Source organism: Sulfitobacter aquimarinus (genome assembly GCF_040149565.1).
GTDB lineage: Bacteria > Pseudomonadota > Alphaproteobacteria > Rhodobacterales > Rhodobacteraceae > Sulfitobacter > Sulfitobacter aquimarinus.
Genome location: NZ_JBEFLO010000004.1, coordinates 229,411 through 283,633, shown reverse-complemented (window position 1 = coordinate 283,633; position 54,223 = coordinate 229,411). Strand labels below are relative to the sequence as shown.

Genomic DNA, 54,223 nt, shown 5'->3' with positions numbered 1-54,223 from the left:
AGCGGGGGCGCTACATCGAGAAGGACGTGCCACAGCCGCACGACGATGTCGCGTTGGGGTTCTCGATCACAAACCGTGCGCCGATCAGCTCTTGAGTATAGTCGATCACCGCGTTGGCGAGGAAGGGCAACGAGACGCTGTCGACCACAACCGTTTCCCCTGATCCTTGCAGCACCAGATCATCGTCCGTGGCCGCGTCGAGCGCGATTTCATACTGGAATCCCGAACAGCCACCACCCTCGACGGCGACGCGCAATGCCTTGCCATCCGCTGCGGCACCGATCTCGCTCAGGCGTTCAAAGGCGCGGGACGTCACTTTGGGGGGCAGGTTCATGGTTTGGGCTCTCCGCCGTCTGTTTTCATTGGGCTACAGGCATAATATAGAAATGCAGGGCGCTGCCTGCAAGCACCCCCAGCCTGTAAAAGGAGACCCCGCGATGCGCGCACCCTTCGCCTCCCGCCCCGATCTTGCCCGTGGCAGGCGTGTCCCCGAGGACGAAAGCAGCTTTCGCTCGTGCTTCCAGCGCGACCGCGACCGGATCATCCATGCCAGCGCCTTTCGGCGGCTGAAGCACAAGACCCAAGTGTTTGTTGAACACGAGGGCGATTACTACCGCACCCGTCTGACCCACAGCATCGAGGTCGCCCAAGTGGCGCGCACCATCGCAGGCGCATTGGGCCTGAATGACGAGCTGACCGAGGCGGTGGCACTGGCGCATGATCTGGGGCATCCGCCCTTTGGCCACACGGGCGAGGACGCGCTGCATGCGTTGATGCAGCCCTACGGCGGGTTTGACCACAACGCCCAGGCGATCAAGATCGTAACCGCGCTTGAGCAGCACTACGCAGGCTTTGACGGGCTGAACCTCACGTGGGAGACGCTGGAGGGGATCGCGAAGCATAACGGGCCCGTGACAGGCACACTGCCCCATGCACTGGCCGATTATAACGCGCTGCATGATCTGGAACTGCACACCCACGCCAGCGCCGAGGCGCAGGTGGCGGCCCTGTCCGATGACATTGCCTACAACAACCACGACCTGCACGACGGCTTGCGCGCAGGACTGTTTACCGAAGGCGATATTGCGGCGCTGCCGTTGGTGGGGGCCGCCTTTGCCGAAGTGGATAGCTTGCACCCCGGGCTTGATCCCTACCGCCGTCGCCACGAGGCGCTGCGCCGCGTGTTCGGCATGATGGTGGCGGATGTAATCGAGACATCGCGCACATTGCTCACCACTTCTGGTGCGCAATCGGTCGAGGACGTCCGCCATTTCGGCGCGCCTTTGATCCGTTTCTCGGATACGATGTGGCGTGATCTGGGCGCGATCAGGCGGTTTTTGTTCACGCAGATGTACCGCGCCCCCGCGGTGATGAAGATCCGCGCCGATGTGACGGGCGTGGTCGAGGGGCTGTTCCCTCTGTTTCTATCGCAACCTGCGCTGATGCCCGCCGATTGGGCAAAGGCTATTGCGGCGGCGGGGTCAGACCGTACAATGCTTGCAAGGATTGTGGCCGACTATATCGCGGGCATGACCGACCGCTTTGCGTTACAAGAACATGCGCGGCTGATCGGTGGCGGCGCTGTCGGGGACTGAACGGGGGAAATGACAATGCTGGATGCGCAAGAAAAGACACAAAAAGCGGCGCCCAAACGGGCCAAGGGCATTTTGCACGGCAAGCGCGTGATCGTGCTGGGGGCCTGTTGCAGCTTTGGCCGCAGTACGGCGCGGGCGTTGATGGCTTGTGGCGCGCAGGTGGTGGCGGCTGATAGCAGTGCGGACGGGCTAAAGCACATGGGCGCCGCGGTGCCGTTGCACCTGAAGGGCGAACCGGAAGAGGCGCTGCGCCGTGTGGGTCGCGCATGGGGCGAGGCGCGGCTGGACGCCGTGGTCAACCTGATGCCTCTGCGCCACCCCGACAAGATTGACCTGAACATCGCGGCCCTTCAGGGCATCGTGCAGGCGTTTATGCCCGCACTTTCAGCCCGCGAGGGGCAGATCGTCACCGTGGTGGCACGGCCCGAACAAGCGTTAGAGGTGGGGGCAGGGGCAATGGCACCGGCGCTGGCTTCGGCGCAGGGGGCATTTGCCCATGCGCTGCGGCGTGACGGGCTGACGCTGAACATGGTGAATGTGTCGGATGTGGCAATCTCTCCTGCACGCGCTGCGGTGGTGGGGTTGCTGGCGGGATCGCTCGGGCCGCTCAACGGGTCCGAATTGCGCCTGTGATTGACGCGGCCACTGCGCGTGGTACATGAAGCAAAACCATTCCCGCCGGAGCGCCCCTACTGATGAACCTCTTTGCCGATATCCGCACCCTGACCCTGACCGCGCTTGATGCGATGGTCGCCGCTGGCGATCTGCCCGCGGGCCTGAGCACCGACAACGTCACGGCAGAGCCGCCCCGCGATGCGGCCCACGGCGATATGGCGACCAATGCGGCGATGGTGCTGGCGAAACCCGCAGGCATGAAGCCCCGCGACATTGCCGACAAACTGGCCGCACGTCTGGCAGATGATCCGCGCATCACCTCGGCCGAGGTGGCAGGGCCGGGGTTCTTGAACCTGCGGCTTGCGCCTGCCGTCTGGCAGGGCGTGGCGGCGGATGTGCTGGAAACGGGCACGGATTATGGCCGTGGCACTTTGGGGTCCGGCAAATCGGTGAATGTTGAATATGTCTCGGCGAACCCAACGGGGCCGCTGCATGTGGGCCACACGCGGGGCGCTGTCTTTGGCGATGCGCTGGCGTCATTGCTGGATTTTGCGGGCTGGGATGTGACGCGTGAATACGTCATCAACGATGGCGGCGGGCAGATCGGTATGTTGGCCCGCTCGGTCTATCTGCGCTATCTTGAGGCGCACGGCAAAGAGGTTGCCTTTCCCGATGGGACATACCCCGGTGACTACCTCAAACCTGTGGGCGAGGCGCTGAAAGCCAAGGTCGGCACCGAATATATGGACCAGCCCGAAGATGTCTGGCTGAAACCCATCGGCGATTTCTCGACCGACGCGATGATGGAGCTGATCCGCGATGATCTGGCGCTGCTGGGCGTTACGATGGACCGCTTTTTCTCGGAAAAATCGCTGTATGACACGGGCAAGATCGAAGCCTGCCTTGATAAGCTCGACAAGATGGGGCTGATCTATAACGGCACGCTTGAGCCGCCAAAGGGCAAGCTGCCCGATGATTATGAGGCGCGTGAACAGACGCTGTTCAAATCCACAGAATTCGGCGACGATCAAGACCGCGCGATCAAGAAACACGACGGCGCGTGGACCTATTTCGCGCCCGACATCGCCTATCACAACGACAAGGTCGAGCGTGGCTATGACCAGCTGATCAACGTCTTTGGCGCGGACCACGGTGGCTATGTCAAACGGATGAAGGCCGCGGTTCATGCGCTGTCGGATGGCAAAGTCCCGCTGGACATCAAGCTGACGCAGCTGGTCAAACTGTTCAAGAACGGTGAAGAATTCAAGATGTCCAAACGGGCGGGCAATTTTGTGCTGCTCAGCGATCTGATCCGCGAAGTCGGCAAGGACGTGACCCGCTTTGTCATGCTGACGCGCAAGAACGATGCGCCGCTGGATTTCGATTTCGACAAAGTGATGGAGCAATCGCGCGAGAACCCTGTGTTCTACGTGCAATATGCCCACGCACGGGTGGCGAGCGTCATGCGCAAAGCCACCGAGGCGGGCATCGACGTTTCTGACGCGGCGCTGAAATCCGCTGATCTGGCGAGGCTGGACCACGAGGCCGAGCTGGCGCTGCTGCGCAAAGTGGCAGAATGGCCGCGTCTGGTGGAAACCGCCGCCCGCAGCAATGAGCCGCACCGCGTTGCCTTCTATCTCTATGAATTGGCAGGGGATTTGCACGGGTTCTGGAATCTTGGCAATGCCGAGACCTCGTTGCGGTTTATCCAAGAGGACGATCCTGCAACATCCCAGGCGAAAATTGCGCTGGCCCGTGCTGTGGCGATTGTAATTGCAGCAGGCTTGGGTATTTTGGGCGTAACCCCTGCGGAAGAGATGCGCTAAGCGCTCACCACAGGCACAAACGACGATCAGATCTGCGCGGCAATGTACTGCGCGGACAGAGAGGCAGAGATGGCAGATTTCACACACGCCCCCCAAGGGGGCTTTGCACCGCATGTGCATCCTGAATATTCCGTGGCACCCGCAGGCGCGGTGACAAAGCTTACCAATGTAGCGGGGGCGGTTGTGTCGCTTGCGCTGGTCGTGGGCGTTGGCGTTTGGGGTTACAAGCTGCTGGTGCGGGACGTGAGCGGCATTCCCGTTGTGCGCGCCGCCTCTGGCGAGATGCGTGTGCGTCCCGAAAACCCCGGTGGCCAGTTGGCGCAGCATACAGGGTTGTCGGTCAATACTGTTGCCGTGACAGGTGCCGATGCAAGCCGGACGCAAGAGCTGCGCCTTGCGCCGCAACCTATTGATCTGGCCGAAGATGACGCGCCAATGCTGATCCCGCAAGAGGCTGCCGTGCCTGCGACGCCTGATCCGGTAACGCTGCCCGCGCCCGAAGTGGTGCAAGAAGCCGCGGTGCAGAACATCGACGCCCGCGAAGTTGCCGCAGCTTTGGAAAGCGGATCTGTCGACAGTCTGGTCGCGCAGTTGACCGATGGCATCGCCCCGATGGAGGATCTGGACGGTGAAACCGTGCCTGTGCCAGCCTCGGTCAGCACAACCCAAGCCGCGCAATTGCTGGACGGCGAGGGGCTGCGCGTCTCTTTGCGGCCCTCGCTGCGTCCCAAACGCGCCGCCCGCGCCGTGCCTGTTGCCGCCAGCGCCAGTGTCAGCACCTCGTCCGGTCTGGACGTGGCTGCGGCCTCCGTGCCTGCGGGCACACGGGTCGTGCAATTGGGCGCATTCGACTCCCCCGAGATCGCCCGCAGTCAGTGGACCAAGTTGAGCGCGCAATTCGCCCCCTTCATTGAGGGCAAGCAACGCATTGTAATGGAAGCCAAATCAGGCGGGCGGACCTTCTACCGCCTACGGGCCATGGGCTTTGACGACATCGGCGATGCGCGGCGGTTCTGCTCGGCTTTGGTTGCTGAAAACGTCGACTGCATCCCCGTGGTGACACGGTGAGCGGGCGTTACGGCGCGACCATCCTTGACGCCGCAGGCCACCGCCTGACGCCCGAGGAAAAGGCTCTGTTCCGCGACACAAAGCCCTTTGGCTTTATCCTGTTCGCCCGCAACATCGACACGCCCGATCAGGTCCGCGCCCTTTGCGATGATTTCCGCGAAGCGGCAGGGCATGACGCCCCCATCACCATCGATCAGGAAGGCGGTCGCGTGCAGCGCCTACGCGCGCCCACATGGCGCGAATGGTTGCCACCGCTGCAATTCGTGCAAGCCGCAGGCGACAATGCGGCCGAGGCGATGTACATCCGCTTCCGTCTCATCGCGGATGAGCTCTATGCCCTTGGTATCGACAGCAACTGCGCGCCGATGGTCGACGTGGCAGGCCCGAACACCCATGAATTCCTGTATAACCGCTGCTATGGCACCGATGCGGCCAGCGTGTCGCTGATGGGCCAAGCCGCCAATGACGGTATGCTGGCAGGCGGCGTGCTGCCCGTAATCAAACACATCCCCGGACATGGCCGCGCCACCGCCGACAGCCATTTCGAGCTGCCCCGCGTGGACGCCGATCGCGCCGAGCTTGACCGCGTTGATTTCGCCCCCTTCAAAGCGCTGCGCGACACGCCCATGGGGATGACCGCCCATCTGGTTTACGATGCGATTGACCCCACGCCCGCCACGCTGTCCCCGCGCATGATGCAGGTGATCCGCGAAGACATCGGCTTTGATAACCTGATCATGACCGATGACATCTCGATGAAGGCGCTGACGGGCAGCTTGGGCGATCTCAGCCGTGACGCGATTGCGGCGGGCTGTGACGTGATCCTGCATTGCAACGGCACGCTGGCGGAACGCGCCGAGGTCGCGCAGGCGGCAGGCGAGATGACAGACGCCGCGCAGCGCCGCGCCAAACGTGCGCTCAGCTACCGCCAGAGGCCCGACGATATTGACATTCCCGCCCTCGACGCGCAGCTTAGAGCGCTTGTGGGCGAGGGGTTGCATGGCTGAAAACCTGTTTGATCAAAACGCCGAACGGATCGCCGAAAGGGTCGCCGCAGAGGCGCTGATTGTTGATGTGGACGGGTTCGAGGGACCGCTCGACCTGCTGCTTACGCTCAGCCGGACCCAAAAGGTGGACCTGCGCAAAATCTCGGTGCTGCAATTGGCGCGGCAATATCTGGCCTTTGTGGAAAAGGCCAAGGCGCTGCGGCTGGAACTTGCCGCTGATTATCTGGTCATGGCCGCATGGCTGGCCTTCCTGAAATCGCGCCTGCTGCTTCCCCCCGACCCGACCGAGGAAGGCCCCAGCGGCGAAGAGCTTGCTGCGCACCTTGCTTTCCAACTTGAACGCCTTGCCGCGATGCGCGATGTGGCGGCGCGTCTGATGGCGCGTGACCAGTTGGGGCGCGATTTCTTTGCCCGTGGCCAGACACAAATAGTCGAACGCGTGCGCCGCGTCACTTATACCGCGACCCTGCTGGACCTGATGCAAGGCTACGCCCGCATTCGCACCCGCGACGAATTCCGCCCCTTCGTGATGGACCGCGAAAGCGTCTTCACGATGGAGCAAGCCTTGGAGCGGATGCGCGGCTTGATGGGCTACGCGGGCGACTGGGGCGATTTGATGAGCTTCCTGCCTGAAGGGTGGGAAAGCGACCCCGTCAAACGCCGCTCGGCCACCGCGGCCACCTTTGCCGCCTCGCTGGAACTGGTCAAAGAGGGCCATATGGAAATCCGCCAGTCAGACACATTCGCGCCGATCCAGCTTCGCAAGAAAGATTAAGATCATGTCGGAAGAAATTGAAGACAAAGAAGAAAGCCTGTTTGAGGCCCCGCCAATGGCCGAACAGGAGCGCATGATCGAAGCGGTCCTTTTCGCCAGCGCCGAACCCGTCACGATCAAAGACCTGACAGACCGTATGCCCCATGGATGCGACGCGGCCGAGGCGATGGTCCATGTCCGCAAACGCTATGACGGGCGCGGCGTGCAGGTGATGAAGATCGGCGACGCTTACGCACTGCGCACGGCGGCCGACCTTGGCTATCTTATGCAAAAAGAAACTGTGGAGGTCCGCAAACTCTCCCGCGCCGCGATCGAAACACTGGCCATCATCGCCTACCACCAGCCCGTCACACGCGCCGAGATTGAGGAAATCCGCGGTGTCTCGGTCTCTCGCGGCACCGTCGATCAGCTGCTCGAGTTGGAATGGATCCGCTTTGGCCGCCGCAAAATGACACCGGGCCGCCCCGTCACCTTCGTTGTGACCGAAGGTTTCCTCGATCACTTCGGTCTCGAAAACGCCCGTGATCTGCCCGGCTTGAAAGAACTCCGTTCCGCTGGCCTGCTGGAAAACCGTCCGCCGCTTGGCATGATGCCCCAAGCGGGCGATGGCGAGGACGAGCCTGAAACCACCGAAGGCCAAAGCGAACTTTTTGAGGATTGATCCCCAAAAATGCCGCAATTGTCGCTATACTGGGAACAAACAACCTCCATGAGGGATACAATATGAACCAGATCATCAACATGATTTTCCGGCAGGTCATGCGCAAACTGCTGAATAAAGGGATCGACGCTGGCTTTAACAAAGCCGCCGCCATGCGCAGCCCGCGCCCCGATGACCACGGCGATGCCGTGAACAACGGCCAAAGCAAACAAGAAATCCGCGCCGCACGCCGCGCCAAACGCGAGAACGGCGGGCAGGGTGCAAGGCAAGCCAAACAAGCCATGAAAGTAGCCCGCCGCATGGGCCGCATGTAGCCTATTTTTCTGGCTAAAAATTCTCTGAGTGAATTGGCACAAAGCGCCAAAGGGGCAGCGCCCCCATCAGGCCCCTCAGGGGGCCTTGAAATGCTTCGACAGCTTCAGCCCTTGACCCTGATAGTTTGACGCAATCCCCGCGCCATACAGCTGCGTTGGCGCTTCCATCATCCGCTCGTACACCAACCGTCCCACGATTTGCCCGTGCTCCAGAACAAAAGGGGCTTCGTGACAGCGCACTTCCAACACCCCCCGTGATCCGGCACCGCCTGCGGCGTCATGGCCAAAGCCAGGGTCAAAGAATCCCGCATAATGCACGCGGAATTCACCGACCATCGCCAGATAGGGCGCCATTTCGGCGGCGAAATCGGGCGGGATCGTCACCGCCTCGCGGCTGACCAGAATATAAAACGCACCGGGGTCCAGAATGATCTGCCCGTTGTCGCTGTGCACTTCTTCCCAGTATTCACGCGGCGCGTATTCGCCGATGCGGTCCAGATCAATCACGCCTGTATGCGGCTTTGCGCGGTATCCCACCAGCGTGGTCCCCGCCAGCTTCAGATCGACCGAAAAGCCCAAACCCTCGTCGATCACCGCATCGCCGTTTACCAGCGGTGTCTGCGCATGAAGCGCACGCAGGGCCTCATCGCTGAGGGCTGCGTTCCCAGTCCCAAACCGTATCTGGTTCAGCCGCATCCCCGGCCGCACCAGAACGCTGAACGAGCGTGGGCAAATCTCGGCATAAAGCGGGCCTTTGTAGCCGGCAGTGATGCGGTCAAACTCGGTCCCGCCATCGGTGATCGTGCGGGTCAGCAGGTCCAGCCGTCCGGTCGAGCTTTTGGCGTTGGCCACAGCCGTCATATCCTCGGGCAGGGCCAGATGCTCCATCAGCGGCACAACATAAACCGCGCCTTTTTCCAGCACGGCGCCTTGAGTCAGGTCGATGCGGTGCATCTCGAACTCTTGCAGACGGTCGGTAACCGACCGGCCATGCCCCGCCAGAAACGAGGCCCGCACGCGGTAGGCGACAGTGCCCAGCCGCAAATCAAGGCTCGCCGGTTGGATTTGCGCAGGATCAATCGCGGGCTCTGCTGAAATCACACCATCCGCAATCATCGCCTCAAGCTGTTGGTTGGGAATTACACCGGGCATGGGCTGTCCTTCTGGCTGTCTACCTTAGATGCACAAAACGCCCGCACCTGAGTGGATGCGAGCGTTTTGAGTATGTCGTGGTCGGGCTAGCAGGACTCGAACCTGCGACCTTCCGTCCCCCAGACGGACGCGCTACCAGGCTGCGCCATAGCCCGACATGAGCGCTTTCATACCGCATAAACCCACGTGTGCAAGAGGCAATTGCATCCATTTGCCGCCCGTATTCAGAATTTTGGCGCGACCGCCCCACGGCGCGCTGCCATACGGTCGCGCAACGCCGAGAGTTGATCGAGCAACGGGGCTATTTTCCGTGCAGTTTCGTCATCAATGCTTGAGGCGTGATGCACACGGGTCAGTGTCGCTGCCTCGGCATGGATCTCGGCTTCCGGCATGATATCAGGCATGCCTATGTCGCGTGGTTTGGGTGCAGGTTCTGGCTCGGGCGCAGGTTCCTGCGCTGCTGCTGCTGCTGCGATCTCCTCGGGCGCTTGCTCTGCAGCAGGGTCCTGAGTTTCTGCCACAGGCTCGGACGTTTCTGGCGCGTCTTCCTGCGGAGCAGGGGTGTCGGCTTGCTCTGCTGGTCTGTGCATGAAGGAAGGCAGAGCAGCGGGCGCAGCCTCGTCGCTTGGTGCGGCTTCATCCCCGGTCGGTGCATCCTCATCCGACTGTTGCGCGTCGGTCGTTGGCGCATCGGCTGGGGTGGCGTCCTCAGGCGCGGCCACCATCGGCGCAGGGGCCTCCGCTTCAATCGGTCCCGCTTCGTCGTCATGCGCGGCGGCCACGGGGTCGACCACTGCCTCTTCCAATGGCGTATCAGCGGGGGCGTCTGCAGTGTCTGGTTCTGCTGCTACGTCCTCTTCGGTTTGCTTAGGTGTTTCTGCCGTGAGTTCATCATCCGCGTCAGTCTGTTCCAGAGGCGTCGATGTAGTGGTTTCAACCGCATCCGAAGTGTCGGGTTCCGGAGTTGCTTCTTCGGGCGTCACAGGTGTTTCGGCGGGGACTTCACCATCTGTGGCACTTTGTTCCGCAGGCGGCGGTGTGGCTGCGTCATTCGCATCTGATGTGCCTTCGGGGGCGGGGTCCGTTACCGGCTCCTCGATCTGCGAAGGGGCCTCGTCATGCCGGGCCTCTTCCGCCACGGGCGCGGCAGCCTCTGTGTCAGGCTCCACAGCGGGTTCTGTAACTGTTTCGGCTTCTTCCGCAGGCTGCGGGCCTGAAAGGCTTGGCTGGTCTTGCGGCTCGGCGGAGCGGTTGTCGTTTGTTGCGGACGGCTGAGGTTCTGTGTCGTCTGGCGCTGTCTGATTTTCGGCGTCAGCAGTGGGCGCAGGCGCGTCGAACAGGCCGGGCTCTGGCGCGGTTACGGGGGCGGCCACCGCGTCTGGCGTTGCGGGGGGGGCCGCCTGAACATCCTGCTCTGACAGGGGGGCGTCTGCCGCCGCAACGGGGTCATCTTCAGTTTGCGGCTTTGGCGTGGGATGGGACGCATCCGGTTGCGCTGTGCCTTCGGGCGCAGGCTCTGGTTGCGGCGGGGCCGAGAGCGTCGGTTCCTCGGCTACATCTGGCGCGTCCACCGAGGGCGTGTCTGCTGTTGCCTGCAGTTCTTCCTCGGGCTTGCTCGGGGGGGCGGATGCAAGTGCTTGGGGGATTTCGGGCGCTTCGGCCGCGACCTCTTTGACGGGCTGTTCAGGTGCGTCCTCAGGCTCCGCTACGGGAGCGGTGTCCTTTGGCGGTGCTTCGGTTGGTGCCTCTACAGGAGCGGCTTCTTTCGGAGCCTCAAAGGGCAGAACAACGGCTTCGGGCTCCGGCGCGGGCTTTGGTGCGGGTTTGACGCCGACAGGAATGGCCTGCTCGAACTTGGCCTGCATTTCAGCATCGTCCAGAGGCATCGACAGGCTGGCCACATGGCTCATGCCTTCTTCGCGCAGGATCTTCTGCACGCCTTTGATTGTCAGGCCGTCTTCGTGCAACAGCTGTTTGATCCCGCCCAGCAACAACATATCGGCGGGGCGGTAGTACCGCCGCCCACCGGCGCGCTTGATCGGCTTCACTTGTGTGAATTTGCTTTCCCAGAACCGCAGGACATGCGCCTGAATGCCAAGCCAGTCGGCAACTTCGGAGATGGTGCGAAACGCGTCGGGGGATTTTGGCATGTGCTCAGGACTTGTTGCCGTCCGCCACACGGTCCTTCATCAGATGCGAAGGGCGAAATGTCAGGACGCGGCGCGGGTTAATCGGCACTTCTTCACCCGTCTTGGGGTTGCGGCCCACGCGGGCAGACTTGTCGCGGGTCGAGAAGGTGCCGAAGGACGAAATCTTGACCTGCTCGCCACGCACCAACGCATCGGACATTTCTTCCAGAACAGTCTCTACCAATTGGGCGCTCTCGTTGCGCGAAAGCCCAACCTCGCGAAAGACAGCTTCGCTAAGATCCATGCGTGTCAGTGTGTTGCTAGTCATAGTTTACCCCATTGTTTTATTGGACTTTGGCCAGCTTGGGGCTTCAAGTCAAGACAATGACCCGATTTATACCAGCAGATTTTCGCTGGGGCGGCTTACCAACGCAGGACTACCGCGCCCCATGCCAGACCGCCGCCAATGGCTTCGGTCACCAGCAGATCACCCTGTTTGATCTGGCCGCGGGCAACACCCACAGACAGTGCAAGCGGGATCGACGCGGCAGAGGTGTTGCCGTGGTCTTGTACCGTCACCACAACCTTGTCCATCGGCAGGCCCAGCTTTTTGGCAGTGCCCTGAATGATGCGGATGTTGGCCTGATGTGGAACGATCCAGTCGACATCGGTGCTGTCTACGCCTGCGCGGTCCATGGCGGTGTTGGCTGTCGCACTCAGCTTTTCGACGGCGTGGCGGAAAACCTGATTGCCCTGCATCCGCAGATACCCCGAGGTCCCGGTCGAGACGCCGCCATCGACGTACAACAGCTCGCGGTGGGTGCCGTCGGAATTGAGGTCGGTGGACAGGATGCCGCGATCGTCTGTGCCGCCCGCGCCTGCTTGGGCTTCCAGCAAGACAGCGCCTGCGCCATCGCCGAACAGCACGCAGGTGCTGCGGTCGGTCCAATCCATGATCTTGCTGAAGGTTTCCGACCCGATGACCATCACCCGCTTGGCCTGACCCGACAGGATCAGCGCGTTCGCATTGCTGAGCGCAAAGACAAAGCCCGCACAAACCGCTTGAATATCAAAGGCAAAGCCGCCCTTCATGCCCAATTGCGCCTGCACCATCGTGGCCGCCGAGGGAAAGGTCAGATCAGCGGTCGAGGTGGCAACAATCACAGCGTCTATGTCATCTGCGCTCAGGCCTGCCATCTTGAGGGCGGCATTGGCAGCAGCGGTGGCCATTGTCGATGTCGTCTCGCCTTCCGAGGCGAAGTGGCGGCGCTCGATCCCCGATCTTGAGCGGATCCATTCGTCATTGGTGTCCAGCGTCGCCTCGAATTCGGCGTTTTCGACTACGCGGGACGGTAGATAATGCCCCACACCCTTTACAACGGCACGAACTGTCATTGGGCTGCTGGCTCCTCATGGGGCAGGGCGGCGGCAACGCGTGCGGCCAGTTTGTCATTAAATCCGTTTTCGGCCAGTTGCGCGGCAAGTTTGATCGCGGCCGAAACGCCCGTGGCATCCGCACCGCCATGGGATTTTACCACGGTTCCGTTCAGCCCCAGAAACACACCGCCATTCACGCGACGCGGGTCGATCTTTTTGCGCAACCGCATCAGCGAAGTATAGGCCACGAGCGAGGCGATTTTCGACAGGATCGAGTATTTGAACGCTTCGCGCAGGCGCTGGCCAATCAGGCTGGCTGTGCCTTCCCCCGTCTTGATCGCGACATTGCCTGTAAACCCGTCGGTGACAATCACATCCGCCGTATTGCCGGAAATATCGCCGCCCTCAACAAATCCTACAAATTCGTAGCCGCCGCTGTCGCTGTGATCGCGAATCAGATCAAAGGCGTCCTTCAGCTCGGCGCGGCCCTTGTGTTCTTCGGTCCCGACATTGAGCAGGCCCACACGCGGGCGCGGGATGTCCATGCCGTTGCGCGCATAGGACATGCCCATCAACGCATAGCGCAAAAGGTCGTCCGCATCAGCGCGAATATCGGCGCCCACGTCCAGCAGCACGTTGAACCCCTGCGCATTGGATGAAGGATACAGCACTGCAATCGCGGGGCGGTTCACGCCCTCCAGCTTACGCAGGCGGATCATGCTGACAGCCATCAGCGCGCCCGTGTTGCCGCAGGACACGGCAACCGGCGCCTCGCCACTGCGCACGGATTCGACTGCAGACCACATCGAGGTGTCCTTGCCGGTGCGTACAACCTGACTGGGCTTGTCCTCCATGCTGACCACACCTGTGGCGTCGCGGAAATCGGTGCGGTCGGCCAATTCGGGGTGTTTGGCGACAAGGCTACGCAGCTCGGCCTCTGGGCCGTGCAGGATGAATGCGATGTCAGGATTTGCTTTGGCCGAAATGAGACAGCCGGCAACCACAGCTGCCGGCCCTTCGTCACCCCCCATCGCATCGACCGAGATGAGGGTGCGGGCAGTCGCTGGTGTCTGATCGGTCGGGGCCGTCATGCCGTGCGAATGCCTTTAGTTGTTACCTATTCGGCGCAGCTTATGCTGCGTCGTCTTCGAGATCAATCTCGTCGACCTGTGCAACAACTTCTTTGTCTGCGTAGTGGCCACATGCCGAACATACGTGGTGTGGGCGCTTCAGCTCACCGCAGTTTGTGCACTCGTTCGGGTTCGCTGCGGTCAGCGAATCGTGAGAGCGGCGGTTGTTGCGGCGCGATTTGGAGACTTTATTCTGCTGGACAGCCATGTCTGGTGCCTTTGTATTCGGGGCCGTGTCGCACATATCGGATGCGCGGGGCCGAGTTTCGGATGAATCCCTCAGGGGGCGTAGCGTGCGTTTAGGCAAGTGCTGCGTGCTTGTCCAACCCTATTTCAGGTCCTGCGCGGAAAATACTGTGAAAATCCACGCCGACACGCCGTTTTTCGCCGTCTTTGGCGCGGTTCAGTCGTTTTCCGATCCGCCCAGCTGCTGTTTGAGCGCGGCAAGCCCTGCAAAAGGGCGGGCTTGTTCATCTGTCATGGCCTCTTTGCCGGGTTCGGTGACGCGCACGGTCTTGGCTTCGGCACCATCGGCGCGCGGATAGGCGGGCAAAGCAAGGGCCAGCTCTTCCTCCATCACGATTGCGGGATCAATCCAGACGCCTAGCCGCTCTACACTATCGTCTTCGGGCATCTCGATCTCGGGCTCGTCCGCATCGGTCAGATCGCGCACAAAGACGCGCATGACTTGGGTTTCGACGCGGGTGGTCACGGGTTCCAGCGTGACAACGCAGGGCTGCACAACCGTGGCCCCCAGCCGCCCCTTTAACTGCCAATCGGCAGCGCCCACAGGGCTTAGCGTGCCCTCAAAGCTGAGCTTGCGCAGGGCAGAGAGGTCAAACACTTCTATCAGTCGCGCCAGTTCTTCGGCGTCAGGGCGCAGCGAAAAGGCCGTGGGCGTGGATTGCGACAACGACGAGACGCGCAAGGCGGTGGGGCTGGGAGCGGTTGCAGACATGAGGTGGGGTGCTTTCGTTTCTTGAACCATAGGGCGCATTTGGTATAAGCGAGATAAAAGCCAAGCAGGCTAAGGGCAAGGGGCAGCACGATGGGTATCTACAACTTCACACGGCACACGGGGCTTGTGATCGCGTTGGCGGCTGGTCTTGGTGCCTGTTCCCCGCAATATGCCAACCACGGTTATATCCCGCCCGCCGAGGATCTGGAGCAGATCACCGTGGGCGTTGATACCCGCGCCTCTGTTGAAGAAGCGATCGGCACGCCCTCTACGGCGGGTGTGGTGAATGACAGCGGGTTTTATTACGTCCGCAGCCGCCGCCGCACTTTTGGCGCGCTGGCCCCCAAAGAGATCGAGCGTCAGGTACTGGCCATCAGCTTTGACTCAGCAGGCGTTGTCACCAACGTCGAGCGTTTCGGGCTGGAGCGTGGGCAGGTTGTGCCGCTGGCGCGCCGTGTGACAACGTCTGGCGTGGGCAATCCCGGTTTCTTGAAGCAACTGCTGGGCAACCTTGGCCGCTTTAGCCCCGGTGGCCTTGCGGGCTAGGCCACGGGCGGTGCCTGTCTGGACAGATCAGATCACATGACCCCCCTGACAAAGGGCAAATATACCGTGCGCGGCGCAAGCGGCCCTCGGGATATGGCGCAGGTGTTCGAGCTGCGGCGATTGTGTTTCGGGGCTGTGGGTGCGCAGGCGGATGCGTTTGATGCAACCTGTGAACAGGGTGTTGTGGTGCTGGACGACGATGTCGTTGCGGCGTTTCGTATCAATATCATGCAGCCGTGCGACATCGAAGACACCTATGCCGCACAATACTACGTCCTTTCACCTTTGCACGCGGTCACGGGCCCGCTACTGGAGCTGGGGCGCTTTTGCATCCATCCCGACCACACCGATCCCGACATTTTGCGTATCGCGTGGGCGGCACTGACGGCCTTGGTTGATGCGCGGGGGATTACGATGCTGTTTGGCTGCGCCTCGTTCGAGGGAACGTTGACCGCGCCTTACAGCGATGCCTTTGGACTGCTCAAGGCGCGTCATCTGGCGCCCGAAGCGCTGATGCCAAAGGTGCGGGCAGGGGAGGTCTATGAATACGCGGCCTTGCTGCACGGGAAGCCCGATCTGGCCCGCGCACAGGCTGCAATGCCGCCTTTGTTGCGCAGTTATCTGATGATGGGCGGCTGGGTCAGCGACCACGCGGTGATCGACCGCGTCATGAATACGCTGCATGTCTTCACCGCCGTACAGATCAACGCGATCCCGCCTGCGCGTAAAAAGCTGCTGCGCGCACTGGTCTGAGTGCGCTTGTGATTGACCTTGCCGCGTCCGCGCAGTAGGCGGACAGCATGGCACGCGCACCCCTTCTCCAACTCTCCGACATCGCCCTCACATTTGGCGGCGATCCCGTATTCGAAGACCTGTCATTGGTCATCCAACAAGGCGACCGTCTGGCGCTTGTCGGGCGCAATGGCTCCGGCAAATCGACGCTGATGAAGGTCATGGCCGGATTGGTCGAGGCTGACAGCGGCGACATCACCGCAGGGCCGGGGGTGAGCGTCGGCTATATGGAGCAAGACCCCGATCTGACGGGGTTCGAGACGCTGGGCGATTTTGCCTCTCACGGTCTGGAACCCGGCGAGCTGTATAAGGTCGAGCGTGCAGGCGAAGGGCTCAAATTCGATCCGGCGCGTCCCGTGGCCACCGCATCGGGGGGCGAACGCCGCCGTGCCGCTTTGGCCCGCCTGATGGCGTTGGAGCCCGAGCTGATGCTGCTCGATGAGCCGACGAACCATTTGGACATCGAAGCGATTGCATGGCTTGAGGGCGAGCTGAAGTCGACCCGCGCCGCCTATCTGATCATCTCGCACGACCGTGCGTTCCTGAACGCGCTGACCCGTGCGACCCTGTGGATCGACCGTGGCGCTGTGCGCCGCCAAGAGATCGGCTTTCAGGGATTCGAGGCGTGGCGTGACCAGATCTGGGAAGAAGAGGACATGCAGCGTCACAAGCTGAACCGCAAGATCAAGGCGGAGGCGCGGTGGGCTGTTGAGGGGATCTCGGCACGGCGCAAGCGCAACCAGGGCCGCGTGCGGGCGTTGCAGGAACTCCGCGCCGAACGTGCGGGCCAGATCAAACGCCAAGGCACGGCAGCCATGGCGCTCGAGGCAGGGCCAAAATCCGGCCGCAAGGTCATGGAAGCGGACAAGATTACAAAGGCTTACGGCGACAAGGTGATCTTGCGTGATTTCTCGCTCACCGTGAACCGTGGGGACCGTATCGCGCTGGTGGGGCCGAACGGTGTGGGCAAAACCACGCTGCTGAATATGCTGATCGGCAAGGAACAGCCCGACAGTGGCACGATCAAGCTGGGCACCAATCTGGCGCTGGCCCTGTTCGATCAGGCGCGGGCGCAGCTGGATGGCGATATGACCCTGTGGGACAGTCTGACAGGCGATCCCGAGATGCGGGTCAGCGGCAAGGCGGACCAAGTGCTGGTGCGCGGCAACCCTAAACACGTTGTTGGCTATCTCAAAGAGTTCCTCTTTGACGAAGCGCAGGCCCGTGCGCCTGTGCGGTCGCTTTCGGGCGGTGAAAAGGCGCGGCTGTTGCTGGCGAAACTCATGGCACGCGAAAGCAACCTGCTGGTGCTCGACGAGCCGACAAACGATCTGGACGTCGAAACCCTTGACCTGATGCAGGAGTTGCTGGGCAGCTATGACGGCACCGTCATTCTGGTCAGCCACGACCGTGACTTTCTGGACCGTGTGGCCGCCACGACCATCGCTATGGAAGGCGACGGGCGGGCGACCGTCTATGCAGGTGGGTGGAGCGATTATCTGGCGCAGCGCGGGATGGAAGATTTCAGCGAAAGCGTCGTGAAGTCCAAGACCTCTGCGCCCAAAGCCAGCAAAGAGGCCAAGCCGCAAAAGGGCCTCAGCTTTACTGAAAAGCACCGGTTGGAAGCACTGCCTGCCGAGATCGAGCGGATCAACGCAGAGATTGGCAAGCTGGAGGAATTGCTGGGCGATCCCGCGCTTTTCACCGAGCAGCCTGCGAAATTCCAGAAGGCCAGCGACGCGCTGGTCCAGCGCCACGAAAAGCTGAGCAATGCCGAAGAAGAATGGCTGATGCTGGAAGAAAAAGCAGCCGAGTAGGCGCACCACGCCCGCAGCGAGAGAAAATTATTCCAATAATTTTCGCCGGAATTTTCAAAAATTCCGTTCCCCGTCAGCGCGCGTGCGCCCAAGGCCGCCACCGTAGCCATGTCCCGCCCGTAGGCACCGCCTGCGCCCCGGCGCGGCGTTTGAACCGATCAATCTGCGGCGTGGTACCAGACCCAAGGTCAAGCGAAGTTGTCCCACGGGTGGCAAGCACCTTCATCGCCTCCCAAAGCAGCAGGTTATGCGCATGATGGGCGCGGCCTTCCTGCGTGCTGTGCCCGATGTGATAGGTCGCGCAGCCGCCATGGGTCAAAAACAACATATGCGCGACGGGATGGCCCCGCAGCAGGGCCGTAAACAGATGTGTCCGATCAGGCGCTAGCTGCGCGAACGCGGCGGTCAGTGACATAGGCCAGCCTTGATACCGCCGCGCCTTTGCTTGCGCGGCGTCTAATTCCAACAGCGGATGGTCTGGCGAAAACGGACGGTGCAGAACGCGCAGCGGTCCTGCCTGTGCCTGTCCCAGCTGATGACGCCAGTTTTGATGCAGCATCTTGCGGCGTGTTTGCTCATTCTGGGTCAGATCAACCCGCCAAAGGACGCGGGGTGCAGCGATGCGCAACGCCCCCGTCACAGGTGCCGCCCGTTCGGGGGACAAGATCAGCGGACGGCGGTGCAAGCCCGCCTGCGCCAGTTGCGCCGCCAGGTCATCGGGCGGGGCGGCCCGTGGCAGCATCAGGATTGGAACGCCCAGCACACGGCGGCTGAGCAACAGCAGACCCGAGGGCAGGATCACAGGAAGTTCGCCGCAAAGCCGCAATGCCGCGCCAAACGCGGGGTCTTGCATCAGTGGCAGATCAGGCAGGGGGGCTGCATCAAACATGGCGCGAGCATGCCCGCACCATGGTTAATATCTCGTTAGCCCAACTGCACCAGCGCGTGTCGTTTCTTGCCCGCTGACAGCTTGATCGGAGAGGACAACGCGCCAGCGTCGATCATCATGCCTGCATCCGTCAGGGGGGCATCGTCGATCCGCGCACCGTTTTCGGCGATCAGGCGCTTTGCCTCTTTGCCCGATCCTGCAAGGCCGGACTTCACGATCAGCTGCACAATCGAGATGCCATCGCCCACATCCGCCGCCGACAAGGTCAGCGTGGGCAAGTCATCGCCGACGCCGCCTTTTTCGAACACCTCGCGGGCGGTGGCCGCCGCAGCCGTGGCGGCATCTGTGCCGTGCAACAGCCCCGTGACCTCATTTGCCAGCGTGATCTTGGCCTCGTTAATCTCGGACCCTGCCAGCGCGCCAAGGCGCTCACATTCATTCACGGGCACCTCTGTATAGAGCTTGAGGAACCGGCCCACATCGGCATCCGTGGTATTGCGCCAGAACTGCCAGAACTCGTAAGGCGACAGCATATCGGGGTTCAGCCAGATCGCACCCGCTTGGGATTTGCCCATCTTCTTACCGTCCGACGTTGTCAGCAGGGGCGAGGTCAGGCCGTATACTTCGCCGTCGATCACACGGCGCGTCAGGTCGATACCATTGACGATATTGCCCCATTGATCCGAGCCGCCCATTTGCAGGATACAGCCATAGCGACGGTGCAGCTCCATAAAGTCATAGGCTTGCAAGATCATGTAGTTGAATTCGAGGAAGGACAACGATTGCTCACGGTCCAGACGCGATTTGACGGATTCAAACGAGAGCATCCGGTTGATGCTGAAATGCCGCCCGATGTCGCGCAGGAAGTCGAGGTAGTTCAGCTGGTCCAGCCATTCGGCGTTGTTGATCATCAATGCATCTGACGGACCATCACCGTACGTCAGGTAGGCCGAGAACACTTTTTTGATGCCCGCGATGTTATCGTCGATCTGCTCGGGACCCAGCAAGGGACGCTCATCCGCGCGGAAGGACGGATCGCCCACTTTGGTCGTGCCGCCGCCCATCAGGGTGATCGGCTTGCCGCCGGTTTTTTGCAGCCAGCGCAGCATCATGATCTGGATGAGCGAGCCTACGTGCAGGGACTTCGCCGTGGCGTCAAACCCGATATAGCCCGGTTGCGCGCCTTTGATCAGCGCCTCATCCAAGGCTTGATAGTCGGTGCAATCGGCAAGAAAGCCGCGCTCCATCATAACGGCGATGAAATCTGATTTTGGGTGGTAGGTCATGGCACTTGCCCTCGGGTTTGATTGCAGGGCATCTATAGGGCGGGCGCGGGCAAAGGAAAAGAGACGATGAGCAAGGTCATTGCAAAGACAGGTATGGTTTGGGCTGCGGGGGCGATGTCTGGCACGTCGCTGGACGGGGTCGATGTGGCGGTGCTGCGCACGGATGGCGACGTGATCGAGGGGTTTGGCCGCTCGGACTATCGCAGCTACACGAATGCCGAGAGGGCGGTGATTGCCGCAGGCTTTGGGCTGTGGTCGGGGCCGCAGGTCGAGGCGGCGGCGCAAGTCACGGATGCGGCACATCTGGAGATCTTGGACAGTTTCAAAGACGTCGAGCTGATCGGCTTTCACGGTCAGACGCTGGCCCATGCGCCACGGATGCAAGGCACGTTGCAAGTGGGCAACGGGGCTGCGCTGGCCGATGCGTTGGGCGTGCCCGTGGTTTGGGATTTCCGCAGTGCGGACGTCGAGATGGGCGGCGAGGGCGCACCGCTTGCGCCGTTTTTCCACCACGCCTGTGCGCGGTATATCGGCGCGGCGGAACCTGTGGTGTTCCTGAACCTTGGCGGTGTCGGGAATCTGACGTGGGTCGACCCGAATGTGCCCGAGCCACAGGCGGCAGGCGCTCTGCTGGCCTTTGATACCGGCCCCGCCAATGCGCCGCTGAATGACCTGATGCAGGCGCGGCTGGGGCAGGCCTATGACAAGGACGGGATCGTGGCGCGGGGCGGCACGGTTGAGACCGGTGCGCTGGAGCTGTTTCTGGCCGAGCCGTTCTTTGCCAAAATGCCGCCCAAGTCGCTGGACCGCAACGATTTTGCCGAGATGGTCGCGCTGGTGGAGGAGCTGGCCGATGCCGATGCCGCCGCAACCCTGACGGCCATGTGCGCCGCAGGGGTGGCCGAGGCGATGCAGCATTGCCCCAGCCCCCCGTCCCGCGTGCTGGTGACAGGTGGGGGCCGCCGCAATCCGGTGTTGATGGAAATGCTGCGCGTCTCACTCGATTGTCCCGTGGTGGCGATTGAGGAGGTGGGTCTGGACGGGGATATGCTGGAGGCGCAGGCCTTTGCCTATCTGGCTGTACGTGTGGCGCGGGGGATGCCCACGTCTTGCGCAGGCACCACAGGCGTACGGGCGGCAGTGGGGGGCGGCACGGTGAGCGCACCCGGTAGCACCTGACAGCGCGTGACCTGAAAGTGCGCTACCGCGCAAGACATCTATTAAGGCGCGTGCGTCGCGGCCCTGTTTCGAAGGATCAGCAGGTGATCTGGGACGAAACGAGGTATTTCGCGCCTGCCCAGCTGCGCTTTTTCTCGATGACACATATGGCGTCACCGACGGCGCGGTTGGGGCGGATGCCAGCATAGTCGATCTGTGCGCGTGTCCCGTCCGCCAATGTGACATCCATCTGCCATGTGTCGGGGCCTGCATTCTGCGGGGTGCTGGTGATGGCCGCGACGGTGGCGGGCAGAACCGCATCGCTGCGGGTGGCGGTTTCGACCAGCGCCAGCGTGGTGAGCAGGGCTATGCCTGTCAGGAGAATCATGCGTTTGCGGGTCATTGCGGCAATTCCAGTCTCAGGCTTTGGGGATGTAGAGGTTTTTCGAAAAACACCAACTCGGGCAGGACCTCTGCGGGCATCTCCTGATAGGGGCCGCGCTGGGTGAACCCCAGCCGTGCATACAGCCTGCGGGCAGGGTGCAGCGTGATGTGGGTGTCCAGCACAGCGCGGGCAAAGCCGTCCGTGCGGGCCTGATCCACCAGCGCTGTGCAGATCGCTTCGGCGACACCTTTGCCACGGGCGTCTGCCGTGACAAAGACGCGCTTGATCTCGGATGTGGTGGGGTCCAATGGATGGCTCATCCCGCAGCCCAGCGGCGTGCCCTCTGCATCGCGGGCGAGCATGATGACGCCTTTGGGGCGCGCATGCAGGATGGGCAGACTGTCCATCAGCTCGGCGTATTTCGCATCGGGGTGGAAGGCAGAGGTCACCTCGCGGCTGACATCCGGCAGGGACAGCAGCAGCTTGCGGTAGGCCCAGCAAAGGGCCACCACGTCCGCGATGTCCTGCGGCGTGTCAGCCGCGTGTAACGTGAACTCCGCCACTGTCGTTACTTCAGGATGCTGCGGCCAGCGTACTGCGCGGAGGCCCCCAGTGCTTCCTCAATGCGGATCAGCTGGTTGTATTTCGCCAGCCTGTCGGAGCGCGCAAGAGAGCCTGTTTTGATCTGGCCACAGTTGGTCGCTACGGCGAGGTCTGCAATGGTCGCATCCTCTGTCTCGCCCGAGCGGTGGGACATGACGTTGGTAAAGCCTGCGCGGTGCGCCATTTCGACCGCTTGAAGAGTCTCTGTCAAGCTGCCGATCTGGTTGACTTTTACTAGCATGGAGTTGGCCGCCTTGCGGGCGATACCATCGGCCAGACGCGCAGGATTGGTGACGAACAGATCGTCACCTACCAGTTGCACCTTGTCCCCAAGAGCGGCGTTCAGCGCGATCCAGCCGTCCCAGTCATCCTCGTGCATGCCGTCTTCGATGCTGATGATGGGGTAATCTTTTACCAGCGCGGTCAGATAATCGACGTTCTCATCCGAAGACAGGGTTTTCCCTTCGCCTGCAAAGACATAAGAGCCGTCCTTATAATACTCGGACGCCGCACAATCGAGGGCGAGGTACATTTCCTCACCCGGTTTATAGCCTGCCTTTTCGATGGATTTCATAATGAAATCAAGCGCGTCTCGGGTGGAGCCGATGTTGGGTGCAAAGCCGCCTTCGTCGCCCACGCCTGTGGCGAGACCCGCGGCCGACAGCTCACCCTTGAGGGTGTGGAACACTTCGGCCCCCATGCGCACGGCGTCGCGGATGTTGTCCGCAGCCACAGGCATGATCATGAATTCCTGAATGTCGATGGGGTTGTCTGCATGTTCGCCCCCGTTGATGATGTTCATCATCGGCACAGGCAGCATCCGCGCAGAAGTCCCGCCGACATAACGATAAAGCGGCTGGGCGCAGAAATCAGCCGCCGCTTTGGCCGAGGCCAGCGAGACACCAAGGATCGCATTCGCGCCAAGGCGGGCCTTGTTCGGGGTGCCGTCCAGTTCGATCATCGCTTCGTCCAGATCAACCTGTTCGGTGGCGTCCATACCCACCAGCGCCTCTGCGATCTCGCCGTTGACGCTTGCGCAGGCTTCCAGCACGCCTTTGCCCATATAGCGGGCCTTGTCGCCGTCACGCTTTTCCACCGCTTCATGTGCGCCTGTCGAGGCACCCGACGGCACCGCGGCACGGCCCATGGTGCCATCCTCAAGGATCACGTCGACTTCGACCGTGGGATTGCCCCGACTGTCGAGGATTTCGCGGGCGTGGATGTCGATGATGGTGCTCATTTGGGCACTCCTTGGGCTGGTGGATTTGTGCTCTGCATACACAGCGGTGTCAGATTTTGGAAGGCTTGGCGACGGGTTTGATGCCCTGTTTGCGCTCACGCCAGACGGTATAAATGCCAGAAGCGACAATAATCGCGCCGCCCAGCAGGGTCAGCGTGTCGGGGCGCTCGTCAAAGAAGGTGGTGCCGATGATCAGTGCGAACACAAGGCGCGAATAGCGGAACGGGCTGATAAAGCTGATCTCGCCCACGCGGGTGGCGGCAACAATGGCGTAGTAGGCAACCACACCCGTGGCGATACACCCCGCCAGCAACGCGCCAAGGCGCAGATCAATGGCGACCAGACTGCTGCCTGTTGCGGGCATCATCACCAGACCTGCAGGCACAATCGCCAGAAACCCCAAAAAGCTGAGCTGCATCGTTGAGAGTGCGGCACTGACCTGCCGTGTTCCCAGATCGCGGGCAGCAAGGCCAAGGACACCGCCCAACGCCAACAGGGACAGGACCGAGAACCCTTCGGAGCCGGGGCGCACGATCAGCATAACGCCGAGGAACCCGACGCTGATCGCCGACCACCGGCGCCAGCCCACGCTTTCGCCCAGAAACAGCGCGGCCCCCAGCGTCACCACCAGCGGCATCGCCTGCAAGATGGCCGAGGCCGAGGACAGCGGCGTATAGACAATGGCCGAGATAAAGCAGACCGTGCCGAAAATCTCGCCTGCGGCGCGGATCAGGACAGGTGCGCTCAGCATCGCACGCTCAAACAAGGCGCGGCCCTGGGCCAGCACGATGATGCCAAAGACAGCCGCCCCGCCAAGGCCCAGCACAATCAGGATTTGCCCGACAGGCATGTCATCGCCGATCAGTTTGATCATGCTGTCTTCGATCGCAAAGCCAAGCATGGCCAAGACCATCAATACAGCGCCGCGTAAATTTTCCATGGGGGTTCCTTGCTGTCCGTTGCGACATCTGATGCGCCTTTCGCGGGCAGGGCGCAAGGGGGGCAAAGCCGCGTTTGGCGCAGCACGGGCCACGATGGGTTCAGGGCTTGAGCCGGACCTGACCGTTGTTCTGGGCGCGGTATTCCAGTTTTGGAATGGCCTGCATCAGTTGCGACAGTTTTGTTTGCCCATAGCTGCGCGGGTCAAAGTCGGGGTGCGCGGCGCGGAGTTCCTGCCCAAGAGCGCCCAGCGGATACCATTCCTCCGTATCGTCGATCTTGTTCATGGCGTTTTTGATCAGGCCCAACGCCTCTTTGGGGTTTCGCGCCCTTGCGGCGCCCTCGGGCGTGTCACGGTCAAGGTTTTCAATCAGAATAAAGCGGTTGACGACATTGCGCAGGGCGGGGGCGGTTTTTTCCTCACCAATACTGATGACCAGTTTGCCTTCTTCGCGCAGACGGTTGGCCAGCGCGGTAAAGTCACTGTCCGAGCTGACGATGACAAACCCGTCAAAGCGGTCTGTGTGCAAAATGTCCATCGCGTCGATGACCAGCCCGATGTCGGTGGCGTTCTTGTGCTTTGTGTTGGCGCTGGCCTGAACCGCGACCAGCCCCAGCGCCATCAGCTTCTTGCTCCATCCCTCCAGTTGCGGGCTGCTCCAGTCGCCATAGACGCGGCGCAGGGCGGGTTCGCCGATGCTGGTGATTTCGCGCAGGATCGGCTCGGCGTGGGTGGATGAAAGGTTGTCGGCGTCGATCAGAACAGCCAGCAGGGGGCGGTTGTGGCGGTCGGCATGGTCCATTTCGGCGCTCCTGTATCGTTTTGGAAAAGTGTAATCTGTTGTCGGGGAATAGGCCATGGCCCGTTGACATATCCGCGCACAAGGCCCATGTGACCCTTAAGGCGATGCTTCTGCCGCGTGAGCAGGCTGTGTGGATGACACATAGAATGAAAGCCGCCCCTTGTTCCCAAAATCACGCGTGGGGCAGACGCATGCCGACAAGGGCAGGGCAGTTGGCCCGCCTTTGCGATCTGGTTTGCGCACCCGAAAGACGCACGCGCAGGCCGATGCCGCGCGGGCGGGAAGATGAGTTTGAGATGAGCGATTTTGACATGATGGACCTGCCTTCGGCATTGGTCAAACGACTGGCGGCGATGGGTTTGAATGAGCCGACCCCGATCCAGAAACAAGCGATCCCCCACGGGCTGAATGGCCGCGATGTGATGGGTCTGGCCCAGACGGGCACCGGCAAGACGGCCGCCTTTGGCATTCCGCTGATTGCGCGGATGCTGGAGATGGAGGGCCGCCCCAACCCCAAATCCGTGCGCGGCCTTGTGCTGGCACCCACCCGCGAACTGGCCACCCAGATCAGTGTAAACCTGCGCAGCTTTGCCGAGAGCACAGCCATCAAGGTGGCGATGGTTGTTGGCGGGCAGAACATCAACACCCAGATCAAGCGCCTGCACCCCGGTGTCGACATTCTGGTGGCAACACCGGGCCGACTGCTCGATCTGATGGACCGCCGCGCCGTGCGCTTGGACGAGGCAAAGTTTTTGGTGCTGGACGAGGCGGACCAGATGCTGGACATGGGCTTTATCCATGATCTGCGCAAAATCTCCCAAGTGATCCCCAAGTCGCGCCAGACTTTCCTGTTCTCGGCCACGATGCCCAAGCTGATGAACGAGATCGCCAACAGCTACCTGCAAAGCCCCATCCGCATCGAAGTCTCCCCTCCGGGCAAAGCGGCGGATAAGGTCACGCAAGAGGTGCACTTTATCGCCAAGGCCGAGAAGAAGGCGCTGCTGGTCGAGCTGCTGGAAAAGCACAAGGGCGAGCGGGCGTTGGTCTTTGGTCGCACAAAGCACGGTTGTGAAAAGCTGATGAAGGATCTGGTCAAAGAGGGCTTTGACGCGGCCTCGATCCACGGGAACAAATCCCAAGGGCAGCGTGATCGCGCCATTGAGGGCTTCAAGAAGGGCGACATCACGGTTCTGGTGGCCACGGATGTGGCGGCACGCGGGCTTGATATTCCCGACGTGAAATTCGTCTACAACTACGAGCTGCCGAACGTGCCTGACAACTATGTGCACCGCATTGGCCGTACCGCACGTGCGGGCAAAGACGGGGCTGCGATTGCCTTCTGCGCCCCCGACGAGATGGGCGAGCTGATCGACATCCAGAAAACCATGAACCTGCGCATCCCCGTGGCCTCTGGCCGCGTATGGGAAAGCCACGAGATCCCCGACAAGCCCAAGCAAAAGGGCCGCGGTGGCCGTGGTCGCGGTGGCGGCGGCGGTGGCCGTCCCCAAGGCGGCGGGCGTCCTGCGGGCGGTGGCGGCGGCGGTGCCAAACCTGCGGGCGGCGGTGGACGTCGCAGGCGTAGTGGCGGTGGTGGCGGCGGCGGCGCACGTGGTGCCGCCTAGATCACCGAGGTAAGTAACAAAAACAAAAGGCGCCCCGAAGGGCGCCTTTTTTCGTAATTAATCCTGCAAAAGCAGATCAGGTATACAGTGACGGCACGCCCATCTGGTCGTGGATCGCGTTCACCTGTGCAGGCTCCATCCCGTAGGCCGTTGCCAGCTTGTGCAGGTATTGCGCTTCGTCACCCGTATCGAGGTCGATGGCCATCACGCTCATTGCGTAGACCTGTTGGCCCATGCCAGCGGGCGTGTTGGCGACAAGGCCTTCAACGTCGATGGGCGCTTGCATCTGCGCTTGCACAAAGGCGGCTTCCTCGGCGTCAACATCACCCAACTGGCCCAACAGCTTTTCCTTTTCGGCGTCGTCGAAGGTGCCGTCGGATTTTGCTGCCTGAATCATCGCGGCCAGCATCAGCGCGGCTGCGGCTTCCTGATCCTGTGAAGGCTGGATTGCAGGCTCGGGCGTTTGGTCGAACTGCGAGTTCAGGACCGCACCAAAGCTTTGGTCGTTCTCGGCAGGGGCCTTCTGCATCGCGCCGCCAAGGCCGCCCAACAGGCCGCCTGCACCAGCGGCACCAGCCATCCCGCCCAGCAAACCGCCAAGACCGCCACCGCCGCCTTGGGCACCGCCAAGGCTTTCGAGCATACCACCCAGACCGCCCGTGCCGACGTTACCGCCCGCAGCACCGCCGCCCAGCATTCCGCCCAGCATGTCCTGCAAACCGCCAGCGCCCCCCGCAGAGGCACCGCCACCGGTCAGACCACCCAGCAAGCCGCCAAGGCCGCCCGCACCGGCAGTCGTGGCACCGCCACCGCCCGTAAGGCTGCCCAACAGACCGCCCAAGCCGCCGCCTTGGCCGCCTTGTTGACTGCGGTTCATCATTGCGCCGGCCCCTTTGGCCACAGCTACACCTACGGCGACTTTCGCCAGCGTTCTCATAAGGCTCATATCCGAGCACCCCCATAATTGAATCAGTTACACCTAACCTTCGCATAGATTGTGCGGAGATGTCGGGGGAAAAAGCGCGTTGCACCACACATTGACATTCCGCGCAGGCGGGTTTCCAGATGGCAGGATGGAACGGAAATCCCAAATTGACGCCTTCGGCGCTGTGGCGCTGACGGCGTTTGCGCTGCATCTGGCGTTCAATCAGGTAGTGATCAAGGTGACGGCGGGCGGGTTCAGCCCTGTTTTTGCCGCGGGCCTACGCTCTGCGGGCGCGGTCTTGGTGCTGCTTTTGTGGATGTATCTGCGCGGTGTGTCATTTCATATGCCCCACGCGGCGCGCAGATGGGCGCTTTTGTCGGGGTTGCTTTTTGCGTTTGAGTTTTTGTGCCTTTACAACGCGTTGGACCTGTCCACGGTCAGCCGCTCGTCTGTCATATTCTACTCTATGCCACTGTGGCTGGCGCTTGCCAGTACGGTGCTTTTGCCATCCGAGGGGCTGACGTGGCGCAAATCAATCGGCCTTGCACTGGCTTTTGGCGGTGTGGTGCTGGCGCTGTCGGACCGCGGCGGCGGGCAGGTCAGTTGGACGGGGGATTTGCTGGCCCTGTGCTCGGCGCTGTGTTGGGCGGGGATTGTGCTGTTGGTACGGATCACGCCGCTGGCCGATGTGCCGCCCGCGCAGCAGCTTATCGCGCAGGTGGCCGTCTCGGCGCCTGTGTTGCTGGCGCTCGCGCCGCTGTTCGGGCCGCTGCTGCGCGAGGTTGCGCCCATCCACATCGCGGGCATGGCGTTCCAGATCATCGCGGTGGCGAGCCTCGGGTTTCTGGCGTGGTTCTGGCTGATGAAGCAATACCCCGCCAATTCTGTCGCCTCCTTCAGCTTTATCTCGCCCGTGGCGTCCGTTCTGATGGGCTGGCTGCTGCTGGGCGAGCGGATCGCGCCGTCGATCTGGGCTGCACTGTTGCTGGTGACCATCGGCATCACGCTGATCAACCGCCCCGCGCGACAGCGTTAGGTGCCGCAGAAGGTTGCGGGCACCACTTCGGAGGGGGTAGGCGGGGTGGCCAGCTCTGCGTCGTGCAAGGTGTAGGGATCGGCGTAGGCGGTCATCAGACGGTTGAACGGGGCCATATCGCCTGCGGTGGCGGCCGTGATCATCTGCTCGATCCGGTGATTGCGCGGGATGACGGCGGGGTTGGATTTTGCCCTTAGTGCTGCGGCATCTGGCAGGTCGGCCACGCGGGCGGTGAAATCACTGTGCCATGTGTCAAAGGCATCGCGGTCGGTGAACTGATCGCGGGCGGCGCCCGTCCCCAAGGCGCGGAAAGTATTGGTGAAATCTGCCCCGTCCGTTTGCATCAGGTCCAGCAGCCGCTGGATCAACTCGGCATCGTCAGGATGCGGAATCGCGATCCCTAGCTTGGCGGCAAACCGCGCCAGCCATGCGGCCTCTAGCTGCGCGGGCATGGCGTGGATGATGGCGGTGGCTTCCTCAACAGCGGCGTCTTTGTCCTCGGCCAGCTGGATCAGCGCAGTCGCCAGTTGCGCCATATTCCACACGGCGATGTTGGGCTGGTTGCCATAGGCATAGCGCCCCTGCTGGTCGATTGACGAGAACACCCGCCCCATATGAAAGTCGTCCATAAAGGCACAGGGGCCGTAATCAATCGTCTCGCCTGCGATGCTGCAATTGTCGGTGTTCATCACGCCGTGGATGAACCCCACGGACATCCACGCGGCCACCAAATCGGCCTGCTGCGCACAGACGGCTTTGAGCAGCCCCATCGCGCCATCGGCATTGGGATAATGGCGGGCAATTGCATAGTCGGTGAGGGTGCGCAGATCGTCGATCTGGCCGCGGTGGGCGAAGACCTGAAACGTGCCGACGCGCAAATGGCTGGAGGCGACACGGGTCAGCACCGCACCGGGCAACATGCCCGTCTCGCGCAGAATATCCTCGCCCGTGGCGACTGCGGCCAGCGCACGGGTGGTGGGTATGCCAAGCGCGTGCATCGCCTCGGACACCACATATTCGCGCAGCACAGGCCCCAGCCAAGCGCGCCCGTCACCGCCGCGCGAATAGGGCGTGCGGCCTGAACCTTTTAGTTGAACGTCGCGGCGCAAGTCATTGTTATCTATAACTTCGCCCAGCAGTATGGCCCGCCCGTCGCCAAGCTGCTGGTTATAATTGCCAAACTGGTGACCCGCGTAAAGCTGCGCCAGAGGTGCGGCGCCTTGGGGTATTTCATTACCGCTGAACACCTGCGCTTTGTCTGCCCCTTCAACCCCCAGTTCATTGGCCAGATTATCATTCCACGCCAACAGGTTGGGCGCGGTAATTGATGTTGGATCAACGCGGGTATAGAAGGTCTCGGGCAGCGCGGCAAAGCTGTTGTCAAAGGGGATGCGCATTGGGGCAGGCTCCGCTTACAAGTGTTTGGTCATAAAGGCGTAATTTTCGTTCAGGGCAAAACCTGCACGGCGGTAGAGCTTGAGCGCGTTCGTGTTCTCGCGGTCGACCTCCAGATGAATAGTGCGCAGCCCGCCATCTGCCAGCGCGTTTGGCAGCGCCACCAAGGCTTCGAACGCGATCCCGCGCCCGCGCACGCCGGGGCGGATATAGAGCTCGTCTATATTGCCATCAAGGCCGCCGTATTCCACGGACCAGGTAAAGGTGATCACCATATAGCCGATGGGCGCACGCGGCGGCCCGATCAGATAGACGCAACCATAAGGAATACCGTCAAGAAGCGGCCCCAGCGCCGCACGGCGCGATTCCTCGGTCGAGGTCATCTCGGCCTCGGTGTGGAACGCCTCGACCAACGCCATCAGTTTGTCGAGGTGGTCAGGGCCCGCAAGCGTGAGGGCGGCGCTCATAAACGGGCCAGCCGTTCTGTGAGCAGGTCAAAGAAGCCATCGGCGTCGATGTCGCCCATAAATGTGGCGTTGGGGGCGCGGTCAGTGACGCGCCACCAGTCGGCGACGGTCATGCCCATGGTCAGCTCTGACTGGGTTTCGATCTCGACGTTGATGTGGCGGCCTTTGAACAGGTCGGGGTTGATGAGATAGGCAGTCACGCAAGGGTCGTGCAGCGGCGCACCAGCGGAGCCATATTTTTCCTTGTCGAAACGCTCGAAGAAGTCGGTCATCTGCGCCACGGCAATGCCGGCTGGGGTGCCAAGGGCGCGGAAGGCATCGTTGCGCGGTTTCGTCACCAGCGCCTTATGCGTCACATCCAGCGGCATCACCACAATAGGTGCGCCGCATTTGAACACAATATCAGCGGCTTGCGGATCGACGTAAATGTTGAATTCGGCCGTGGGGGTGATGTTTCCGCCCTCAAAGTAACCGCCGCCCATCAGCACGACCTTGGCGATGCGGTCAGCGATGTCAGGCGCTTTTTGCAGGGCTGTTGCGATGTTGGTCAGCGGCCCAAGCGGGCAAAGTGTAACGGTGCCGGACGCATAGGTGCGCAGCTGGTCGATGATGAAATCTACAGCGTGGCCTTCGGCCATTGGCATCACGGGGTCGGGCAGCGTGGGGCCATCAAGCCCCGTCTTGCCGTGCACGTGCTCGGCTGTGACCAGATCACGGCCCAGCGGGCGGTCACAGCCCGCATAAACGGGCACATCGGGGCGGCCCGCCAATTCACACACGATGCGGGCGTTTTTGGTGGTCAGGGGCAGAGGCACGTTGCCTGCAACGCAGGTGATGCCCAAAACCTCGACGTCTTCGGGGCTGGCAAGGGCCAGCAGGATCGCGACAGCGTCGTCCTGGCCTGGATCGGTGTCGATGATGATTTTGCGCGGCTGCATGGAGGCTTTCCTGTCGGATTCAAATGTCGCCGCACAGTCGCAACTGCGATCTGGCTTGTCCAGCGGTTACACATGCTTGCGCAAGGCTTTGCCGCGGCTTAATGATTTGGCATGAGTATGGGCAAACCTCTTTATGTGCATCTGGGCGCGCACCGGACGGGCACATCGTCGTTCCAGATGATGCTGGCCGAGAACCGCGCGCTGCTGAACGGCGCGGGGTTTGACATCGCCTATCCGGGCCGTGATGACATCCCGCAAGGGGATCTGCGCCTCAAGCTGCCCGATCCGCGCAATCTGGGCCAGTGGGAGAGCAAGTTCCTGCCGCTGGCCCGGAATGAGCTGACCCGCCATGCCAGCCCCGACAGCCACGCGATGATCCTGTCCGAGGAGAACATTCCCGGCCGCATGATCCATTTCCCCAACGGGCAGTTCTATCCCGCAGCCGAAGTGCGGCTGCAAACGCTGGCGGCAGCGGCGCGAGCGCCGGTGTTGCGGGCGGTGCTGGTGGTGCGCGATTATGTGGGGCTTTATGTCTCTGCCTGGCGCAAGCGGGCAGAGGATAACAAATCGCCGCCCTTTGCCGAGGGCACGCATAACATGCTGCATATGGACCGTGGCTGGCCCGAGTTGGTGCAGCTGATCTTTAAACACCTCAAGGTGCAAGAACTGGTCGTCATCGACTATGCGCGGCGCGGGCGCAGTGTAGATATGATGGGGATGCTGGTGCCGGAACTGGCCGCCGCGCCATTGGTCGAGCCTGCGCGGCGGATGAACCACTCAGCCACCGATGCCGCGATGATCGAGCTTCAGGAACGCTATCACCGTGGCGAGACATTGGCCCGTGCGGATTGGCAAAGGATCATCGCGGATCACCGCGATGACAAGACACCGCGTGGCGTGTCGGAGTTTAGCAAACGCCAGACGCGGATCTTAGAGGGCCGCTATGCCGAGGATCTGGACAAGATTGCCGCCATGCCTGCGGTCTTGATGCTGCGCTAGGGGCGTTTCGCCGCTTTCTCATCGGCTTTGACCGCGTCCCACAGGGCGTCCATTTCTGCCAGATCGCTTTGGTCGGGGGTCTTGCCGCGCTGCGCCAGCTTTGCCTCGACGCCTGCGAAACGGCGGGTGAATTTGGCGTTGGCGGCCCGTAGGGCGGCCTCGGGCTCAATCCCCAGATGGCGGCCCAGATTGGCCATGACAAACATCAGATCACCGAATTCGTCAAATTGCTCGGCGGGGGAAAGCTCCTCGCTCGCCTCGACAAGCTCGGCCGCCTCCTCGCTGATTTTCGCGATGACATCGCGGGTGTCGGGCCAGTCAAAGCCCACACGGGCGGCGCGTTTTTGCAGCTTGTATGCCCGCAACAGCGCGGGCAGCCCCACTGCCACCCCGTCCAGCGTGCCGCGCTGCTCTTTGCCTGCACGCTCGGCTGCTTTTATCGCTTCCCAGTCGGCGGTTTGTTGTTCGGCGGACTTATCACGGCTCTCATTGCCGAAGACATGGGGGTGGCGGGCGACCATCTTGTCCGAGATGTTGCGCACAACGGATTGGAAGGAGAACAGCCCGCGTTCCTCGCCAATGGCGGTATGATAGACGGATTGCAGCAGTAGATCGCCCAGCTCGCCCTCCAACTCGGGCCAGTCGGCACGTTCAATCGCGTCGGCAACCTCGTAGGCTTCCTCGATCGTGTAGGGGGCTATGGTGTCGAAATCCTGTTCGATGTCCCACGGGCAGCCGGTATCGGGGTCACGCAAACGGCGCATGATCTCGAGCAAGCGTTCAATCCCCGCGTTTTGGTCGTGTATCAGGTCATCTGCCATTGAAGCTCCCTCCGCTCTGGTGTCAGATAAGGACAACCCGACTAAGGAGTCCACCCATGCCTGTGATCAACCGTATCGCTGATTTCGCCGAGGATATGACCAAGTGGCGCCGCCACCTGCACACCATCCCCGAACTGTCGTTTGACTGCCCCAAGACGGCGGCCTTTATCAAGGAACGGCTGGAAGAGATCGGCGTGGACGAGATCCACGAGGGTATCGCGCAGACCGGCATTGTCGCCATCATCAACGGCACGGGCGAAGGGCGCACTGTGGGCCTGCGTGCCGATTTCGATGCGTTGCCGATTGAGGAGGAGACGGGCGTTGACTATGCCTCGACCCATCCGGGCAAGATGCACGCTTGTGGGCATGACGGCCATACGGCGATGCTGCTGGGGGCTGCGAAATACTTGGCAGAGACGCGCAATTTTGCGGGCCGTGTGGCGCTGATATTCCAACCTGCGGAGGAAGAGGGCGGCGGCGCGCAGGTGATGTGTGCCGAAGGCATGATGGACCGGTTCGACATCGCCGAGGTCTACGGCATCCACAACTTCCCCGGCGCTGACGCGCCAGCGGGCAGTTTTTTCACCACGCCGGGGCCGATTATGGCGGCGGTGGATACGTTTACGATCACCATTAACGGGCGCGGTGGTCACGGGGCCATGCCGCATGAGGCAGCAGACCCTGTCGTTGCCGCCTGTGGCATGGTGCAGGCGATCCAGACCATCATCAGCCGGAATACACACTCGGCGCAGGAAAAGGTGATCTCGGTCACGCAAATCCACACTGGGTCCGCCAGTAACATCATTCCCGATACGGCGATGGTGAACGGCACCGTGCGCACCTTTGACAAAGACACGCAAAGCCTGATCCATAAACGCCTGAAAGAGATCGTCGCAGGGCAGGCGGCGGCCTACGGCGTCGAGGCGGAGCTGGATTACGAGGTCGGCTATCCCGCCACCGTCAACACCCCCGAGCAGACGGAATACGCAGCCTCCGTTGCCCGCAACGTGGTGGGTGATGCAGCGGTTGACGCCAACTTTCCCAAAGTCGCAGGCTCCGAAGATTTCGCCTATATGCTGGAGGAACGCCCCGGCGCCTATCTGTTCCTGAGCGCGGGCGAGGGCGCAGGGCTGCACCACCCCAAGTTCAACTTTAACGACGAAATCGCCCCCATCGGCGCGTCCTTCTTTGTGCAGCTCGTTGAGCAAATGCAACCGGCGGCCAACTGAGATGGCGCTGGAGGATGCAAAGACCCAAGTAGATCAGGCATTTACCCGCGATGATCTGAAAGGCCCCAGTTTCGAGAACGCCTTTGGCGGGGCGACCTCGTTCTTGCGGCGTAAGTATACCAAGGATCTGACGGGTGTGGACATCGCCGTCACAGGCGTGCCGTTTGACCAAGCCGTGACCAACCGCACAGGCACGCGGCTGGGCCCACGTGCGATCCGCGAGGCAAGCGCGTTGCAACCCTATGATCCGCCCTATGGCTGGGATTTCGATGTGATGTCCGAGTTTGCCATTGCCGATTACGGCGATCTGGCCTTCGACTATGCGCAGGTGTCGGAATTCCCCGCAACGCTCTCGCGGCATATCAAAGGTATCTTGGACGCAGGGGCCGCATCGGTGGCCTTGGGCGGCGATCACTATATCAGCTTCCCGATCCTACGGGCCTATGCCGAAAAATACGGCCCCTTGAGCCTGCTGCATTTCGATGCGCACTCCGATACATGGCCCGACGACGATATGGAGCGGATCGACCACGGCACCATGTTCTATAAAGCGATCAAGCTGGGCTACGTCGATGCCGCGACATCCGTGCAGGTAGGCATCCGCACCCACAATGATGACACGATGGGCGTGACCACGATTGATGCCCGCGAGGTGCATGAAAAAGGAACCGCCGCAGCGGTCGCCAAAATTAAGAAAGTATTAGGGACGAATCCTACATACCTCACATTTGACATAGATGCGCTGGATCCCGCCTTTGCGCCCGGCACCGGCACGCCTGTCTGGGGCGGGCTGGCAAGTTGGCAGGCGGCGGCCATGCTGCGGGATCTGGCGGGCATCAACATACGCGGCGGTGACATTGTCGAGGTGTCTCCGCCGTTCGATACCACAGGCGCCACCGCCATCGCGGGCGCACATGTGGCAACGGAAATATGCTGCCTTTTGGGCGCGAGGATGAAGGCAGAGAAATGAGTACCAAGAACCAACCGATCGGCGGCAATGAGCTGGCGCGGTTTTCCGGCCCCAACACGTTTATGCGCCTGCCTGCGGTCAATGACCTCAAAGGGCTGGATGTGGCCGTGCTGGGCATTCCTATGGACATCGGGACCTCGTGGCGGGCAGGCACGCGGTTCGGCCCCAAACAAATCCGCGCGGAAAGCGCGATGTTGCGGCCCTATAACCTTGCCACGGGGGCGGCCCCCTTTGACAGTCTGCAGGTGGCTGACGTCGGTGATCTGGCGATCAACACGTTCAGCCTCAGCAATAGTTTATCAATTATCAAAGATAGTTACGACCAGATATTAATGTCGGATGCAATGCCTGTAGCGATGGGCGGGGATCATTCGATCACGTTGCCCATTCTGCGGGCAATGGCCAAACGCCACGGGCCTGTGGCGCTGGTGCACGTAGATGCTCACGCTGACGTCAACGACGAGATGTTCGGCGAAAAGGAAACTCACGGCACCGTCTTTCGCCGCGCCTATGAGGAGGGGCTGATCCGCCCCGAAAAGACCTATCAGATCGGGATACGCGGATCGGGCTACGCCGCTACAGATTTCTCCGAAGCCGTCGGTTGGGGATTCCAGCAATGGCCCGCAGAAGAGCTGTGGGGCCGCGACCTGAGCCAGCTTGCAGGCGAGATCAGGCGCGATATCGGCGACACGCCCACCTATGTGACCTATGACATCGACAGTCTTGATCCCGCCTATGCGCCGGGCACTGGCACGCCCGAAATTGGCGGGCTGACCACGCCGCAGGCACTGCAACTTATCCGCGGGCTCAAGGGGCTGAACATCGTGGGCTGTGATTTGGTTGAGGTATCGCCGCCCTATGATACGTCGGGGAACACCGCTCTGACGGGCGCGAATTTGCTGTACGAGCTGTTGTGTGTCTTACCCGGTGTGGCCTACAGATAGCGGTAAATGCAGTTAGGGGTTCGCGGTATGTTTTGGATGATTGTGGTTTTGGCTGTTGTGGCGTTGCTGGCGTATATCCGTCTGGCGCCGACGGACGTTGCGCGCTGGCATAAACCTGTCGGCAATGCCGAAACAACGGACGGTGAGGGGTGGTCTGCACGGGTGGTGCCTGACGGCGCGGGCCTGTTGTCGGACCTGCATCAGGCCATGCTGGGCGTGCCGCGCACCGAACTGATTGCGGGCAGTGTGGGCGAGGGGCGGCTGACCTATATCACCCGTTCGAAATTGATGGGTTATCCCGATTTCACCACGATCGAAGCCGAGGACGGGCAGATCAAGCTTTATGGTCGCCTGCGCTTTGGCAAATCAGATATGGGCGTCAATGGCAAACGTCTGGACGGGCTGTTGGAGCGGGTTCAGGCCAAGCGGGCTAAAGGGTAGATCGGCCCGCGAGCTGAGGCAGCCTTCCTGCGTTTCGCGCCACATGGGCACGTTCAGCGACATCTGGCATTGCGCCGTGAACATACGCCCGTCAACCTGAAGGCAAATACTCTCGCCCAGCTCGATCCGGCTGCCGCGTGTATCGGTGCAATAACATTCAACCGTCTTGCCGCTGGGGCTGGTCACATCCGCGCCCGCACCAACGGGCAAAAGCGCCGCGATGAGAAACAGTTTTTTCATCTGCCCACCATAGCACAAAGCGCCTCTTGACCAAAGAGGTTTGATAGGCCACTTCACCTCCATGATACCAATGGACCGCCTTGCCCAGATCACCGCCCGTTTCGAATACCTCGAAGCGGCCATGTCGACGGGTGGCGGTGATATATCGAAGCTGGCGAAAGAATACAGCGATCTGCGCCCCGTGGTCGAGGAAATCGCCCGCTACCGCAGCATGCTGGACGATCTGGAAGGTGCGCGCGAGATGTTGGAGGACGCCGATATGGCGGCCCTTGCACGTGACGAGGTTTCCCGGATCGAAAGCGATCTACCCGCCGCCGAAGCAAGCCTGCAACTGGCGCTGCTGCCCAAGGACGAGGCCGACGCACGCCCCGCCATGTTGGAGATACGCCCCGGTACAGGCGGGGACGAGGCCGCGCTTTTTGCCGCCGATCTGCTGCGCATGTACCACCGCTATGCCGAGGCCCGCGGCTGGAAGCTGGCCATCATCGAAGAGCAGACGACCGAGTTGGGCGGCATCAAGGAAGTTGTGGCGCACATCACTGGTGAAAACGTCTTTGCCCGCCTGAAATACGAAAGCGGCGTTCACCGTGTACAGCGTGTGCCCAGCACCGAAAGCCAGGGCCGTGTGCATACCTCTGCCGCGACTGTTGCTGTGCTGCCCGAGGCCGAAGATGTCGACATCCAGATCGCACCGAATGACATTCGCATCGATACCTACCGCAGCTCTGGCGCGGGCGGGCAGCACGTCAATACCACCGATTCCGCCGTGCGCATCACGCACCTGCCGACGGGCATCGTGGTGACCAGCTCCGAGAAATCCCAACACCGCAACCGCGAGATCGCGATGCAGGTGCTTAAAACGCGGCTCTATGATGCAGAGCGTCAGCGGATCGACGATGAACGCTCGGACAGCCGCGCCTCTCAGGTCGGCAGCGGCGACCGGTCCGAGCGGATCAGGACCTATAACTTCCCCCAAGGGCGGATGACGGACCACCGTATCAACCTGACGCTGTATAAGCTGGATGCGGTGATGCAGGGCGATCTGGACGAGATTGTGGATGCGCTGACGGCGGATGCGCAGGCACGGATGCTGGCGGAGATGGGTCAATGACAACGGCGGCGGTGGCTATGGCCGCCGCCACGGCCAAACTGCGGGCGGCGGGGGTGCCTGACCCTGCGCGCGATGCGCGGGTGCTGCTGGCCCATGCGGCCAGTGTCGATGCGGCCCGCATCACCCTGATTGCCCCCGAAGAAATCGCCCCCGAAATATCCGAACGGTACGAGCATCTTATCTCGCTACGGGCCGTGCGTGTCCCCGTGAGCCATCTTGTCGGCCAGCGTGAATTCTATGGCCGCGGCTTCCGCATAAGCCGCGAGGTGCTGGACCCGCGCCCCGAAACCGAAAGCCTGATCGAAGCGGCCTTGTCGGAGCCGTTCAGCCGCGTGCTGGACCTTGGGACGGGATCAGGGTGCATCCTTGTGACGTTGCTGGCCGAATGCGGCGCTGCCACGGGTCTGGGCGTGGATCTGTCCGAGGGCGCGTGTTTGCAAGCCAGCGCCAATGCCGTGCTGCACGGCGTCGCCGAGCGGGCGCAGATCATGCAGTCAGACTGGTTCGAGGCGGTCGATGGTCGCTTTGACCTGATCGTCAGCAATCCACCCTATCTGACGGATGCCGAGATGGGCGATATCGCCCCCGAGCTGGCCCTGCACGAGCCGCGCATGGCGCTGACCGACGGGGCCGACGGGTTGAGCGTGTACCGCCTGCTGGCCGCCCGAGCGCACCAGTATCTCAGCGCGCAGGGCCGCGTGTTGGCCGAGATCGGCTGGAAGCAGGGGCCGCAGGTACGTGCGATCTTTGACGCGGCTGGTTGGGCAGATGTGGCGATTCTACCCGATCTGGACGGGCGCGACCGGATTATTTGCGCGCAAAACCCTGCCTGAGCCGGAATTTAGCGGGTTTTGGCGCATTCACTCTTGCCCCAGAGGCCAAGACAAGGGTAAGCAGTAGGGGTTGCAGCGATGAAGGCCATGGCCTTCCCGCGCGGCTTATGCCCAACATCACCTTGACCCCACAGAAGCGCGATATGCGCGGCGGTCCACATGACAACAGCACCAAAGGCTGACCTCATCTATGAAACCTCAAAGATCGCGCTCGCGTAATAACAAAAACCGCAACCGAGGCGGTGGCAATCAGGGTGGCAACGTCGTCAACCGCGTCTTCGACAGCTCTGGCCCCGAAGGCAAAGTGCGCGGCACCCCCAGTCAGGTGATCGAAAAATACAACCAGTTGGCGCGTGATGCACAGCTGAGCAACGACCGCGTGGCGATGGAGAACTTTCAGCAGCACGCCGAGCATTACCTGCGGATGCTTTCGGAAGCCCAGAAAGAGCAAGACGCCAAGCGCGAAGAGCAAGAGCGCCAGAACCGCGAGCGCCAGGCCGAGCGTGACCGCGAACGCGCCGAGCGGCAGGAACGCGAGGCGGCCCAGCCCGCGCCAGCCCCCGCACCGCAGCCCGAAAGTGAAGAGCAACCCGCACCGGCAGCAACCGAGGACACCAGCAATCTGGTCGAGACCCCCGAGAGCAAGCCAAAGACGCGCCGCGCCCCGCGCCGCAAGCCCAAGCCCAAAGAGAGTGGTGACACGCCACAGACCGAGGGTGGCGGTGACCAGCCCGAAGCGGCTGAGTAACGCGAGACAGTGATTGGAAAAGAGCCCTGCGGTTGCGGGGCTTTTTTTATGGAGGATGTGCGGGGGATATGTCGGCATTGGGAGCCAGCCCCCTTTTTGCCTTTGGCAAAAATTCCTCCGTAGGATTTGAGGCCAGAAAAAATAGAGTTCAGGTTTTTGCGATCTCGCGGGCGAGGGCGCAGAAGGCCTCAAGCGGGATTTGCTCGGCGCGGTCGGTGGGTTTTATGCCCGCGGCAATGAGGCGGTCTTCGATGTCTGGGGCGGTGCCCTTGAGCGCTGCGCGGAGCATTTTGCGGCGCTGGTTGAAGGCGGCGGCGACGGTGCGCGACAGGATAGCAGCATCAGCGGGAAAGCGTGGTTCGGGCAGGGCAGTGAGGTGGACCACGGCGCTGGAGACTTTGGGCGGCGGGGTGAACGCCTCGGGCGGGAGGTTGATCACGATTTTCGCGTCTGCGCGCCATTGGGCCAGCAGGGCAAGGCGGCCGTAGGCTTTGGAGCCCGGTGTGGCGACGATGCGCTGTGCGACTTCGCGTTGGAACATCAGCGTGAGGCTTTGCCAGAAGGGCGGCCAGTCGGGCGGGGTGAGCCAGCGGACCAACAGCTCGGTGCCGATGTTGTAGGGCAGGTTTGCAGCGACGCGGATGGGCGGCGTCAGGTGTTCGAGCGGATTGATTTCGAGCGCGTCGCCCGAGATGACTTGCAGCCGCTCGGGGTAGGCTTGGGCAATCTGGTCAAGGGCGGGCAGGCAGCGGGTGTCTTTTTCGATGGCAAGCACGCGGCGTGCGCCTTCGGACAATAATCCACGGGTGAGGCCGCCGGGTCCGGGGCCGATTTCGAGCACATCGCATTCGGTCAGATCACCCGCTTGACGGGCGATTTTTGCGGTGAGGTTTAGGTCCAGCAAGAAGTTCTGGCCTAGCGATTTGCGGGCCTGTAGGTCGTGATCGGTGATCACTTGCCGCAGCGAGGGAAGGGTGTCGATTGTGCTCATGCTGTGGTTGCCATGCGGTGCGCCATTGCGATTGCCTCGATCATGCTGGTGGGGAGGGCGATGCCTTTGCCTGCGATGTCGAAGGCAGTGCCGTGGTCGGGGGATGTGCGGATAAAAGGCAGGCCCAGCGTCACGTTCACGCCGCGGTCGAAATCGAGCGTTTTGATCGGGATGAGCGCCTGATCGTGATACATGGCGATGGCTGCGTCATAGGTGGTGCGCGCACCCGCGTGGAACATCGTATCAGCGGGCAGCGGGCCACGCAGGGCGTAGCCTTCGGCCTGCATGTCGGTGATGAGCGCCGCGATCCAGTCGAGCTCCTGCCGACCCATGGCGCCGCCTTCGCCTGCGTGCGGGTTCAGGCCGCTGACGGCGATGCGCGGGCTCGGGATGCCGAATTGGGTCTGCAACCCTTTGTGCGTGATCTGGATCGTGCGGCGCAGCAGCGCGGGCGTGAGCGCGTTTGGCACCTCTGCCAGCGGGATGTGGATTGTGGCAGGCACCACGCGCAACTGCTCGGAGGCAAGCATCATCACCACATCGCACCCACCGCCCAAAGCTGCGAGGTATTCCGTATGACCAGGATAGGCGAACCCAGCGCCATCCTTAAGCGCCTTTTTATGGATAGGGGCCGTGCAGACCGCACTGGCGGCCCCTGTGGTCGCCAGATCAACAGCGCGGGCGATCACGTCGATCACGCCTTGGGCATTGGCGGGGTCTGCGCTGCCGCGCTCAGCACTGCCGCCAAAGGTATGGGGCAGGACGGGCAATACGCTGGGCGAGAGGGCCGCGGCTTGGCCCGCGTCCTCAATGACCTGATAGGGCGTGCCGTTCGGCAGGTGGCGCGGGTCGCCGATCCACAGCATCGGGACCCGCTCTTTGAGCGCATCCCATGCTTTCACGGCGATTTCTGGCCCGATGCCTGCGGGCTCTCCGCAGGTCAGTGCGACGGGTTTCATTTCAAGACGATACGCGCCTCAGAGCGCAGCTCTGACAGCAGGCTATCGGCGAAGCCAGACAGGCGGCGCTGGCGGATCGAGGCGGCGACCGCCTCGCGGCTGACCTCGGCGTTCTGTTCGGCGGTGCGGCCACAAAGCATCAAGAACACCAGCGCTTGACCGTTCGAACGGGTGAGCGCGGTGGACACTTCGCCCTCGTCCAGCTTGCTCAGCTCGAACGCGATGTCGCGTGGGATTTTGGCGGGGGGCAGTGTCTCGCGGTCCAGCACGCTGTCGGGTTGGCCTTTGGCGAACGTATACAGATCGTCGCAGACGTCCACCTCGGCGCGCAGGTTCGCGGCCTGTTGCAACGTTTCTTCCGAGCGGCCGCCAGCCATGTAGTAGGCGGCGTATTCGATGGCGGAATATGTCTTTGCGGGGCGGCCAGTTTCCTCGATGTCGCGCAGTTGGAACAGGGCGACGGCGTTGGGAATGCTGAGCGGTTCGGACACCTCACCAGGGGCCAGCGACAGGATCAGCGGTTGCAGCGCGGGCGGCAGATCGCTGAGCGCTTGCCACGGCAGGCGCCCGCCATTGGGGCGCGTGGCAGTGGCGGAGTATTTGCGTGCATAGCCCGAAAATTCAGCCGTTGTTTTGCTGTCGGCGATTTGCTCGGCGATGGCGGCGACCTGCGCGGCGCGGGGCGGTGGTGCGGGGATGATGATTTCGGAGACCAGCACGCGGATGTTGGAACCGCCTGCGCTTTGCGATGCAAGGGCGCGGTCGATCTCGGCTTCAGAGATGCTCACGCGAGAGCCGTAGCGGGCGCGGATTAGGTCACGCCACGCGATGCCGTTGATGACAAAGTCGCGGAATGTCTCGGGCTCGACACCTGCGCGGCCCAAAGCTTTGGTAAACTCGGCGCGGCTGAGGTTGGCGCGGCCTGCAAATTCTTCCAGCCCTTCGTTTATGCCTTCCTCGGTCAGGGTCAGGCCCGCGTCGCGGATGGCTTCGCCGCGCAGGCGTTCGTTGATCAGGCTTTCCAGCGCCGCCTTGCGGGTGCCGCCGCGTGCGTTGAGGATTTTAAGAAACCGCACGCGCTGTTGCAGTTCGAATTCACTGACAACGCTGTCATTTACAGTCGCGACAGGGGCAAACAGGTTTTGCGCGATCACAGGCCCCGACAAAGCGGTGGCCAGACCAAGAGCAAGGACAAGAGGCTTTAGTTTGAACATGAGCGAACATATCTTTCTGTGCCGGTATCAGCGGAGAAACCCCGCAAGCCGATGTTAAAACCGAAATCGGTCGAAGGCTCAACACTTGTTGAGGAGGTATAGCGGCGCTTGACCTTCAGATCGAGGGTCACGCATTCGTTTTCATACCGCAGGCCAAGGCCCGCCGTTGCCGCACGGTCCGAGGCGACGTCATAGCGCCAGTTGGCGGATGCCGTCCAGAACTGGTTGATCTCGTAGCTGCCGTCCAGCGCGAATTCCGATACGTCATTGTCACGGTCCTCGCCTGCGTCTTCTTGCAGCCAGACATACGAGCCGCCCACGCGGCCGCGCCGGAAAGCAAAATCACCGCGCAACTCGGCTTTTGACAGGCTGAGGTTGTCCTCGAACAGGCTGCGGCCCGTCAGCATGATCCCTGTGTTGGAGGCGATCTGCCCCGCCACCAACAAATCCGACGACAGCCCGTTCAGACCCGAGGTGGTGGTGAAATCGGTGTCATTATCCTGCCGAAAGACCTGTCCCACGCTCAGGTGCGCGTCCCAGCCATCGGCGCCAAAGCGCGACCAGCCAACGCCAAAAGCCGCCATCACGCCACGCTCGCGGCGATCGGCGCGGGGGAAGCGCGACAGGCTCAGCAGGTTGCCCTGATCAAATTCGACCTGTGTGCTTTCCTCGTTAGGGATGTCCAGACGGTCGCCGCCGGTCCAGCTGATCTGGGCCACAGGCTCGATCACGTGGGCGGTGCCGCGGGCGTTGGTTTTGGCCAGCGGATAGCGCAGGGTCACCATGGCATGTGGGGTCAGCTCGGAGGGGTCAGCAGTGGTGGTGCTGTCTTGGGAGATGTGGAAGGTGTTGAAAGCCGCGCCTGCGGTGGTATCGATGCGCAGGCCGCTGCGCAGTGTATAGCTGTGCAGCCAGTCGATCTGCGCATTCAGCCGCGACACATCGCGGCCGTCGACGATGTCGTCGTCATCTGTGCCGTCAACGTCCAGATCGGAAATGCGGCTGTGGGTATGCGCGAACAAGCGTGTGCGGATTTCACCGCCGCCAAAGCGCGGGAAGAACCGCCGCTCGTATTCACCATCCAGCACGAATGTCGGGATTGTATCATTGTCTTCGTCATCGCGCAGGGATTTGAAGTTCACCGCACTCAGGCGGATGAATTCATCCCGCCGCGCTCGGCTGACAGTCAGTTCGGATTTCAAACGGTCGGAATCGGAATAGCCGTACGTATCAAGATAGCCGTCGTCGGTGACGGCCTCGATCGCGAAGTTCAGCGTAAAGTCACGCGGCAGCGCAAACAGGCCGCGCCCGAAGACATAACCGCGCAGATCGTCGGGCAGCAGCTCATCGCGGGTCACAGCCGCGTCAAACTGGATGCGCCCGTTGCGGTATGCCTGACGGTAGCGCAGCTCGAGCGTTCTGGTGCTGCTAGAGAGATAGGGCGTGACCGTCAGATCGCGCTTGTCGCTGAGCTTGATAAAATAGGGCATCTTCAGCCCGACGCCCAAGCTGGAGGTAGAGCGGATGGACGGCACCAGAAAACCTGTGGCGCGTTCAACCGTAGGGCCGGGCAGGCGCAGGCGGGGCAGCCAGAAAACGGGCAAGTTGCCGATGCGGAATTGTGCTTCGTCGAAATAGAGTTGTTGTTCGACCTCGTCGTGGATCACGCGTTTGGCGCGGATCTGCCACAGGGGCGGGCGGCCATCTTCGCAGATGCGGCACGAGGTGACGGCGGTTTTGTAAAGCTGGTTATAGCGCCCGTCGACGCGGTTGATCTGCACAGCGGCCAATTGCAACTGTTGGTTCAGCACCAGCCGCGCACCTTTCAGGATGCCGTTGCGCAGCCCCGCATCCAGCTGCGCCGCATCGGCCAGAATAACGGTATCTTCCCCGTCATTCAGCGTAATCGGTCCCTCGATCGACAGCGCGCCCGAAGACTGGTTATAGCGGATCGCCTGTGCGCGCAGGCGGATGCCGTTCTGGAACGCCTCCACATTGCCAGAGGCGACAAGTTCGCGGTCACGGGTGATATAAAGCTGGTCGGCCACCAGCAAGGCGGCTTGGGTTTCCTGGGCCAGCGCCCGCAGGGGCATCAGGGCCAGTATCAGGATCAGCAACAGGCGCATCGCTCAGCCGTCCTCGCGGTGCAGCAGCAGGCCAAGCGCGAGCATGATCGCGGCAATGGGCGGCGCCCAAGCGGCCAACAGCACGGGGATCTGGCCGTTTTCCCCGAGGATCTGGGCGAAACTGCGGATAAAATACAAACCGAACCCCAACAAGATGGCGGACAAGACCGCAACGCCCGTCCCTCCCGATCTGGTATGGCGCATGGTGAAGGCGCTCGCAACCAGAACCATGGAAATAAGGAATAAGGGCCGCGCCAGTTCGCTTTGCAGCCAGACCTTGTGGCGGCGCGGCGAGAAGCCCGAATATTCAAGCTGTCGGATAAAGGCGGGCAGATCATAGACCGAAATCGCGCCAGCCTTGCCGAAACTGTCGCGGATACGGTCCAGCGTCAGGGTCGAGGGCAGGGTGAGCGTCTCGAAGGTCTCGGCATTGCCTTCGGAGTTCAGACCCGTGACTAGCGGCCATGACTTGGCATTGCGCAGCTCCCATCCGGCGGGACCAATGGCGGCGCTTTGCGCCTCGATCCGCCGCACGGGGCCGCCGTCTGCCGCATAGGACACGAAGGTCACATCATACAGGACCGAGCCGTCGTTGTTAGAGCGCCACGCACGGATCACCGTCTGTCCCTCGGCGGTGCCTTGGCGCAGCCACAGCCCTTCCTCGGAAATCGACAGCGCCGATGCACCGCCGCTCGAGAAGGTCTCGGTCAGTTGGAGGTAGCGTTTGGAAGTGGCGGCAACGATAGGGTTGAACATGCCCACGGCCATCGCGCCGATAATGAACGCCACCACCACAGGCGAGATCAGCGTATTCAGCGCCGAGCGGCCAGAGGCGCGGGTGATCACCATCTCGCTGGACCGCGCCATGCCAAGGAACAGAACAACGGTCGCCAAGACCATATTCAGCGGCAAGATCACGTTCACCTTTTGCGGCGCATCCAGCAGCGTCAGCTTGACCAGATCGCCGAAGGTGACGCTGTCTGCAAAGGGGCTGCGCGCTTCCTCCAACAGGCCGACAAGAGCGATCAGGGCAAACAAAACGGCCGTGATCAGAAGAAAGCTCATCGCGAAACGGCGGGCGAAATAGAGGTGCAGAATCATGCGGCGCTCCTGCGTCTTCGCAGGCGTGCGCGCCACGACGGATGGGCTGCGTGCAGCAACATCAACGTGGCGATCACCGCGCCGATGAGGGACGGCAGATAGAGGATCGGCCACAAGTCGGCCTTGGCGCTGACCTGCGCCGACAGCGTGCCGCGGGTCCCGTCCAACAGCAACAGCAGACCAAAAGCGATGACAATCTCGCGCCACACGCCAAAGCGCGAAAACCCGCCGATCAGCAAGGTCGAGAACCCGATCAACGCCGCAATTACGCAAAACAGCGGTTGCGCCAGACGCGAGTGAAGCTCGACTGCGATCCGGCCTTTGGTTGCGTCGATGCGCGGGGCGATGTTGTCCCAATCTGTCAGCATGGCCCAAGTGGTCATATTGCTGATCTTGAGTGTCGCAACGCTGTCAGAGCGCAGCAAGGTTGAGATATCAAAAGAGAAATCCGCAAATTTGGCCGTGGTCAGGCGCAGGCCTTCGCGCTCCAGCCGTTGCGCCAGCCCGTCCACCATGATCAGCGTTGTCGCGTCTTCGCTGCGCACCAGATAGGCTTCGGCGGCGGTATAAATAGTGTCTTGGTCCGCGCCGCGTCTGTCGGAGAGGAAAACATCGCGCAGCACCCCGTCCGCGCCGATTTCACGGGTATAGAAGGTGACCTGTTTTGTCGGGTGCAGGAACGTCCCTTCGGTCAGCAGCCGTGCAGTCACGTTCTGCGCGATCTCTTGCTCACGCTCTTTCAATTGCGCCTGCGCCATGGGCACCAACACATTGCTTAGCGTGACCATGCCGAGCATGACAAAGGCCCCGAACACAGCCACAGGCCGCGCAAGCCGCCACGGACCCGATCCTGTGGCCTGCAAAACCGTCAGCTCGCTGTCAGTGGTCATGCGGTTGGTCACATAGACAGAGGCGGCGAAGGTTGCGATGGGCAGAACGGTTTCAACCAGCTTGGGCAGGCCAAGGGCCGTAAACTCCAGAAAAACAAGGGCGGTTTGCCCGTCCCCGATCAGGCGGTCAAACAGCACAACAGCACGGTTGATCCAGAAAATCGCCACCAGCACCAGCGCGAAAAAGCCGAACAGCACCAAGAGCTGCGACAGCATATAGCGGTCGAACTTGGCCACTCGTGTTCCTCCTGTCCGGTTGCTCTGACGGCGATTGGGGGCAGAATAGCCCAAAGCGCAGGCACGTTAAACTCATATCTGGTCTTGGGCGCGCCGCCGCGCTAGGTCTTGGGGCAATACATAGCAAAAAGGCGCATGACATGAGCATTCTGACCCCGATTTCCTTTGCCGACACTGATCTGGAGGCTGTTGCCGCCCATGAGGGCCGCGTTGCGGTGTTCATCGACGCGGAAGGCAAGCTCGACCCAGGTGCGCGGCGGGTAAATCGCCTGACCAAAGGCGCGATTGTGCGGGTGATCGAGGCCGAGGCTTGGGCCAAAAAGAAAGACGGCGATGTGGTCAGCCTTGCCTATCCCGCAGGAATGGCCGCGCAAGCGGTAGACGTGGTGCGGCTGGAGCGTAGCGCCAAAGGCATGGCGGCGCGCAAGGCGGGGGCTGCTTTGGCGAAGACACGCGGTGGGAAAGGCGACATGCTGATGCTTTGCGCGCCGTTGCGCAAACCCGAGGAGGTCATCTATGGCTTTGCCATGCGCGACTATGCTTTTGAGGTTCATAAAACCGCCGAGAGCACACGCGGCGGTGCTGTGCAGGTGATGCACGGCAAGTCGGCCGAGGTTGAGGCGAGCGCGGCACCGATGCTCGCCGTGGCCGAGGGTGCGCATATGTGCCGTGATCTCACAAACGAGCCTGCGAATGTGCTGACCACCACCAATTACGCCGAGCGGTTGAAGGAAATGGAAAGCCTTGGCCTCAAGGTTGAGGTTTTGGATGAAGATGCCCTCGCAAAGTTAGGAATGCGCACGCTTTTGTCTGTTGGCCAAGGCTCGGTTAGCCCGTCATATGTGGTTGTTATGCGCTGGGAGGGCGGTGCCAAGGATGCGGCCCCTCTGGCGCTGGTCGGTAAGGGAGTTGTGTTTGATACGGGCGGCATCTCGCTCAAACCCGGTGCGGGCATGGGCGATATGACGATGGACATGGGCGGCTCTGCCGTGGTGGCGGGCGTGATGCGCACGCTGGCGCTGCGCGGGGCCAAGGCCAATGTTGTAGGGCTGGTCGGTATTGTTGAAAACATGCCATCGGGCAATGCCTCGCGCCCCGGTGACGTGGTGGTGTCCATGAAGGGTGACACGATCGAGAATCTCAACACCGACGCCGAGGGGCGTTTGGTGCTGTGTGATGTGATGTGGTACGCGCAGGAAAAATACAAACCCGCCGCGATGGTCGATCTGGCCACGCTGACGGGTGCGATTATCACCAGCCTGGGGCATGAAAACGCAGGTGTTTTCAGCAACAACACCTCCTTCTGCAATGACTTCCTGAAGGCCGCCGAGGCCGAGGATGAAGGCGCATGGCGGATGCCGCTGGGCCAAGCCTATGACGATCTGCTGAAAAGCCGCATCGCGGATATGAAGAATATCGGTGGCCCTGCCGCAGGCTCGATCACGGCGGCGCAGTTCTTGCAGCGGTTTGTGAAAGACGACTGCCCGTGGATCCACTTGGATATCGCGGGTGTCGCCTCGGTCAAGTCCGAGACGGCGCTGGCGCCTGTGGGAGCGACAGGCTGGGGTGTGGCGGCGCTTAACCGTTTGATCGCAGATACTTACGAGGTGGAGTAAACGCAGATGGGTGCCGTGATGTTCTATCACCTGACGCAGCGGTCATTGGCCGAGACGCTGCGCATGTTGGTGGATAAATCGCTGGCCAATGGCTGGCGGGTCGCTGTACGCGGCACCAATCCTGCAGGGTTGGAGGCGCTGGACACAGCCCTGTGGCACGGCCCGCCCGACAGCTTCTTGCCCCACGGCATTGCGGGCGGCGCCCATGATGCCGCCCAGCCCGTGTTGCTGGGCACGCAAGCGACCAGCGCGAACAATGCGCAATGCGTAATGGCGGTTCACAATGCGGAAGTCTCACCCGATGACGCTGCCACGATGGAGCGGGTCTGCATCTTGTTTGACGGCCACGACGAAGACGCGCTGGCCCATGCACGGGGCCAGTGGAAGGCGCTGACAGGGGCAGGGGTCAAGGCGCAATATTGGTCCGAGGAATCGGGTCGCTGGGAAAAGAAAGCCGAGGCGTGAGCCCGCCGATTTCGAGGATGTGGTTTAGCACATCCTCCACGCCTTCATTTTGGCGCAACGCGCAGAAGACATAAGGCCGCCCGCCGCGCATGTTCTCGCAATCAATCTGCATCCGCTCGAGCGAAGCACCGACATGGGGCGCAAGGTCCGTCTTGTTGATCACCAGAATGTCCGATTTGGTCAGCGCAGGCCCGCCCTTGCGGGGGATATCCTCGCCTGCGGCCACGTCGATGACATAGAGGGTCAGATCCGCCAGTTCGGGGCTGAACGTCGCGGACAGGTTGTCGCCGCCGCTCTCGATCAGGACAATGTCCAGATCCGCGTGGCGGGCACGCATCTGCGCCACTGCCGCCAGATTGATCGAGGCATCCTCGCGGATGGCAGTATGCGGGCAGCCGCCTGTCTCGACGCCGATGATGCGGTTCTGCGGCAGGATTTGCATCCGCATCAGCGCCTCCGCGTCCTCTTGGGTATAGATGTCATTGGTGATCACACCGATGGAGAAATCGCGCTGCAAAGCCCGCGACAGGCAGGCCGTCAACGTGGTTTTGCCCGCGCCAACAGGGCCGCCAATGCCAATGCGCAATGGTCCGTTAAGAGATGTCATGAGCGGAATATCCTTGGTTGTAGCGTTTCGTGTTGCATGGCTGCGATGTCCGACAGAAAGGTCGTGCTGGCGAGATCGTCCAGCGTGGCGGTGCGGGTGCTATCCGCGATCTGTTCGCAGTGGGCGGTAAGGGCGGCAAGCACCCGTTGACCTTCGGTCTGTCCCAGTGGCACGGCGCGGACGGCTGCCGATACCAGATTGCTGGCAAAGGCGTGCAGATACATGGTGGCGGTCAAATCTACGTCCAACGCTTGCTGGGCGGCGGCATTTCCGACGGCGACGGGATAGCACAAGTCGGATGGGGCTGTGCCAGCCACCTCATCCGCGCCCCATATCGCCGCTGTGGTTTGGGCAAATGCCCCGCCTTGCAGCTGCGTCTCCTTGATCCGCTCATGCGAGGCCGAGACGGCGAGGGCTGTCTGGTTCACTATGTCCAACTGTGCGGGGGTTGTGCTGGCAAAAGCGGCACGCAGCAATATGCAATCATTGCGCCCGCTGCCGTGCGCCAGCACATCCACAAGCCAGTCTTGCAACGTCTGCGCGCTGGTGACCGTGCCATTCTGAAACGCGGTTTCCAGCCCGTGCGAATAGGCAAACCCGCCCACGGGAAAGGAGGGCGACAGCCATTGCGCAAGGGTGATAATATCGTGGTTAATGCTCATGAGCCGTTGCAACATGTTCATGTGAATGGGTGCGCCCGTGGCCATATGCGCCGCCTTCGGGGGTGAAGGCAGCGGTCACGGGTTCAACCTGTGCGCCCAAATGCTCCAACATATGGCCGATGACAGGGTCAGCCTGAATGAGCAGGTGATCATCGTTAATCTGGCAGGGTGTGTGGCGGTTGCCCACGTGCCACGCCAGCCGCACCAGATGCGGCCCCGAAACCTTGTACAAGGCCTCAACCCGCGCCGTGATCTGGACCAGCGCACCGTTATCAAGCTCCAGCGCGTCACCGTCATCGAGTGAGGTAGTCTGCGCCAGATCAACGACAAAGGCCGCGCCAGATGTCATGGTGAGGCGTTTGCGGCGCAAGAAACGCTCGGTATAGTCCAGCTCGCAGGTGGTGGCAGGGCCGGTCCAATGGCCTTTGCGGTGCAGGGTCTGGGCGATGGGAAGAGTTGTCATAGCGTCCTCTCAGAACATGAAATAACGTTGCGCCATGGGCAGCACATCGGCAGGTTGGCAAGTCAGCAAGACGCCGTCTGCACGCACCTCGTAGGTTTCGGGATGCACGTCAATCTGCGGCAGCGCATCGTTCAGCAGCATGTCCGACTTGCCGATGTTGCGGGTGTTTTTCACCGCGACCGTTTGCTTGGCCAGACCCAGTGTCTCACCAATTCCCGCCGCATGGGCCGCCCCCGATACAAAGCTGACCGAGGTGTTGCGCAGGGCGCTGCCAAAAGCGCCGAACATCGGGCGGCTATAGACGGGCTGCGGCGTCGGGATCGAGGCGTTGGGATCGCCCATCTGCGCCACAACGATGCTGCCTGCCATCAACACCATCTCGGGTTTCACGCCGAAAAAGGCGGGGTTCCACAGCACCAGATCGGCACGTTTGCCCACACTGATGTCGCCGATAACGTGGCTGACCCCTTGGGCAATGGCGGGGTTGATGGTGTATTTCGCGATATAGCGGCGCACGCGCATGTTGTCGTTGTCGCCTGTTTCTTCGGGCAGGGGACCGCGTTGCTTTTTCATCTTGTCGGCTGTCTGCCACGTGCGGATCAGCACCTCGCCCACACGGCCCATCGCCTGACTGTCTGACGCGATGATCGAGAAAGCGCCCATGTCGTGCAGGATGTCTTCGGCGGCGATGGTTTCGCGGCGGATACGGCTTTCGGCAAAGGCGACATCTTCGGGAATGGATTTATCAAGGTGGTGACAGACCATCAGCATGTCCAGATGCTCTTCGAGGGTGTTCACCGTGAAGGGCCGCGTCGGGTTGGTCGAGGAGGGCAGGACGTTCGCGTCGCCGCAAATCTTGATAATGTCAGGCGCGTGGCCGCCGCCTGCGCCTTCGGTGTGAAAGGCGTGGATCGTGCGGCCTTTCATGGCCCCGACCGTATGTTCGACAAAGCCGCTTTCGTTCAAAGTGTCGGTATGGATCATTACCTGCACATCCATGTCGTCGGCCACCGACAGACAGCAATCAATCGCGGCAGGGGTGGTGCCCCAATCCTCGTGCAGCTTCAGCGCACATGCGCCGCCCTTGACCATCTCGACCAATGCGGCGGGCTGGCTGGCGTTGCCTTTGCCCGACAGGCCGATGTTCATGGCAATTCCGTCGAACGATTGCAACATCCGCCCGATGTGCCACGGCCCCGGCGTGCAAGTGGTGGCTAGCGTGCCATGCGCAGGGCCCGTGCCACCGCCAAAGCATGTGGTCACGCCTGAATGGAGCGAATCCTCCATCTGCTGCGGGCAGATAAAGTGGATGTGGCTGTCCATGCCGCCCGCGGTCAGGATGCGGCCTTCGCCTGCGATCACCTCGGTGCCCGGGCCTACGATAATGTCGACACCTGATTGCGTGTCCGGGTTGCCCGCCTTGCCAATCGCATGGATCAACCCGTCTTTGAGCGCGACATCAGCCTTATAAATACCAGCATGATCCACGATCAGCGCGTTGGTGATGACTGTATCTACTGCGCCGCCTGCGCGGGTCACTTGCGACTGGCCCATGCCATCACGGATCGTCTTACCGCCGCCGAATTTCACTTCTTCGCCGTAAGTGGTCAGATCGCGCTCGACCTCGATCACCAGATCGGTATCCGCAAGGCGCAAACGGTCGCCCGTGGTGGGGCCATACATGGCGGCATATTGGGGGCGGGGGATTTGGACGGGCATTTAGAGGTCTCCCATAACGTAGCTATTAAAGCCGAAAATGCGCCGTGCGCCGCCGATGGGGATCAGTTGCACTTCGCGGCGCTGGCCCGGCTCGAACCGCACGGCGGTGCCGGAGGCAATGTCGAGCCGCAGGCCGTGTGCGGCGGTGCGGTCAAACTCCAGCGCGGGATTTGTTTCGGCAAAATGATAGTGGCTGCCCACTTGCACGGGGCGGTCGCCCGTGTTGGCGACCATCAGCGTGATTGCATCGCAGCCCGCGTTCAGGGTCAGATCACCGCTGGCGGGAAATACCTCACCGGGGATCATTTGCGGCTTCCTGCAAGGGCGGCGGCACAGGCGATAACCAGCAAACCCACCGCCAGCGGCAGCCAGTTCGTATCGCCGAGGTGGGGATGCAGATGCGGGGCTTCATGGGCGAGGGCGGCATTGGAGACAAGGATCAGGGGCAGGCTGCGCAAGATATGGGTCATGTGGGGGCTCCTTTGAAGGGGGGGGCTTAGCGGATTGGGTTGTGGACGGTGACCAGTTTTGTGCCGTCGGGGAATGTGGCCTCGACCTGCACTTCGTGGATCATCTCGGCGATGCCTTCCATGCATTGATCGCGGGTGACGACAGTGCCGCCCGCCTGCATCATATCCGCGACAGAGCGGCCGTCGCGCGCACCTTCAACCACCGCATCGGTGATCAGCGCGATGGCCTCGGGGTGGTTCAACTTGACGCCACGGGCCAGCCGCTTGCGGGCAACCTCTGCGGCCATTGCGATCAGCAGTTTGTCTTTTTCACGAGGGGTCAGTTGCATGGGCTACAGTCTCCAGGACGTCGGAAGTGTGTTGTTTGAAAGATGCTCTAGCGCGGGCACAAGGCTGCGGCGCAGCGCGTAACTGTCGGCGGCAAGATGACGGATGACCAGAACATCGGCGCACAGCATGCTTGCACCAGCGGTGGCAGGCAGGAGGGCACGCAGGGCGGGCAGATAATTCTCGGCATCAGGTGCGACCATCACGACGCTGGCCATCGCACCCGCGCCATTTGCGATAGCGCGGCGGGCCAGATGGGCGGTGGCATTGCCGTGCAGGTCCATCCCGTCAATGTAGAGTGGCGCACCGTTGCGGGTTATCCTGATGCGGTCGCGGAAGGTGATGTCATCCAGTGTTTCGGGCATTGCAGCACGGCCAAAGACCACAGGTTCAACCATCAGCAACCGCGCCTGCGGTTCCAGCGATATGTCCAGACGGCGGTGCAGGGCGCTGCGGTCATACAAGATCAGCTCTTGCGGGAGCCATTGCATCGTGCCGCCATTGCGTACGGTTAGACGCGTCGTGACGCTGCCGGTTTCGCCTGTCTGTGCGCGGTACGCACGTTCGGCTGCTTGGGTGGTGAGCGTCAGGC

Annotated in this window: 59 protein-coding genes and 1 tRNA gene (1 of these 60 cut by a window edge); 24 read left to right on the top strand and 36 right to left on the bottom strand. The window is 61.8% G+C overall.

What is annotated here, in order from left to right:
• Positions 1 to 10: 10 nt before the first annotated feature.
• Positions 11 to 334 (bottom strand): HesB/IscA family protein, encoded by a 324-nt coding sequence (locus ABMC88_RS10785; RefSeq protein WP_349576891.1) that lies wholly within the window; start codon positions 332 to 334, stop codon positions 11 to 13.
• A 103-nt stretch (positions 335 to 437) separates the two neighbouring features.
• Here ABMC88_RS10785 and ABMC88_RS10780 point away from each other — a divergent pair, with 103 nt between their 5' ends.
• The 8 genes from ABMC88_RS10780 (at position 438) to ABMC88_RS10745 (ending at position 7,861) form a co-directional block, all read left to right on the top strand.
• Positions 438 to 1,595, top strand: coding sequence for a deoxyguanosinetriphosphate triphosphohydrolase (locus ABMC88_RS10780; RefSeq protein WP_349576890.1), 1,158 nt, complete (start codon positions 438 to 440; stop codon positions 1,593 to 1,595).
• 15 nt (positions 1,596 to 1,610) lie between these two features.
• Positions 1,611 to 2,228 (top strand): SDR family oxidoreductase, encoded by a 618-nt coding sequence (locus ABMC88_RS10775; protein ID WP_349576889.1) that lies wholly within the window; start codon positions 1,611 to 1,613, stop codon positions 2,226 to 2,228.
• Between the two features lie 62 nt (positions 2,229 to 2,290).
• Positions 2,291 to 4,036, top strand: a complete 1,746-nt coding sequence (gene argS, locus ABMC88_RS10770) for an arginine--tRNA ligase (protein WP_349576888.1) — start codon at positions 2,291 to 2,293, stop codon at positions 4,034 to 4,036.
• 69 nt (positions 4,037 to 4,105) lie between these two features.
• The gene (locus ABMC88_RS10765) at positions 4,106 to 5,104 is read left to right on the top strand and encodes an SPOR domain-containing protein (protein WP_349576887.1); all 999 of its coding nucleotides are present in this window, start codon (positions 4,106 to 4,108) and stop codon (positions 5,102 to 5,104) included.
• Complete coding sequence (nagZ, locus tag ABMC88_RS10760) at positions 5,101 to 6,111, top strand: beta-N-acetylhexosaminidase (RefSeq protein WP_349576886.1); 1,011 nt, start codon at positions 5,101 to 5,103, stop codon at positions 6,109 to 6,111. The genes ABMC88_RS10765 and nagZ overlap by 4 nt, the downstream gene beginning before the upstream one ends.
• The gene (locus tag ABMC88_RS10755) at positions 6,104 to 6,886 is read left to right on the top strand and encodes a segregation and condensation protein A (protein ID WP_349576885.1); all 783 of its coding nucleotides are present in this window, start codon (positions 6,104 to 6,106) and stop codon (positions 6,884 to 6,886) included. Before nagZ ends, ABMC88_RS10755 begins: the two co-directional genes overlap by 8 nt.
• Before the next feature lie 4 nt (positions 6,887 to 6,890).
• A complete protein-coding gene (gene scpB / locus ABMC88_RS10750) occupies positions 6,891 to 7,547 on the top strand; it encodes an SMC-Scp complex subunit ScpB (RefSeq protein WP_349576884.1) in 657 nt (218 codons plus the stop codon).
• Positions 7,548 to 7,609: 62 nt separating this feature from the next.
• Entirely contained in the window at positions 7,610 to 7,861 is a 252-nt protein-coding gene (locus ABMC88_RS10745) for a hypothetical protein (RefSeq protein WP_349576883.1), read from the top strand.
• 75 nt (positions 7,862 to 7,936) lie between these two features.
• Here ABMC88_RS10745 and ABMC88_RS10740 read toward each other — a convergent pair whose 3' ends face one another.
• From ABMC88_RS10740 to ABMC88_RS10705, 8 genes are all read right to left on the bottom strand, one after another.
• Positions 7,937 to 9,013 carry a 2'-deoxycytidine 5'-triphosphate deaminase gene (locus ABMC88_RS10740; RefSeq protein WP_349576882.1) on the bottom strand — a complete coding sequence of 359 codons (1,077 nt, stop codon included), beginning with the start codon at positions 9,011 to 9,013 and terminating at the stop codon, positions 7,937 to 7,939.
• Positions 9,014 to 9,091: 78 nt separating this feature from the next.
• A tRNA-Pro gene (locus ABMC88_RS10735) sits at positions 9,092 to 9,168 on the bottom strand.
• Between the two features lie 69 nt (positions 9,169 to 9,237).
• On the bottom strand, positions 9,238 to 11,163 hold the full coding sequence (locus ABMC88_RS10730; RefSeq protein ID WP_349576881.1) for a MerR family transcriptional regulator: 1,926 nt from the start codon (positions 11,161 to 11,163) through the stop codon (positions 9,238 to 9,240).
• A gap of 4 nt (positions 11,164 to 11,167) precedes the next feature.
• Positions 11,168 to 11,470 carry an integration host factor subunit alpha gene (ihfA, locus tag ABMC88_RS10725; protein WP_349576880.1) on the bottom strand — a complete coding sequence of 101 codons (303 nt, stop codon included), beginning with the start codon at positions 11,468 to 11,470 and terminating at the stop codon, positions 11,168 to 11,170.
• 95 nt (positions 11,471 to 11,565) lie between these two features.
• Positions 11,566 to 12,537 (bottom strand): beta-ketoacyl-ACP synthase III, encoded by a 972-nt coding sequence (locus tag ABMC88_RS10720; RefSeq protein ID WP_349576879.1) that lies wholly within the window; start codon positions 12,535 to 12,537, stop codon positions 11,566 to 11,568.
• Positions 12,534 to 13,610: a phosphate acyltransferase PlsX gene (gene plsX / locus ABMC88_RS10715; RefSeq protein WP_349576878.1), complete on the bottom strand. Its 1,077-nt coding sequence runs from the start codon at positions 13,608 to 13,610 to the stop codon at positions 12,534 to 12,536. Before plsX ends, ABMC88_RS10720 begins: the two co-directional genes overlap by 4 nt.
• Positions 13,611 to 13,650: 40 nt before the next feature.
• Entirely contained in the window at positions 13,651 to 13,857 is a 207-nt protein-coding gene (gene rpmF / locus ABMC88_RS10710; protein WP_349576877.1) for a 50S ribosomal protein L32, read from the bottom strand.
• 195 nt (positions 13,858 to 14,052) lie between these two features.
• Positions 14,053 to 14,607 (bottom strand): YceD family protein, encoded by a 555-nt coding sequence (locus ABMC88_RS10705; RefSeq protein ID WP_349576876.1) that lies wholly within the window; start codon positions 14,605 to 14,607, stop codon positions 14,053 to 14,055.
• Positions 14,608 to 14,697: 90 nt separating this feature from the next.
• Between ABMC88_RS10705 and ABMC88_RS10700 the strand changes: the two genes are divergently transcribed.
• From ABMC88_RS10700 to ABMC88_RS10690, 3 genes are read left to right on the top strand one after another with little or no spacing between them, the layout of a single operon-like run.
• On the top strand, positions 14,698 to 15,153 hold the full coding sequence (locus tag ABMC88_RS10700) for an outer membrane protein assembly factor BamE (RefSeq protein WP_349576875.1): 456 nt from the start codon (positions 14,698 to 14,700) through the stop codon (positions 15,151 to 15,153).
• 36 nt (positions 15,154 to 15,189) lie between these two features.
• Positions 15,190 to 15,906 (top strand): GNAT family N-acyltransferase, encoded by a 717-nt coding sequence (locus ABMC88_RS10695; protein WP_349576874.1) that lies wholly within the window; start codon positions 15,190 to 15,192, stop codon positions 15,904 to 15,906.
• A gap of 47 nt (positions 15,907 to 15,953) precedes the next feature.
• Positions 15,954 to 17,762 (top strand): ABC-F family ATP-binding cassette domain-containing protein, encoded by a 1,809-nt coding sequence (locus tag ABMC88_RS10690; protein ID WP_349576873.1) that lies wholly within the window; start codon positions 15,954 to 15,956, stop codon positions 17,760 to 17,762.
• A gap of 73 nt (positions 17,763 to 17,835) precedes the next feature.
• Here the strand turns inward: ABMC88_RS10690 and ABMC88_RS10685 are convergent, their stop codons facing one another.
• On the bottom strand, positions 17,836 to 18,651 hold the full coding sequence (locus ABMC88_RS10685) for a GNAT family N-acetyltransferase (RefSeq protein ID WP_349576872.1): 816 nt from the start codon (positions 18,649 to 18,651) through the stop codon (positions 17,836 to 17,838).
• Between the two features lie 35 nt (positions 18,652 to 18,686).
• Entirely contained in the window at positions 18,687 to 19,937 is a 1,251-nt protein-coding gene (gene tyrS, locus ABMC88_RS10680; RefSeq protein WP_349576871.1) for a tyrosine--tRNA ligase, read from the bottom strand.
• Positions 19,938 to 20,003: 66 nt separating this feature from the next.
• On the opposite strand from tyrS, the gene ABMC88_RS10675 reads away from it, so the two are divergent.
• Positions 20,004 to 21,116, top strand: a complete 1,113-nt coding sequence (locus tag ABMC88_RS10675; RefSeq protein WP_349576870.1) for an anhydro-N-acetylmuramic acid kinase — start codon at positions 20,004 to 20,006, stop codon at positions 21,114 to 21,116.
• A 76-nt stretch (positions 21,117 to 21,192) separates the two neighbouring features.
• Here the strand turns inward: ABMC88_RS10675 and ABMC88_RS10670 are convergent, their stop codons facing one another.
• From ABMC88_RS10670 to ABMC88_RS10650, 5 genes are all read right to left on the bottom strand, one after another.
• Positions 21,193 to 21,498 (bottom strand): hypothetical protein, encoded by a 306-nt coding sequence (locus tag ABMC88_RS10670; protein ID WP_349576869.1) that lies wholly within the window; start codon positions 21,496 to 21,498, stop codon positions 21,193 to 21,195.
• Positions 21,495 to 22,043 carry a GNAT family N-acetyltransferase gene (locus ABMC88_RS10665; RefSeq protein WP_349576868.1) on the bottom strand — a complete coding sequence of 183 codons (549 nt, stop codon included), beginning with the start codon at positions 22,041 to 22,043 and terminating at the stop codon, positions 21,495 to 21,497. The genes ABMC88_RS10670 and ABMC88_RS10665 overlap by 4 nt, the downstream gene beginning before the upstream one ends.
• A 5-nt stretch (positions 22,044 to 22,048) precedes the next feature.
• On the bottom strand, positions 22,049 to 23,323 hold the full coding sequence (gene eno, locus ABMC88_RS10660; RefSeq protein WP_349576867.1) for a phosphopyruvate hydratase: 1,275 nt from the start codon (positions 23,321 to 23,323) through the stop codon (positions 22,049 to 22,051).
• Positions 23,324 to 23,372: 49 nt separating this feature from the next.
• Positions 23,373 to 24,263, bottom strand: coding sequence for a DMT family transporter (locus tag ABMC88_RS10655; protein WP_349576866.1), 891 nt, complete (start codon positions 24,261 to 24,263; stop codon positions 23,373 to 23,375).
• A 100-nt stretch (positions 24,264 to 24,363) separates the two neighbouring features.
• Positions 24,364 to 25,065, bottom strand: coding sequence for an NYN domain-containing protein (locus ABMC88_RS10650; protein WP_349576865.1), 702 nt, complete (start codon positions 25,063 to 25,065; stop codon positions 24,364 to 24,366).
• Between the two features lie 296 nt (positions 25,066 to 25,361).
• Between ABMC88_RS10650 and ABMC88_RS10645 the strand changes: the two genes are divergently transcribed.
• Positions 25,362 to 26,687 carry a DEAD/DEAH box helicase gene (locus ABMC88_RS10645; RefSeq protein ID WP_349576864.1) on the top strand — a complete coding sequence of 442 codons (1,326 nt, stop codon included), beginning with the start codon at positions 25,362 to 25,364 and terminating at the stop codon, positions 26,685 to 26,687.
• Positions 26,688 to 26,763: 76 nt separating this feature from the next.
• On the opposite strand, the gene ABMC88_RS10640 is transcribed toward ABMC88_RS10645, so the two are convergent.
• Positions 26,764 to 27,633: a DUF533 domain-containing protein gene (locus ABMC88_RS10640; protein ID WP_349576863.1), complete on the bottom strand. Its 870-nt coding sequence runs from the start codon at positions 27,631 to 27,633 to the stop codon at positions 26,764 to 26,766.
• A 127-nt stretch (positions 27,634 to 27,760) separates the two neighbouring features.
• On the opposite strand from ABMC88_RS10640, the gene ABMC88_RS10635 reads away from it, so the two are divergent.
• Entirely contained in the window at positions 27,761 to 28,648 is an 888-nt protein-coding gene (locus ABMC88_RS10635) for a DMT family transporter (protein WP_349576862.1), read from the top strand.
• Here ABMC88_RS10635 and ABMC88_RS10630 read toward each other — a convergent pair.
• From ABMC88_RS10630 to ABMC88_RS10620, 3 genes are read right to left on the bottom strand one after another with little or no spacing between them, the layout of a single operon-like run.
• The gene (locus tag ABMC88_RS10630; protein WP_349576861.1) at positions 28,645 to 30,045 is read right to left on the bottom strand and encodes a protein adenylyltransferase SelO; all 1,401 of its coding nucleotides are present in this window, start codon (positions 30,043 to 30,045) and stop codon (positions 28,645 to 28,647) included. The two genes, ABMC88_RS10635 and ABMC88_RS10630, sit on opposite strands and share 4 nt — an antisense overlap.
• A 15-nt stretch (positions 30,046 to 30,060) precedes the next feature.
• Positions 30,061 to 30,510, bottom strand: a complete 450-nt coding sequence (locus ABMC88_RS10625; RefSeq protein WP_349576860.1) for a GNAT family N-acetyltransferase — start codon at positions 30,508 to 30,510, stop codon at positions 30,061 to 30,063.
• Entirely contained in the window at positions 30,507 to 31,448 is a 942-nt protein-coding gene (locus tag ABMC88_RS10620) for a nucleoside hydrolase (protein ID WP_349576859.1), read from the bottom strand. The genes ABMC88_RS10625 and ABMC88_RS10620 overlap by 4 nt, the downstream gene beginning before the upstream one ends.
• Before the next feature lie 111 nt (positions 31,449 to 31,559).
• Between ABMC88_RS10620 and ABMC88_RS10615 the strand changes: the two genes are divergently transcribed.
• Positions 31,560 to 32,447: a hypothetical protein gene (locus ABMC88_RS10615; protein WP_349576858.1), complete on the top strand. Its 888-nt coding sequence runs from the start codon at positions 31,560 to 31,562 to the stop codon at positions 32,445 to 32,447.
• Here the strand turns inward: ABMC88_RS10615 and mazG are convergent.
• Positions 32,444 to 33,268 carry a nucleoside triphosphate pyrophosphohydrolase gene (mazG, locus tag ABMC88_RS10610; RefSeq protein ID WP_349576857.1) on the bottom strand — a complete coding sequence of 275 codons (825 nt, stop codon included), beginning with the start codon at positions 33,266 to 33,268 and terminating at the stop codon, positions 32,444 to 32,446. The genes ABMC88_RS10615 and mazG overlap by 4 nt on opposite strands.
• Positions 33,269 to 33,324: 56 nt before the next feature.
• On the opposite strand from mazG, the gene ABMC88_RS10605 reads away from it, so the two are divergent.
• Genes ABMC88_RS10605 through ABMC88_RS10590 form a run of 4 tightly spaced genes read left to right on the top strand, consistent with a single transcriptional unit; the run spans position 33,325 to position 36,852 of the window.
• Entirely contained in the window at positions 33,325 to 34,497 is a 1,173-nt protein-coding gene (locus ABMC88_RS10605) for a M20 aminoacylase family protein (RefSeq protein WP_349576856.1), read from the top strand.
• A 1-nt stretch (position 34,498) separates the two neighbouring features.
• Positions 34,499 to 35,467 carry an agmatinase gene (gene speB, locus ABMC88_RS10600; protein WP_349576855.1) on the top strand — a complete coding sequence of 323 codons (969 nt, stop codon included), beginning with the start codon at positions 34,499 to 34,501 and terminating at the stop codon, positions 35,465 to 35,467.
• Positions 35,464 to 36,411: an agmatinase gene (gene speB / locus ABMC88_RS10595; protein WP_349576854.1), complete on the top strand. Its 948-nt coding sequence runs from the start codon at positions 35,464 to 35,466 to the stop codon at positions 36,409 to 36,411. The genes speB (ABMC88_RS10600) and speB (ABMC88_RS10595) overlap by 4 nt, the downstream gene beginning before the upstream one ends.
• Before the next feature lie 27 nt (positions 36,412 to 36,438).
• A complete protein-coding gene (locus ABMC88_RS10590; protein WP_349576852.1) occupies positions 36,439 to 36,852 on the top strand; it encodes a DUF1499 domain-containing protein in 414 nt (137 codons plus the stop codon).
• Here ABMC88_RS10590 and ABMC88_RS10585 read toward each other — a convergent pair.
• On the bottom strand, positions 36,778 to 37,092 hold the full coding sequence (locus ABMC88_RS10585) for a hypothetical protein (RefSeq protein ID WP_349576851.1): 315 nt from the start codon (positions 37,090 to 37,092) through the stop codon (positions 36,778 to 36,780). The genes ABMC88_RS10590 and ABMC88_RS10585 overlap by 75 nt on opposite strands.
• Before the next feature lie 61 nt (positions 37,093 to 37,153).
• Between ABMC88_RS10585 and prfA the strand changes: the two genes are divergently transcribed.
• The 3 genes from prfA (at position 37,154) to ABMC88_RS10570 (ending at position 39,784) form a co-directional block, all read left to right on the top strand.
• Positions 37,154 to 38,203 carry a peptide chain release factor 1 gene (gene prfA, locus ABMC88_RS10580; RefSeq protein WP_349576850.1) on the top strand — a complete coding sequence of 350 codons (1,050 nt, stop codon included), beginning with the start codon at positions 37,154 to 37,156 and terminating at the stop codon, positions 38,201 to 38,203.
• Positions 38,200 to 39,036, top strand: coding sequence for a peptide chain release factor N(5)-glutamine methyltransferase (prmC, locus tag ABMC88_RS10575; protein ID WP_349576849.1), 837 nt, complete (start codon positions 38,200 to 38,202; stop codon positions 39,034 to 39,036). The genes prfA and prmC overlap by 4 nt, the downstream gene beginning before the upstream one ends.
• A 190-nt stretch (positions 39,037 to 39,226) precedes the next feature.
• Positions 39,227 to 39,784, top strand: a complete 558-nt coding sequence (locus ABMC88_RS10570) for a DUF4167 domain-containing protein (RefSeq protein ID WP_349576848.1) — start codon at positions 39,227 to 39,229, stop codon at positions 39,782 to 39,784.
• Between the two features lie 148 nt (positions 39,785 to 39,932).
• Here ABMC88_RS10570 and rsmA read toward each other — a convergent pair whose 3' ends face one another.
• Genes rsmA through lptF form a run of 6 tightly spaced genes read right to left on the bottom strand, consistent with a single transcriptional unit; the run spans position 39,933 to position 47,302 of the window.
• Complete coding sequence (rsmA, locus tag ABMC88_RS10565) at positions 39,933 to 40,775, bottom strand: 16S rRNA (adenine(1518)-N(6)/adenine(1519)-N(6))-dimethyltransferase RsmA (RefSeq protein ID WP_349576847.1); 843 nt, start codon at positions 40,773 to 40,775, stop codon at positions 39,933 to 39,935.
• Positions 40,772 to 41,734 (bottom strand): 4-hydroxythreonine-4-phosphate dehydrogenase PdxA, encoded by a 963-nt coding sequence (pdxA, locus tag ABMC88_RS10560; RefSeq protein ID WP_349576846.1) that lies wholly within the window; start codon positions 41,732 to 41,734, stop codon positions 40,772 to 40,774. Before pdxA ends, rsmA begins: the two co-directional genes overlap by 4 nt.
• Positions 41,731 to 42,948, bottom strand: a complete 1,218-nt coding sequence (locus ABMC88_RS10555; protein ID WP_349576845.1) for a peptidylprolyl isomerase — start codon at positions 42,946 to 42,948, stop codon at positions 41,731 to 41,733. Before ABMC88_RS10555 ends, pdxA begins: the two co-directional genes overlap by 4 nt.
• Complete coding sequence (locus ABMC88_RS10550) at positions 42,936 to 45,074, bottom strand: LPS-assembly protein LptD (protein WP_349576844.1); 2,139 nt, start codon at positions 45,072 to 45,074, stop codon at positions 42,936 to 42,938. The genes ABMC88_RS10555 and ABMC88_RS10550 overlap by 13 nt, the downstream gene beginning before the upstream one ends.
• Before the next feature lie 3 nt (positions 45,075 to 45,077).
• The gene (gene lptG / locus ABMC88_RS10545) at positions 45,078 to 46,175 is read right to left on the bottom strand and encodes an LPS export ABC transporter permease LptG (protein ID WP_349576843.1); all 1,098 of its coding nucleotides are present in this window, start codon (positions 46,173 to 46,175) and stop codon (positions 45,078 to 45,080) included.
• Complete coding sequence (lptF, locus tag ABMC88_RS10540) at positions 46,172 to 47,302, bottom strand: LPS export ABC transporter permease LptF (RefSeq protein ID WP_349576842.1); 1,131 nt, start codon at positions 47,300 to 47,302, stop codon at positions 46,172 to 46,174. Before lptF ends, lptG begins: the two co-directional genes overlap by 4 nt.
• Before the next feature lie 140 nt (positions 47,303 to 47,442).
• Between lptF and ABMC88_RS10535 the strand changes: the two genes are divergently transcribed.
• On the top strand, positions 47,443 to 48,918 hold the full coding sequence (locus ABMC88_RS10535) for a leucyl aminopeptidase (protein ID WP_349576841.1): 1,476 nt from the start codon (positions 47,443 to 47,445) through the stop codon (positions 48,916 to 48,918).
• A 6-nt stretch (positions 48,919 to 48,924) separates the two neighbouring features.
• Positions 48,925 to 49,383, top strand: coding sequence for a DNA polymerase III subunit chi (locus tag ABMC88_RS10530; protein ID WP_349576840.1), 459 nt, complete (start codon positions 48,925 to 48,927; stop codon positions 49,381 to 49,383).
• Here the strand turns inward: ABMC88_RS10530 and ureG are convergent.
• The 8 genes in view from ureG to ABMC88_RS10490 are tightly spaced (at most 26 nt apart) and all read right to left on the bottom strand, a layout consistent with a single transcriptional unit that may run on beyond the window.
• Positions 49,325 to 49,990 (bottom strand): urease accessory protein UreG, encoded by a 666-nt coding sequence (gene ureG, locus ABMC88_RS10525; protein ID WP_349576839.1) that lies wholly within the window; start codon positions 49,988 to 49,990, stop codon positions 49,325 to 49,327. The two genes, ABMC88_RS10530 and ureG, sit on opposite strands and share 59 nt — an antisense overlap.
• Positions 49,987 to 50,652 (bottom strand): urease accessory protein UreF, encoded by a 666-nt coding sequence (locus ABMC88_RS10520; protein ID WP_349576838.1) that lies wholly within the window; start codon positions 50,650 to 50,652, stop codon positions 49,987 to 49,989. The genes ureG and ABMC88_RS10520 overlap by 4 nt, the downstream gene beginning before the upstream one ends.
• Positions 50,642 to 51,115: an urease accessory protein UreE gene (locus ABMC88_RS10515; protein WP_349576837.1), complete on the bottom strand. Its 474-nt coding sequence runs from the start codon at positions 51,113 to 51,115 to the stop codon at positions 50,642 to 50,644. The genes ABMC88_RS10520 and ABMC88_RS10515 overlap by 11 nt, the downstream gene beginning before the upstream one ends.
• A gap of 9 nt (positions 51,116 to 51,124) precedes the next feature.
• Positions 51,125 to 52,834: an urease subunit alpha gene (ureC, locus tag ABMC88_RS10510; protein WP_349576836.1), complete on the bottom strand. Its 1,710-nt coding sequence runs from the start codon at positions 52,832 to 52,834 to the stop codon at positions 51,125 to 51,127.
• Positions 52,835 to 53,140, bottom strand: coding sequence for an urease subunit beta (locus tag ABMC88_RS10505; RefSeq protein ID WP_349576835.1), 306 nt, complete (start codon positions 53,138 to 53,140; stop codon positions 52,835 to 52,837).
• Positions 53,137 to 53,304, bottom strand: a complete 168-nt coding sequence (locus tag ABMC88_RS10500; RefSeq protein ID WP_349576834.1) for a hypothetical protein — start codon at positions 53,302 to 53,304, stop codon at positions 53,137 to 53,139. Before ABMC88_RS10500 ends, ABMC88_RS10505 begins: the two co-directional genes overlap by 4 nt.
• A gap of 26 nt (positions 53,305 to 53,330) precedes the next feature.
• Positions 53,331 to 53,633 carry an urease subunit gamma gene (locus tag ABMC88_RS10495; protein WP_349576833.1) on the bottom strand — a complete coding sequence of 101 codons (303 nt, stop codon included), beginning with the start codon at positions 53,631 to 53,633 and terminating at the stop codon, positions 53,331 to 53,333.
• A gap of 3 nt (positions 53,634 to 53,636) precedes the next feature.
• On the bottom strand, positions 53,637 to 54,223 hold the 3' portion of the coding sequence (locus ABMC88_RS10490) for an urease accessory protein UreD (RefSeq protein ID WP_500812340.1). Its footprint extends 199 nt past the window's final position; the window shows 587 of its 786 coding nt (coding positions 200-786); its start codon lies beyond the right edge, outside the window; it ends in the stop codon at positions 53,637 to 53,639.

Bases quoted from the DNA above. Each gene is read 5' to 3' on its own strand.
- ABMC88_RS10635 (WP_349576862.1), top strand. From the start codon at position 27,761: ATGGAACGGAAATCCCAAATTGACGCCTTCGGCGCTGTGGCGCTGACG.
- ABMC88_RS10675 (WP_349576870.1), top strand. From the start codon at position 20,004: ATGAGCAAGGTCATTGCAAAGACAGGTATGGTTTGGGCTGCGGGGGCG.
- ABMC88_RS10695 (WP_349576874.1), top strand. From the start codon at position 15,190: ATGACCCCCCTGACAAAGGGCAAATATACCGTGCGCGGCGCAAGCGGC.
- ABMC88_RS10705 (WP_349576876.1), bottom strand. From the start codon at position 14,607: ATGTCTGCAACCGCTCCCAGCCCCACCGCCTTGCGCGTCTCGTCGTTG.
- ABMC88_RS10495 (WP_349576833.1), bottom strand. From the start codon at position 53,633: ATGCAACTGACCCCTCGTGAAAAAGACAAACTGCTGATCGCAATGGCC.
- scpB (WP_349576884.1), top strand. From the start codon at position 6,891: ATGTCGGAAGAAATTGAAGACAAAGAAGAAAGCCTGTTTGAGGCCCCG.
- ABMC88_RS10640 (WP_349576863.1), bottom strand. From the start codon at position 27,633: ATGAGCCTTATGAGAACGCTGGCGAAAGTCGCCGTAGGTGTAGCTGTG.
- ABMC88_RS10650 (WP_349576865.1), bottom strand. From the start codon at position 25,065: ATGGACCATGCCGACCGCCACAACCGCCCCCTGCTGGCTGTTCTGATC.
- ihfA (WP_349576880.1), bottom strand. From the start codon at position 11,470: ATGACTAGCAACACACTGACACGCATGGATCTTAGCGAAGCTGTCTTT.
- ABMC88_RS10515 (WP_349576837.1), bottom strand. From the start codon at position 51,115: ATGACAACTCTTCCCATCGCCCAGACCCTGCACCGCAAAGGCCATTGG.
- ABMC88_RS10685 (WP_349576872.1), bottom strand. From the start codon at position 18,651: ATGTTTGATGCAGCCCCCCTGCCTGATCTGCCACTGATGCAAGACCCC.
- prfA (WP_349576850.1), top strand. From the start codon at position 37,154: ATGATACCAATGGACCGCCTTGCCCAGATCACCGCCCGTTTCGAATAC.
- ABMC88_RS10765 (WP_349576887.1), top strand. From the start codon at position 4,106: ATGGCAGATTTCACACACGCCCCCCAAGGGGGCTTTGCACCGCATGTG.
- ABMC88_RS10740 (WP_349576882.1), bottom strand. From the start codon at position 9,013: ATGCCCGGTGTAATTCCCAACCAACAGCTTGAGGCGATGATTGCGGAT.
- ABMC88_RS10775 (WP_349576889.1), top strand. From the start codon at position 1,611: ATGCTGGATGCGCAAGAAAAGACACAAAAAGCGGCGCCCAAACGGGCC.
- eno (WP_349576867.1), bottom strand. From the start codon at position 23,323: ATGAGCACCATCATCGACATCCACGCCCGCGAAATCCTCGACAGTCGG.
- mazG (WP_349576857.1), bottom strand. From the start codon at position 33,268: ATGGCAGATGACCTGATACACGACCAAAACGCGGGGATTGAACGCTTG.
- ABMC88_RS10755 (WP_349576885.1), top strand. From the start codon at position 6,104: ATGGCTGAAAACCTGTTTGATCAAAACGCCGAACGGATCGCCGAAAGG.
- speB (WP_349576855.1), top strand. From the start codon at position 34,499: ATGGCGCTGGAGGATGCAAAGACCCAAGTAGATCAGGCATTTACCCGC.
- ABMC88_RS10535 (WP_349576841.1), top strand. From the start codon at position 47,443: ATGAGCATTCTGACCCCGATTTCCTTTGCCGACACTGATCTGGAGGCT.
- ABMC88_RS10780 (WP_349576890.1), top strand. From the start codon at position 438: ATGCGCGCACCCTTCGCCTCCCGCCCCGATCTTGCCCGTGGCAGGCGT.
- ABMC88_RS10655 (WP_349576866.1), bottom strand. From the start codon at position 24,263: ATGGAAAATTTACGCGGCGCTGTATTGATGGTCTTGGCCATGCTTGGC.
- ABMC88_RS10700 (WP_349576875.1), top strand. From the start codon at position 14,698: ATGGGTATCTACAACTTCACACGGCACACGGGGCTTGTGATCGCGTTG.
- ABMC88_RS10585 (WP_349576851.1), bottom strand. From the start codon at position 37,092: ATGAAAAAACTGTTTCTCATCGCGGCGCTTTTGCCCGTTGGTGCGGGC.
- ureC (WP_349576836.1), bottom strand. From the start codon at position 52,834: ATGCCCGTCCAAATCCCCCGCCCCCAATATGCCGCCATGTATGGCCCC.
- lptG (WP_349576843.1), bottom strand. From the start codon at position 46,175: ATGATTCTGCACCTCTATTTCGCCCGCCGTTTCGCGATGAGCTTTCTT.
- ABMC88_RS10530 (WP_349576840.1), top strand. From the start codon at position 48,925: ATGGGTGCCGTGATGTTCTATCACCTGACGCAGCGGTCATTGGCCGAG.
- ABMC88_RS10625 (WP_349576860.1), bottom strand. From the start codon at position 30,510: ATGAGCGCCGCCCTCACGCTTGCGGGCCCTGACCACCTCGACAAACTG.
- ABMC88_RS10505 (WP_349576835.1), bottom strand. From the start codon at position 53,140: ATGATCCCCGGTGAGGTATTTCCCGCCAGCGGTGATCTGACCCTGAAC.
- pdxA (WP_349576846.1), bottom strand. From the start codon at position 41,734: ATGAAACCCGTCGCACTGACCTGCGGAGAGCCCGCAGGCATCGGGCCA.
- tyrS (WP_349576871.1), bottom strand. From the start codon at position 19,937: ATGACCTACCACCCAAAATCAGATTTCATCGCCGTTATGATGGAGCGC.
- ABMC88_RS10590 (WP_349576852.1), top strand. From the start codon at position 36,439: ATGTTTTGGATGATTGTGGTTTTGGCTGTTGTGGCGTTGCTGGCGTAT.
- ABMC88_RS10570 (WP_349576848.1), top strand. From the start codon at position 39,227: ATGAAACCTCAAAGATCGCGCTCGCGTAATAACAAAAACCGCAACCGA.
- ABMC88_RS10690 (WP_349576873.1), top strand. From the start codon at position 15,954: ATGGCACGCGCACCCCTTCTCCAACTCTCCGACATCGCCCTCACATTT.
- ABMC88_RS10720 (WP_349576879.1), bottom strand. From the start codon at position 12,537: ATGACAGTTCGTGCCGTTGTAAAGGGTGTGGGGCATTATCTACCGTCC.
- argS (WP_349576888.1), top strand. From the start codon at position 2,291: ATGAACCTCTTTGCCGATATCCGCACCCTGACCCTGACCGCGCTTGAT.
- ABMC88_RS10730 (WP_349576881.1), bottom strand. From the start codon at position 11,163: ATGCCAAAATCCCCCGACGCGTTTCGCACCATCTCCGAAGTTGCCGAC.
- ABMC88_RS10785 (WP_349576891.1), bottom strand. From the start codon at position 334: ATGAACCTGCCCCCCAAAGTGACGTCCCGCGCCTTTGAACGCCTGAGC.
- ABMC88_RS10520 (WP_349576838.1), bottom strand. From the start codon at position 50,652: ATGAGCATTAACCACGATATTATCACCCTTGCGCAATGGCTGTCGCCC.
- ABMC88_RS10550 (WP_349576844.1), bottom strand. From the start codon at position 45,074: ATGCGCCTGTTGCTGATCCTGATACTGGCCCTGATGCCCCTGCGGGCG.
- ABMC88_RS10615 (WP_349576858.1), top strand. From the start codon at position 31,560: ATGAGTATGGGCAAACCTCTTTATGTGCATCTGGGCGCGCACCGGACG.
- ABMC88_RS10630 (WP_349576861.1), bottom strand. From the start codon at position 30,045: ATGCGCATCCCCTTTGACAACAGCTTTGCCGCGCTGCCCGAGACCTTC.
- rpmF (WP_349576877.1), bottom strand. From the start codon at position 13,857: ATGGCTGTCCAGCAGAATAAAGTCTCCAAATCGCGCCGCAACAACCGC.
- ABMC88_RS10500 (WP_349576834.1), bottom strand. From the start codon at position 53,304: ATGACCCATATCTTGCGCAGCCTGCCCCTGATCCTTGTCTCCAATGCC.
- ABMC88_RS10605 (WP_349576856.1), top strand. From the start codon at position 33,325: ATGCCTGTGATCAACCGTATCGCTGATTTCGCCGAGGATATGACCAAG.
- rsmA (WP_349576847.1), bottom strand. From the start codon at position 40,775: ATGAGCACAATCGACACCCTTCCCTCGCTGCGGCAAGTGATCACCGAT.
- ABMC88_RS10745 (WP_349576883.1), top strand. From the start codon at position 7,610: ATGAACCAGATCATCAACATGATTTTCCGGCAGGTCATGCGCAAACTG.
- ureG (WP_349576839.1), bottom strand. From the start codon at position 49,990: ATGACATCTCTTAACGGACCATTGCGCATTGGCATTGGCGGCCCTGTT.
- prmC (WP_349576849.1), top strand. From the start codon at position 38,200: ATGACAACGGCGGCGGTGGCTATGGCCGCCGCCACGGCCAAACTGCGG.
- ABMC88_RS10555 (WP_349576845.1), bottom strand. From the start codon at position 42,948: ATGTTCAAACTAAAGCCTCTTGTCCTTGCTCTTGGTCTGGCCACCGCT.
- ABMC88_RS10620 (WP_349576859.1), bottom strand. From the start codon at position 31,448: ATGCAGCCGCGCAAAATCATCATCGACACCGATCCAGGCCAGGACGAC.
- ABMC88_RS10645 (WP_349576864.1), top strand. From the start codon at position 25,362: ATGAGCGATTTTGACATGATGGACCTGCCTTCGGCATTGGTCAAACGA.
- speB (WP_349576854.1), top strand. From the start codon at position 35,464: ATGAGTACCAAGAACCAACCGATCGGCGGCAATGAGCTGGCGCGGTTT.
- ABMC88_RS10670 (WP_349576869.1), bottom strand. From the start codon at position 21,498: ATGACCCGCAAACGCATGATTCTCCTGACAGGCATAGCCCTGCTCACC.
- plsX (WP_349576878.1), bottom strand. From the start codon at position 13,610: ATGACGGCCCCGACCGATCAGACACCAGCGACTGCCCGCACCCTCATC.